Origin of the sequence: Pantoea conspicua (genome assembly GCF_002095315.1) — a bacterium.
Taxonomy (GTDB): domain Bacteria; phylum Pseudomonadota; class Gammaproteobacteria; order Enterobacterales; family Enterobacteriaceae; genus Pantoea; species Pantoea conspicua.
Genome location: NZ_MLFN01000031.1, coordinates 1 through 46,044, shown reverse-complemented (window position 1 = coordinate 46,044; position 46,044 = coordinate 1). Strand labels below are relative to the sequence as shown.

At 55.2% G+C, this 46,044-nt stretch carries 40 protein-coding genes and 4 pseudogenes; 16 read left to right on the top strand and 28 right to left on the bottom strand.

The annotated features are described in order from the left end of the window. Window positions 1–71 precede the first annotated feature (71 nt). Window positions 72–632 carry a D-glycero-beta-D-manno-heptose 1,7-bisphosphate 7-phosphatase gene (gmhB, locus tag HA41_RS12100; RefSeq protein ID WP_094120997.1) on the bottom strand — a complete coding sequence of 187 codons (561 nt, stop codon included), beginning with the start codon at window positions 630–632 and terminating at the stop codon, window positions 72–74. Between the two features lie 188 nt (window positions 633–820). On the opposite strand from gmhB, the gene metN reads away from it, so the two are divergent. The 6 genes from metN (at window position 821) to proS (ending at window position 6,382) form a co-directional block, all read left to right on the top strand. Next, window positions 821–1,852: a methionine ABC transporter ATP-binding protein MetN gene (gene metN, locus HA41_RS12095; RefSeq protein ID WP_094120996.1), complete on the top strand. Its 1,032-nt coding sequence runs from the start codon at window positions 821–823 to the stop codon at window positions 1,850–1,852. Beyond that, a complete protein-coding gene (locus HA41_RS12090; protein ID WP_009091958.1) occupies window positions 1,845–2,498 on the top strand; it encodes a methionine ABC transporter permease MetI in 654 nt (217 codons plus the stop codon). Before metN ends, HA41_RS12090 begins: the two co-directional genes overlap by 8 nt. Window positions 2,499–2,527: 29 nt before the next feature. Beyond that, window positions 2,528–3,343, top strand: coding sequence for a MetQ/NlpA family lipoprotein (locus tag HA41_RS12085; RefSeq protein WP_031375298.1), 816 nt, complete (start codon window positions 2,528–2,530; stop codon window positions 3,341–3,343). Between the two features lie 128 nt (window positions 3,344–3,471). Beyond that, a complete protein-coding gene (gene rcsF / locus HA41_RS12080) occupies window positions 3,472–3,870 on the top strand; it encodes an Rcs stress response system protein RcsF (RefSeq protein ID WP_094120995.1) in 399 nt (132 codons plus the stop codon). Continuing rightward, the gene (gene tsaA / locus HA41_RS12075; protein ID WP_094120994.1) at window positions 3,867–4,574 is read left to right on the top strand and encodes a tRNA (N6-threonylcarbamoyladenosine(37)-N6)-methyltransferase TrmO; all 708 of its coding nucleotides are present in this window, start codon (window positions 3,867–3,869) and stop codon (window positions 4,572–4,574) included. The genes rcsF and tsaA overlap by 4 nt, the downstream gene beginning before the upstream one ends. Window positions 4,575–4,663: 89 nt before the next feature. Continuing rightward, entirely contained in the window at window positions 4,664–6,382 is a 1,719-nt protein-coding gene (gene proS / locus HA41_RS12070) for a proline--tRNA ligase (RefSeq protein WP_094120993.1), read from the top strand. 32 nt (window positions 6,383–6,414) lie between these two features. Here the strand turns inward: proS and arfB are convergent, their stop codons facing one another. Then, the gene (gene arfB, locus HA41_RS12065) at window positions 6,415–6,825 is read right to left on the bottom strand and encodes an alternative ribosome rescue aminoacyl-tRNA hydrolase ArfB (protein WP_094120992.1); all 411 of its coding nucleotides are present in this window, start codon (window positions 6,823–6,825) and stop codon (window positions 6,415–6,417) included. A gap of 217 nt (window positions 6,826–7,042) precedes the next feature. On the opposite strand from arfB, the gene HA41_RS12060 reads away from it, so the two are divergent. Together HA41_RS12060 and rof are read left to right on the top strand one after the other, a co-directional pair. Next, on the top strand, window positions 7,043–7,243 hold the full coding sequence (locus HA41_RS12060) for a YaeP family protein (protein ID WP_031375293.1): 201 nt from the start codon (window positions 7,043–7,045) through the stop codon (window positions 7,241–7,243). Next, window positions 7,230–7,490 (top strand): Rho-binding antiterminator, encoded by a 261-nt coding sequence (gene rof, locus HA41_RS12055; RefSeq protein ID WP_094120991.1) that lies wholly within the window; start codon window positions 7,230–7,232, stop codon window positions 7,488–7,490. The genes HA41_RS12060 and rof overlap by 14 nt, the downstream gene beginning before the upstream one ends. 39 nt (window positions 7,491–7,529) lie before the next feature. On the opposite strand, the gene HA41_RS12050 is transcribed toward rof, so the two are convergent. The 21 genes and pseudogenes from HA41_RS12050 to rpsB all read right to left on the bottom strand — a co-directional run bounded on the left by HA41_RS12050 (window position 7,530) and on the right by rpsB (window position 31,561). Continuing rightward, window positions 7,530–7,838 (bottom strand): c-type cytochrome, encoded by a 309-nt coding sequence (locus tag HA41_RS12050; RefSeq protein ID WP_094120990.1) that lies wholly within the window; start codon window positions 7,836–7,838, stop codon window positions 7,530–7,532. A 2-nt stretch (window positions 7,839–7,840) separates the two neighbouring features. Then, window positions 7,841–9,153, bottom strand: a pseudogene (gene tilS / locus HA41_RS12045) (tRNA lysidine(34) synthetase TilS). Between the two features lie 52 nt (window positions 9,154–9,205). Next, window positions 9,206–9,595, bottom strand: coding sequence for a VOC family protein (locus tag HA41_RS12040; RefSeq protein WP_094120989.1), 390 nt, complete (start codon window positions 9,593–9,595; stop codon window positions 9,206–9,208). Between the two features lie 70 nt (window positions 9,596–9,665). Next, window positions 9,666–11,816, bottom strand: a complete 2,151-nt coding sequence (locus tag HA41_RS12035; protein WP_094120988.1) for a lysine decarboxylase LdcC — start codon at window positions 11,814–11,816, stop codon at window positions 9,666–9,668. Between the two features lie 170 nt (window positions 11,817–11,986). Continuing rightward, window positions 11,987–12,943, bottom strand: a complete 957-nt coding sequence (gene accA / locus HA41_RS12030; RefSeq protein ID WP_031375289.1) for an acetyl-CoA carboxylase carboxyl transferase subunit alpha — start codon at window positions 12,941–12,943, stop codon at window positions 11,987–11,989. Between the two features lie 12 nt (window positions 12,944–12,955). After that, window positions 12,956–16,438: a DNA polymerase III subunit alpha gene (gene dnaE, locus HA41_RS12025; RefSeq protein ID WP_094120987.1), complete on the bottom strand. Its 3,483-nt coding sequence runs from the start codon at window positions 16,436–16,438 to the stop codon at window positions 12,956–12,958. 31 nt (window positions 16,439–16,469) lie between these two features. After that, window positions 16,470–17,095 (bottom strand): annotated as a pseudogene (rnhB, locus tag HA41_RS12020) (ribonuclease HII). Continuing rightward, window positions 17,088–18,235: pseudogene (lpxB, locus tag HA41_RS12015) on the bottom strand (lipid-A-disaccharide synthase). Before lpxB ends, rnhB begins: the two co-directional pseudogenes overlap by 8 nt. A 3-nt stretch (window positions 18,236–18,238) precedes the next feature. Then, entirely contained in the window at window positions 18,239–19,027 is a 789-nt protein-coding gene (gene lpxA / locus HA41_RS12010; RefSeq protein WP_031375287.1) for an acyl-ACP--UDP-N-acetylglucosamine O-acyltransferase, read from the bottom strand. A 3-nt stretch (window positions 19,028–19,030) separates the two neighbouring features. Next, on the bottom strand, window positions 19,031–19,486 hold the full coding sequence (gene fabZ, locus HA41_RS12005; protein WP_031375286.1) for a 3-hydroxyacyl-ACP dehydratase FabZ: 456 nt from the start codon (window positions 19,484–19,486) through the stop codon (window positions 19,031–19,033). 152 nt (window positions 19,487–19,638) lie between these two features. Next, the gene (gene lpxD, locus HA41_RS12000) at window positions 19,639–20,664 is read right to left on the bottom strand and encodes a UDP-3-O-(3-hydroxymyristoyl)glucosamine N-acyltransferase (RefSeq protein ID WP_094120986.1); all 1,026 of its coding nucleotides are present in this window, start codon (window positions 20,662–20,664) and stop codon (window positions 19,639–19,641) included. 3 nt (window positions 20,665–20,667) lie between these two features. Further along, on the bottom strand, window positions 20,668–21,165 hold the full coding sequence (skp, locus tag HA41_RS11995) for a molecular chaperone Skp (protein ID WP_003852644.1): 498 nt from the start codon (window positions 21,163–21,165) through the stop codon (window positions 20,668–20,670). 110 nt (window positions 21,166–21,275) lie between these two features. Beyond that, window positions 21,276–23,687 carry an outer membrane protein assembly factor BamA gene (gene bamA, locus HA41_RS11990; RefSeq protein ID WP_094120985.1) on the bottom strand — a complete coding sequence of 804 codons (2,412 nt, stop codon included), beginning with the start codon at window positions 23,685–23,687 and terminating at the stop codon, window positions 21,276–21,278. Window positions 23,688–23,738: 51 nt separating this feature from the next. Further along, window positions 23,739–25,088: a sigma E protease regulator RseP gene (rseP, locus tag HA41_RS11985; protein ID WP_094120984.1), complete on the bottom strand. Its 1,350-nt coding sequence runs from the start codon at window positions 25,086–25,088 to the stop codon at window positions 23,739–23,741. Between the two features lie 12 nt (window positions 25,089–25,100). Further along, window positions 25,101–25,958: a phosphatidate cytidylyltransferase gene (cdsA, locus tag HA41_RS11980; RefSeq protein WP_094120983.1), complete on the bottom strand. Its 858-nt coding sequence runs from the start codon at window positions 25,956–25,958 to the stop codon at window positions 25,101–25,103. Between the two features lie 18 nt (window positions 25,959–25,976). Continuing rightward, window positions 25,977–26,729, bottom strand: a complete 753-nt coding sequence (ispU, locus tag HA41_RS11975; RefSeq protein ID WP_094120982.1) for a (2E,6E)-farnesyl-diphosphate-specific ditrans,polycis-undecaprenyl-diphosphate synthase — start codon at window positions 26,727–26,729, stop codon at window positions 25,977–25,979. A gap of 177 nt (window positions 26,730–26,906) precedes the next feature. Further along, entirely contained in the window at window positions 26,907–28,103 is a 1,197-nt protein-coding gene (gene ispC / locus HA41_RS11970; RefSeq protein WP_094120981.1) for a 1-deoxy-D-xylulose-5-phosphate reductoisomerase, read from the bottom strand. A gap of 115 nt (window positions 28,104–28,218) precedes the next feature. Then, entirely contained in the window at window positions 28,219–28,776 is a 558-nt protein-coding gene (frr, locus tag HA41_RS11965) for a ribosome recycling factor (RefSeq protein ID WP_094120980.1), read from the bottom strand. 143 nt (window positions 28,777–28,919) lie between these two features. Further along, window positions 28,920–29,645, bottom strand: a complete 726-nt coding sequence (gene pyrH, locus HA41_RS11960; RefSeq protein ID WP_031375278.1) for a UMP kinase — start codon at window positions 29,643–29,645, stop codon at window positions 28,920–28,922. 157 nt (window positions 29,646–29,802) lie between these two features. Beyond that, entirely contained in the window at window positions 29,803–30,654 is an 852-nt protein-coding gene (tsf, locus tag HA41_RS11955) for a translation elongation factor Ts (protein WP_094120979.1), read from the bottom strand. A 181-nt stretch (window positions 30,655–30,835) separates the two neighbouring features. After that, window positions 30,836–31,561 (bottom strand): 30S ribosomal protein S2, encoded by a 726-nt coding sequence (gene rpsB / locus HA41_RS11950; protein WP_143807325.1) that lies wholly within the window; start codon window positions 31,559–31,561, stop codon window positions 30,836–30,838. A 316-nt stretch (window positions 31,562–31,877) separates the two neighbouring features. Here rpsB and map point away from each other — a divergent pair, with 316 nt between their 5' ends. The 4 genes from map to HA41_RS11930 all read left to right on the top strand — a co-directional run bounded on the left by map (window position 31,878) and on the right by HA41_RS11930 (window position 36,918). Then, on the top strand, window positions 31,878–32,672 hold the full coding sequence (gene map / locus HA41_RS11945; RefSeq protein WP_094120978.1) for a type I methionyl aminopeptidase: 795 nt from the start codon (window positions 31,878–31,880) through the stop codon (window positions 32,670–32,672). A gap of 67 nt (window positions 32,673–32,739) precedes the next feature. Then, the gene (gene glnD, locus HA41_RS11940; protein ID WP_094120977.1) at window positions 32,740–35,394 is read left to right on the top strand and encodes a bifunctional uridylyltransferase/uridylyl-removing protein GlnD; all 2,655 of its coding nucleotides are present in this window, start codon (window positions 32,740–32,742) and stop codon (window positions 35,392–35,394) included. Window positions 35,395–35,476: 82 nt separating this feature from the next. Beyond that, window positions 35,477–36,301 carry a 2,3,4,5-tetrahydropyridine-2,6-dicarboxylate N-succinyltransferase gene (dapD, locus tag HA41_RS11935; protein WP_094120976.1) on the top strand — a complete coding sequence of 275 codons (825 nt, stop codon included), beginning with the start codon at window positions 35,477–35,479 and terminating at the stop codon, window positions 36,299–36,301. Window positions 36,302–36,525: 224 nt separating this feature from the next. Continuing rightward, window positions 36,526–36,918, top strand: coding sequence for a DUF3461 family protein (locus HA41_RS11930; protein ID WP_008925632.1), 393 nt, complete (start codon window positions 36,526–36,528; stop codon window positions 36,916–36,918). A gap of 70 nt (window positions 36,919–36,988) precedes the next feature. On the opposite strand, the gene HA41_RS11925 is transcribed toward HA41_RS11930, so the two are convergent. The 3 genes and pseudogenes from HA41_RS11925 to dgt form a co-directional block, all read right to left on the bottom strand. Continuing rightward, window positions 36,989–38,146, bottom strand: a complete 1,158-nt coding sequence (locus HA41_RS11925) for a CdaR family transcriptional regulator (RefSeq protein WP_094120975.1) — start codon at window positions 38,144–38,146, stop codon at window positions 36,989–36,991. A gap of 185 nt (window positions 38,147–38,331) precedes the next feature. Further along, window positions 38,332–39,770, bottom strand: a pseudogene (gene degP / locus HA41_RS11920) (serine endoprotease DegP). 134 nt (window positions 39,771–39,904) lie between these two features. Further along, the gene (dgt, locus tag HA41_RS11915; protein WP_094120974.1) at window positions 39,905–41,395 is read right to left on the bottom strand and encodes a dGTPase; all 1,491 of its coding nucleotides are present in this window, start codon (window positions 41,393–41,395) and stop codon (window positions 39,905–39,907) included. Between the two features lie 92 nt (window positions 41,396–41,487). Here dgt and mtnN point away from each other — a divergent pair, with 92 nt between their 5' ends. The 3 genes from mtnN (at window position 41,488) to HA41_RS11900 (ending at window position 43,349) form a co-directional block, all read left to right on the top strand. Continuing rightward, a complete protein-coding gene (gene mtnN, locus HA41_RS11910; protein WP_094120973.1) occupies window positions 41,488–42,186 on the top strand; it encodes a 5'-methylthioadenosine/S-adenosylhomocysteine nucleosidase in 699 nt (232 codons plus the stop codon). After that, window positions 42,179–42,973 carry a vitamin B12 ABC transporter substrate-binding protein BtuF gene (gene btuF, locus HA41_RS11905; protein WP_094120972.1) on the top strand — a complete coding sequence of 265 codons (795 nt, stop codon included), beginning with the start codon at window positions 42,179–42,181 and terminating at the stop codon, window positions 42,971–42,973. Before mtnN ends, btuF begins: the two co-directional genes overlap by 8 nt. Window positions 42,974–43,097: 124 nt before the next feature. Next, window positions 43,098–43,349, top strand: coding sequence for a hypothetical protein (locus HA41_RS11900; RefSeq protein WP_094120971.1), 252 nt, complete (start codon window positions 43,098–43,100; stop codon window positions 43,347–43,349). A gap of 30 nt (window positions 43,350–43,379) precedes the next feature. Here the strand turns inward: HA41_RS11900 and erpA are convergent, their stop codons facing one another. Next, entirely contained in the window at window positions 43,380–43,727 is a 348-nt protein-coding gene (gene erpA / locus HA41_RS11895; RefSeq protein ID WP_031375266.1) for an iron-sulfur cluster insertion protein ErpA, read from the bottom strand. Between the two features lie 204 nt (window positions 43,728–43,931). Between erpA and hemL the strand changes: the two genes are divergently transcribed. Next, a complete protein-coding gene (hemL, locus tag HA41_RS11890) occupies window positions 43,932–45,212 on the top strand; it encodes a glutamate-1-semialdehyde 2,1-aminomutase (protein WP_094120998.1) in 1,281 nt (426 codons plus the stop codon). Between the two features lie 44 nt (window positions 45,213–45,256). Here hemL and HA41_RS11885 read toward each other — a convergent pair. Then, window positions 45,257–46,044 (bottom strand): iron chelate uptake ABC transporter family permease subunit (locus HA41_RS11885; RefSeq protein ID WP_143807324.1); only part of this gene is annotated, 788 nt, incomplete at its 5' end.

Genomic DNA, 46,044 nt, shown 5'->3' with positions numbered 1-46,044 from the left:
CGCTTCAGATAGCGCAAGTGCAAATTTCAACTTTTTTGCTGTTCGTCTGAAATTTGCACAAAAGCGCCGTTTTAACCCTGTTTGATGCGCGCTGGCAGCGCTGCGAGGCTATCAATCACCCAGTCTGCTGCAGCTTCGCCTTCCGCGGTGACCGGCTTACCGCTGCGCACCAGTACTTTCTTACCCACGCCTGCAGCCTGACCCGCCAGCATATCTTCCAGTTTATCGCCCACCATATAAGAAGCCGCCATATCAATATGCAGTTCCTGTTGAGCCGTTAACAACATCCCCGGCTGCGGTTTGCGGCAATCACACGTCTGGCGGAACTCTTCAACAGTGGCCTCAGGATGATGCGGACAAAAATAGATGCCATCGAGATCCACATCGCGGTCGGCTAATGACCAGTCCATCCATTCGGTCAGCCGCATAAAGGTATCTTCTGTAAACATACCGCGCGCAATACCCGACTGATTGGTCACCACGACCAACGCAAAACCCATCTGCTTCAGTTGTTGTAGCGCCTCAATTGTGCCGTCAATGAACTGGAAATTATCAATTTCATGGACATAGCCATGGTCGACGTTGAGGGTGCCATCGCGATCAAGAAAAATGGCTGGGACTTTATTCGCCACGTAGAAACTCCTGCTATAAAAATTGCCGATCAGTATCGCATGATTGCTATAAAAGGGAGAATGCCAGATTGAATCGCTTCCATTGATTTAGACGTCTGGATGCCTTACCATCCATCCAGCTTTGACAGCATATCGGGCTTAACCGCCTGCCACACCACGGACAACGCAACACGATAATAAATAACGTAATGATTAAATTAGAAAATATCACCAAGGTGTTCCAGCAAGGCAACCGCACCATTCAGGCGTTATCTGACGTCAGTCTGCACGTGCCTGCCGGACAAATTTATGGCGTCATCGGAGCTTCCGGTGCCGGCAAGAGTACATTGATCCGTTGCGTTAATTTACTTGAACGCCCTACTTCGGGTCGGGTACTGGTGGATGGCGCTGACCTGACCGCGCTTAACGAACGCCAGTTAACCCAGGCGCGTCGTCAGATCGGCATGATCTTTCAGCACTTTAATCTGATGAATTCCCGCACCGTCGCCGGAAACGTTTCACTGCCGCTGGAGCTGGGCAACCTGTCACGCGAGCAGATTAAGGCGCGGGTCGCTGAACTGCTGGCGCTGGTCGGCCTGTCCGATAAGCATGATGCCTGGCCCGCAAACCTGTCAGGTGGACAGAAGCAGCGCGTCGCTATTGCCCGCGCCCTGGCCAGTAACCCTAAAGTGCTGCTGTGCGACGAAGCCACCAGCGCACTCGATCCGGCCACGACCCGCTCGATTCTGGAACTGCTGAAAGATATTAACCGCCGTCTCGGCCTGACTATCCTGCTGATCACCCATGAAATGGATGTGGTGAAACGCATTTGTGACCAGGTCGCGGTTATCAGTCAGGGCGAATTGATTGAGAAAGACAGCGTCAGTGAAGTCTTCTCGCATCCGAAAACGCCGCTGGCGCAGCAGTTCATTCAGTCAACGCTGCATCTGGATATCCCGGATGACTATCAACAGCGTCTTTCAGCCGCCGCCAGCCACGACAGTGTGCCGCTGCTGCGTCTGGAGTTCACCGGCAAATCGGTCGATGCGCCGCTGCTGTCGGAAGCGGCCCGCCGTTACAACGTCAATAACAATATTATCAGTGCCCAGATGGATTATGCCGGTGGAGTGAAGTTCGGCATTATGCTGGCCGAAATGCACGGCACAGAAGGCGATACCCGTCAGGCCATCGCCTGGCTGCAGGAGAATCACGTGAAAGTAGAGGTATTAGGTTATGTCTGAGGCGATGATGTGGTTGCTGGGGCGCGGCGTATGGGAAACGCTGATGATGACCTTTGTCTCGGGTTTCTTTGGCTTTGTGCTGGGGCTGCCGGTCGGTGTACTGCTGTATGTCACCCGTCCAGGCCAGATTCTGCAGAATCAGGGACTCTACCGCGTGCTCTCGGCGCTGGTGAATATCTTCCGTTCGATTCCTTTTATCATTCTGCTGGTCTGGATGATCCCGTTCACCCGCGTCATCGTCGGCACCTCAATCGGCTTACAGGCCGCAATCGTGCCGCTAACCGTCGGCGCCGCACCTTTTATTGCGCGTATGGTGGAAAACGCCCTGCTGGAACTGCCAACCGGACTGATTGAAGCGTCACGCGCGATGGGTGCAACGCCAATGCAGATCGTCCGTAAGGTTCTGCTGCCTGAAGCGATGCCTGGCCTGGTCAACGCAGCGACGATTACCCTGATTACGCTGGTTGGTTACTCAGCGATGGGCGGTGCGGTCGGCGCTGGCGGCCTGGGTCAGATCGGTTATCAGTACGGTTATATCGGCTACAACGCCACCGTGATGAATACGGTATTGGTGTTGTTAGTGGTTTTGGTGTATCTCATTCAATTCTGTGGCGACCGCATCGTACGTGCGGTGTCCCATAAGTAAGCCAGCAATAACACTATTAAGGAAAGGATATGTCTTTCAGATTTAAAAAAATTGCCGCTGTGGGTGCACTGATTGGCGCGATTGCGCTGGCAGGATGCGATCAAAAAGAGAAAGATCCCAATCATATTAAAGTGGGCGTGATTGTCGGTGCTGAGCAGCAGGTGGCTGAAGCAGCACAGAAAGTCGCGAAAGAGAAGTATGGCCTCGACGTTGAGCTGGTGACGTTTAACGATTACGTGCTGCCTAACGAAGCGCTGAGCAAAGGCGACATCGACGCTAATGCCTTCCAGCATAAACCCTATCTGGATCAGCAGATTAAAGATCGTGGCTACAAGCTGGTTTCCGTCGGTAACTCTTTCGTCTACCCAATCGCGGGCTATTCGAAAAAGATTAAATCACTGGATGAGCTGCAGGACGGCGCTCAGGTCGCGATTCCTAACGATCCGACCAACCTGGGCCGTACCCTGCTGCTGCTGCAGAAAGTGGGTCTGATCAAACTGAAAGATGGCGTGGGCCTGCTGCCGACCTCGCTGGACATCACTGAGAACCCTAAGCATCTGAAAATTGTTGAGCTGGAAGCGCCACAACTGCCGCGCTCACTCGACGATCAACAGATTGCGCTGGCGGTCATCAACACTACTTACGCCAGCCAGATTGGTCTGACGCCAGCCAAAGACGGTATCTTTGTTGAAGATAAAGATTCCCCTTACGTGAACCTGATTGTGGCGCGTGAAGACAATAAGGATGCGGAAAACGTGAAGAAGTTCGTTCAGGCTTATCAGTCTGACGAAGTCAACGAAGCCGCAAACAAAGTCTTCAACGGCGGGGCCGTTAAAGGCTGGTAATTCGGTTACTCATTTCTTCCAGGGCGGCGTGATGCCGCCCTTTCTGTTATTGGGTGCCCTGCCCGACTTGTTATTTATTCTGGTCCTTGTTTCAATAACGCCACTTTTTGAAACCTGAGGATGTTGCCATGCGTTTTTTACCGCTCTGCTTGTTAGCATTGATGCTGACCGGGTGTGTCCATGAATATCACCCGATAAGCAGCGCACCTTCTCGTCCGCAGCAATCCAGCGAACCGACCCGCAAACCTGCGCCGCGTCCTGCGCCGGTTAAGCTCTACACCGATGCGACTGACCTGGTCAGTAAACCGTTCCGCGATTTGGGTGAAGTCTCGGCTGAAGATTGCCAGATCAGTAACCAGAACTCTCCGGCTAACATCGCCACCGCGCGTAAACGCCTGCAGATCCGCGCCTCGCAGATGAAAGCCAACGCGGTGCTGCTGCATAAATGTGAAATTGTGACCGGAACGCCAGGTTGCTACCGCCAGGCGGTATGCCAGGGCTCGGCGCTGAAAGTCAGTAATCAATGAGTGAATTCGCCTTTGCGCAAATTGGGGTAATCCGCTCACCGTGGAAAGAGAAGTTTGCCGTACCGCGCCAGCCCGGTCTGGTGCAGGACGGCGGCGGTGAGCTGCACCTGCTGGCACCCTATAACCAGCCGGAAGCAGTACGCGGGCTGGAAGCCTTCAGTCATCTCTGGCTGCTGTTCGTGTTTCATCAGACCATGGCCGGTGGCTGGCGACCGACAGTCCGTCCGCCCCGGCTCGGCGGTAATGCGCGCATCGGGGTATTCGCGACCCGCTCAACCTTCCGCCCTAATCCGATTGGCATGTCACTGGTTGAGCTCAAGGGCATTCATGTCGACAAACAGCAGGTGATCCTGCAGCTCGGCAGCCTGGATCTGGTCGACGGAACGCCAGTGGTCGATATCAAGCCCTATCTGCCGTTTGCGGAAGCGTTACCGCATGCCCAGGCCGGTTTTGCCCAGGCCGCACCGGCGGCTGATATGCCGGTCCGCTTCTCGACTCAGGCACAACAGCAACTGCAGCAGCAGCAGGCGCACTACCCGCACCTGGCGCGCTTTATTAGCGAGGTGCTGGCGCAGGATCCCCGTCCCGCTTACCGTAAAGGCGAAGCAGAACAGCGTGAATATGCCGCCTGGCTGATCGATTTTAATGTGCGCTGGCGCATCGACGAGGCCGGAACGGAAGTGATCGCCATCGACCCGCGTTAAAACCCGCTTTTGAGCCGGTGATCTCACTGGTACACTAGCCGCCAGCAAAATTCTGTCTGTGACTTTCCGATCAACTGGAATCGTAATCAATGCGTACTACTCAATATCTGCTCTCTACTCAGAAAGAGACGCCTTCCGACGCTGAAGTGATCAGCCATCAGCTGATGCTGCGCGCCGGTATGATCCGCAAACTGGCTTCTGGCTTGTACACCTGGTTGCCGACCGGGGTGCGCGTGCTGAAAAAAGTCGAAAATATCGTGCGTGAAGAGATGAACAACGCTGGCGCGATTGAGATTTCAATGCCGGTGGTGCAGCCTGCCGACCTGTGGCAAGAGAGCGGTCGCTGGGAAGAGTATGGCCCGGAACTGTTACGTATTGCCGATCGCCACGATCGCCCGTTCGTGCTGGGTCCGACGCATGAAGAGGTGGTCACTGACCTGATCCGCAATGAGCTCAGCTCTTACAAACAGTTGCCACTCAACCTGTATCAGATTCAGACCAAATTCCGTGATGAAGTGCGCCCGCGCTTTGGCGTGATGCGTTCACGTGAATTCATCATGAAAGATGCTTACTCGTTCCACGTTTCGCAGGAATCACTGCAGGAGACGTACGAAGCGATGTATCGCGCTTACAGCCAGAGCTTCACCCGTATGGGACTCGATTTCCGTGCAGTGCAGGCGGATACCGGCTCAATCGGTGGCAGCGCGTCACATGAGTTTCAGGTGCTGGCGCAGAGCGGTGAAGATGATGTGATCTTCTCTACTGACTCTGACTATGCGGCTAACATTGAGCTGGCCGAAGCGGTTGCCCCGGCTGGGGAACGCGCCGCGCCGACCCAGGAAATGCGCATCGTTGATACGCCAGATGCTAAAACCATCGCCGAACTGGTAGAGCAGTTCCAGCTGCCGATTGAGCAGACGGTGAAGACGCTGATCGTGAAAGGTGCCGAAGAGAGCGGCCATGCGCTGGTTGCCCTGCTGGTGCGCGGTGACCATCAGTTGAATGAGATCAAAGCGGAAAAAGCGGAGATCGTCGCTGCACCTCTGGTATTCGCCACCGAAGAAGAGATCCGGGCTGCCGTCGGTGCGGGTCCGGGTTCTATCGGTCCGGTCGGGCTGAAGATGCCAATCATCGCCGACCGTACCGTGGCGAAGATGAGTGATTTCAGCGCTGGCGCAAACGTCGACGGTAAACACTATTTTGGCATCAACTGGGAGCGCGATCTGCCGCTGGCCAGCGTGGCGGATATCCGCAACGTGGTCGAAGGCGATCTCAGCCCGGATGGCAAAGGCACGCTGCAGATTAAACGCGGCATCGAAGTAGGTCACATCTTCCAGCTCGGCACCAAATATTCTGACGCGATGAAAGCCTCGGTTCAGGGTGAAGATGGCCGCAATCAGGTGATGAGCATGGGCTGCTACGGCATCGGCATCACCCGTGTCGTCGCGGCGGCGATTGAACAGAACCATGATGAACGCGGCATTATCTGGCCTGCGGCGCTGGCACCGTTCGAAGTGGCGATTCTGCCAATGAATATGCAGAAATCGTTCCGGGTGAAAGAGCTGGCGGAAGAGCTCTACGCGACGCTGCGCGCTAAAGGTGTAGATGTCATTCTGGATGACCGTAAAGAGCGTCCGGGCGTGATGTTTGCCGACATGGAGCTGATTGGTGTGCCGCACACCATCGTGATTGGCGATCGCAATCTCGACAATCAGGAGATTGAATATAAAGCGCGCCGTGCCGGTGAGAAGCAGATGATCAAGCAGGATGAGATCGTCGACTTCCTGCTGAAAGCACTGAATAAGTAAGTTAGCCAGACGCCCCGCTCGCGGGGCGTTTTTTATTGTACTTTGCCGCGCATCGACTTAGTGGTACTGCGCCGTGCTTTCCCCTCCAGCCGTCGCTCTTTAGAAGCGCGGGTTGGCCGCGTCGCGCGCCGGGCCTTTTCCACCGTACTCAGTTCCCGAATCAGATTCACCAGACGCTGAAGCGCGGCTTCACGGTTCATCTCCTGACTGCGATGCTCCTGCGACTTAATCACCACGATCCCTTCGCGGGTAATCAAATGATGACTGGCGCTCAGCAATCGCTGTTTATAAAAGTCCGGCAACGAGGACGCGGCGATATCGAACCGCAAATGTATTGCCGTGCTGGCTTTATTGACATGTTGTCCCCCGTTGCCCTGCGCCCGAATCGCGGTCAGCTCAATTTCACTTTCAGGGATTTCAACACTGCGTGACAGCATAATCATCTGCCACCTTCCCCTGCGCTTATGGCGCTTACTGTCGATAACCTGTTCATCAACTTAACCTTTTGTGCTTTGACTCTCTCCGCGTCAGACAGCGGAATCTGTCACTTTAGCAGTGATTTGCGCGCTGTTCCTGCTTTAAGCGGGCTGATTTCCTGTAAATGGCTGTGATATAGTCGCCAGTTAACCAGAGTATTGACGCTCTGCTGAGGAGGGCCACGTGCAAAATTATTGTGAGTTAGTTCGCCGAAAATATGCCGAAATCGGCAGCGGGGATTTAGGTTACATACCCGATGCGATTGGCTGCGCATTAAAGGCGCTTAATGATATTGCCGCAAATACTGCGCTAAACTCTTCTGTCAGGGAACAGGCGGCCTACGCCGCTGCTAACTTATTGGTGAGCGACTATGTTGATAAATGAAGCGTACCAACCCATCAATTGCGATGATTACGACAATCTGGAACTCGCCTGCCAAAATAACTGGATGCTGTCGCTGGAGATGAAAAATGGCGAGCAGCTCAAGGCGAAGGCCAGCGAGATATTTTCACGCAAGAATGTGGAATACCTGGCTATTGATCTTGCCGGTGAAACCCGCGAGTTACGCCTCGACCATATCGCCAGCTTCAGTCACCCTGAACTGGGAACGGTGGTTGTCAGCGCAGAATAATCCACGTTTTCCGGGCGGGACTTTCCCGCCCTCTTCCGTTCAGGGCTGTAACGATCCGTAGTACGCCGCCAAATCTGCCATATCTGCATCACTTAATCCCGCGACGAACGCTTTCATCACCTCAGCCTGCCCCCCGTTGCGCTCACCTTTTTTATAAGCCTGTAAGGCATGTTCAAGATACTCAGCGTGTTGCCCGGCCAGACTGGGATAGAGCGGCACGGTAGCTTTTCCTGCTGCACCGTGACAGGCCATACAACTGGCTGCCTTTTGCGCCCCGCTCTGCGCATCACCCGCCGCCCAGGCCGGTAGCGCGGCGACCACTAAACACGCCGCGATCCACGTTTTCATCATTACTCTCCTGCGTTTTGTTTCGAATGCCAGACAACCTGCCAGCCATCAGAATCGATGGCTGCGCCTCACGGGTAATGAAAAGATCCGGCGCGCAGATCAGCGTCTGGTTGTAAAAAATTAACGGCGTCCGTTCGCGTTGCCACGGCGGAATGTGCAACGCCTGCCACAGCTTCTTCATTTCCCGTCCGCCGCTGCGCCCCGCCAGATGAACCTGACCCTGCGCATGAAACCGCACGCTGACCCGTTCATCCGGTTGGGGAAGGCGTAACGGACGCTGGGCCTGACTAGCCTGCAGCACGCCCAGGTTGTCTGGCAACGCCAGCGGCTGGTTAATATCGGGCCACGCCAGCTGGATGTCGCGTAGCGAACTGAGCCGCGGCAGCCAGTAAAGCTGCTGGCGATAGCGTCGCAGTTCAGCCTGACCTGACTGCAGCCGCGGCTGGGCATCTTCGCGACTCGCCATCACTTCATGGCGGATGCGGTTCAGTGCATCACGTGACGGCATCGATCCGCCCTGCCCGGCGATCCAGCGACGCAGCAACGCATTGGCGCGCGCCTCACTCATCGTCAGTAAAGGGAGAAAGTGTAAACTGCCGTCGGGCTGAGTCAGCACGGCGAGCTGCTCGGCCAGCAGCTCATCCAGCAACTGCTCCTGCTCACTACAGAGTGCCGCGCTGCGCGCCGTCGCCTCGGCAAAATGGGGCCAGCGCTGACTCAGTTCAGGCAGCAGACGCTGGCGCAGAAAGTTACGGTCGTAGCGTAAATCCTGATTGCTCTCATCCTCAACCCACACCAGTTGATGCGTCCGGGCATAGTGCTCCAGTGACTGGCGAGAATGATCAAGCAGCGGACGTAACAGGCGATGCGCACCCAGCATGCGGGATACCGGCATGGCGGCTAACCCCGCCGGACCACTGCCGCGCTTCAGCGCCAGCAAAAAGGTTTCACACTGATCGTCGAGATGCTGGGCAGTCAGTAACGTTTCGCCAGGCTTCAGCGCTGCGCTCAGCGCCTGATAGCGTGCAGTGCGCGCGGCCGCTTCAATGCCGCTATCGCGACCATCGACCCTGACCCGCAGTACCTCGCACGGTAGCTGCCATTGCTGGCAGAGCGCCAGACAGTGCGCCGCCCAGCGATCGGCATTGGGACTCAGTCCGTGATGAACGTGCAGCGCCCGCAGGCGGGATTGAGGAGAGTGCTGCTGCCAGCGCCATGCCTGATGCAGCAGGACGGTGGAATCGAGTCCGCCACTGAACGCCACCACCAGCGCGGCATCCGGTTGCAGCAGAGAATCAAGAGCGGGCAAAGACATGGTGCAATCCAGACAATCGGGCCACCGGATGTGGCCCACTGAGCGCGCTATTTTACGCCTGATAAAGCTCCAGCGGCAAACCATCTGGATCGGCAAAAAAGGTGCACTGTTTACCGGTCAGCTCATCAATCCGGATCGGTTCGCACACCACGCCTTTCTCCGCCAGGGTGGCGACCGCTGCGGCGACATCTGGCACAGTAAACGCCAGATGACGCAACCCGCAGGCTTCAGGATGACTGACCCGCGCCGGCGGCTCAGGGAAAGAGAAGAGTTCGATGGTGTACTGGCCCTGTAACGCCAGGTCCCCTTTCCATGAGTCGCGTGCTTCGCGGTAATATTCGCCCATCAGGCTGAAGCCGAGCACGTCACAATAGAACGCTTTGCTGCGCTGATAATCTGACGCGATGATCGCAATGTGATGGATAGCCGTTAACTGCAGCATTTCAATTCCTTAAGTTCAGACGAGTGCCTACCTTACGCAGGCACCCGCAGGCTGACAATCTACAAAGTTCTTAACCCGCGTCGTTTTTCAGCACCCGAACGCGATATTCCCCTTCGTCGGTCAGCGTGGCGCCATGAATATCGGTTTCAAAGCCCGGATAGTGGCGGCCAATGCTGCACAGCATCAACAGGAAGTCGAGTACCGCGCGGCTCTGCTCCGTGATCATCTCACCCGGCATCACCAGCGGCACGCCCGGCGGATAGGGCAAAATCATGTTGGCTGACACCCGCCCGACCAGCTCGCTGATATCGACGGTTTCAATATTGCCTTTCACCTGCTGCTGGAAAGCCTGATGCGGCGTCATTTTCATCTCCGGCAACACATCAAACGCCTGCAGCATCAGACGCGGCAGATCGTGATGACGGATCAACTGATGGATGCCCTGAGCCAGCGTCTGGATCCGCATATTGCGGTAGAAGTCGGGATCTTCAGCGTAGAGATCTGGCAGCATATTTTTCACCCGCAAATTGAGATCGTAAGCGCGTTTGAACTCGGTCAGTCCGCGCAGCACGCTCATCGCTTTGGTTTTGTCGATGCCAATGCTGAACAGGAACAGCAGGTTGTAAGGGCCGGTTTTCTCTACCACGATGCCGCGTTCATCCAGAAACTTCGCCACCAGCGCGGCCGGGATCCCCTCTTCGGCCATTTCACCCAGTTCACTCATGCCCGGCGTCAGGATGGTGACCTTGATCGGATCGAGATACATGTGATCGCGATCGGCCTGGGTAAAGCCGTGCCACGCCTCGTCTCCTGGCTGGATCGGCCAGCATTGCGCCTCATCGATCTGTTCCGGCTGCCAGATGTCAAAAAACCAGCTGTCAGATTCTTCGCGCAGACGCTGGATCTCGCGGCGGAAATGCAGCGCCCGCTCCACCGAACGGTTGATCAGCCGCTTGCCCGGATTACCGCGCAGCATCGCCGCCGCGGTTTCAATCGACGAGACAATGGCGTAGTTCGGCGAGGTGGTGGTATGCATCATATAGGCTTCGTTAAAGGTCTGTTCGTCGTAGTCGCCTTTAATATGAATCATCGATGCCTGTGAGAAGGCCGCCAGCAGCTTGTGAGTCGACTGGGTTTCATACACTACTTTGCCCGGAATACGTTCACCGCTCATGCCGCTTTTGCCGGCATAAATCGGGTGAAAATTGGTATAGGGCACCCAGGCGGAATCAAAGTGTATCGACGGCACATCCAGCGTCTCTTTAATGTACTGGGTGTTATAGAGCAAGCCGTCGTAGGTCGAATTGGTGATTACTGCATGGACCGGCCAGCTGGCACGTTCCGTGGCCGCGACTTTCTGCGTGATGCTGGCACGGGTAAATTCCTGTTTTGGAATCCCGCCAAGGATGCCCAGCGCGTTGCGGGTCGGCTTCAGCCAGATCGGGATCAGATCGCTCATCATCAGCAGATGCGTCAGAGACTTGTGGCAGTTACGGTCAATAAGTACCGTACTACCGGCAGATGCCGCATACATCCCGACAATTTTATTTGAGGTCGAGGTGCCGTTGGTCACCATGTAGCTCTGCTCAGCACCAAAGGTGCGCGCCACATACTCTTCGGCCTCCAGATGCGGGCCGGTGTGATCGAGCAGTGAACCCAGTTCGGTGACTGAAATGGAGATATCGGACTTCAGGGTATTGGCACCGAAGAAATCATAGAACAGGCAGCCGACCGGACTTTTCTGGAAGGCAGTACCCGCCATGTGACCAGGCGTGCAGAAGGTGTATTTACCCTCTTTGACGTAGGTGAACAGCGCTTTGGTCAGCGGCGGTGTGATGTGGTCAATATAGTCATCGGTGTACTGGCGGATATGCAGCGCGATATCGTCGGCGGCATTGAGCGCGTATTCAAAGAAGTGCAGCGGCATCCGCATCTCATTGATGCTGATATCCATCTGCGAATGGGTGTTGATGAAGGCATAGAGCGGCAGGTATTCATTGAGCTGATTGATCTCGCCACAGAGTTCCGGGCTGTTATGCGCGTCCCAGTCGAAGATCACGCCGCTGATACGCGGATTGTGTTCAATCAGTTTCAGCAGATCGTCGCTGTTTTTTGGGTAAAGCAGCTGAAAGCCTTGCAGATTTAATGCCGCGTCGAGTTCACGCAACGGCTCATCTTTATAAAACACGCCGTGCGCGCCCATGATCGCCAGAATATTCAATGCTCACCTCCCTTTGTCGTGGCATCGGGTAAGCATATACGCTAACCGATTGAAGGTGTAGCCAGCCGGATTAACAGCATGAAGGCGCAACGGTGAACATTAAACAGACAGGACAGGCTTGCGGCATAAAAAAAGCGGACCGGAGTCCGCTTTTTAAGCTATCTGCCTAATCAGGCGTAGCCGTAGCTCATCAGGCGCTGATAACGACGATCCAGCAGCTCTTCCGTGCTCAGGCCGTCGAGATCGGCCAGGTCGGCCAGCAGCTGCTGTTTCAGCGACTGCGCCATATCAACCGGATGACGATGCGCCCCGCCCAACGGCTCAGGGATCACTGAGTCGATCAGCTTCAGTTCTTTCAGACGGTGAGCGGTAATGCCCATCGCTTCCGCAGCCAGAGGCGCTTTGTCGGCGCTCTTCCACAGAATAGAGGCACAGCCTTCCGGTGAAATTACTGAATAGGTGCTGTACTGCAGCATGTTAACTTTATCGCCCACGCCAATCGCCAGCGCACCGCCGGAACCGCCTTCACCAATTACGGTACAGATGACCGGCACTTTCAGGCCCGACATCTCACGCAGGTTGCGCGCAATGGCTTCTGACTGACCACGCTCTTCGGCACCCACGCCCGGATAGGCGCCTGGGGTATCGATGAAAGTGATGATTGGCATCTTAAACCGTTCAGCCATCTCCATCAGGCGCAGCGCTTTGCGGTAGCCTTCCGGTGCTGGCATGCCGAAGTTACGGCGAATTTTCTCTTTGGTTTCACGCCCTTTCTGGTGACCAATGATCATCACCGGACGGCCATCGAGACGCGCAATACCGCCGACAATCGCTTTGTCATCCGCATAAGCACGGTCGCCCGCCAGCTCATCGAAATCGTCGAATGCGTTACGCACATAGTCAAAGGTATAAGGACGCAAAGGATGGCGCGCCAGTTGAGCGATTTGCCATGCGCCTAAGTCGGCGAAGATTTTACGGGTCAGCTCAACGCTTTTTTCGCGCAGGCGCTGAACTTCTTCGTCCAGATTAACGTGTTTATCATCCTGACGGCCAATCGAGGTCAGCGAATCAATCTTCGCTTCCAGTTCTGCGATCGGCTGTTCAAAATCCAGGTAATTAAGACTCATAATGTTCCTGTTTTAGTCAAACTCCAGTTCCACCTGCTCCGATCCAATTAACGAGCGCAGATCGTTAAGTAAACGATCGCTGGGCGAAATTCGCCACGCTGCACCAAAGCGCAGCTTCGCTCGCGCGTCGGCTCTCTGATAGTAGAGATGCACCGGAATGGTCCCTGAGCGATGAGGTTCCAGGGACTGACGGAGTCGGTTTAATAGCTGGTCATCAATTTGCCTGTCCGTCAGCGAGATAGCAAGTCCGCGCGCGTATTTTTCGCGCGCTTCGTCGATGTCCATGACTTCACGGGCGGTCATTTTAAGGCCGCCGCTGAAGTCATCAAAGCTGACCTGTCCGCTGACGATCAGGATACGGTCTTTCTCCAGCAACTGCTGGTATTTGTCTAACGCATCGGTAAATAACATCACTTCAAGACGGCCGGAACGGTCGTCCAGAGTACAGATACCAATTCGGTTGCCGCGTTTGGTCACCATTACGCGCGCAGCGATCACCAGACCGGCCGCGACGGTAATTTTACCGCGATCGGTAGGATGCATATCTTTCAGCCGCACCCCGCCGACATAACGCTCAATTTCTTTCAGATACTGATTAATCGGGTGGCCGGTCAGATATAACCCCAGCGTTTCCCGTTCACCATCGAGCTGAACCTGTTCTGGCCACGGCGTGACGCTGGCGTAGGATTTCTCTACCTGCTCCGGTTCCTCAGCCAGCACGCCGAACATGTCAGCCTGACCAATCGCTTCCGCTTTGGCGTGCTGATCGGCGGCTTTCAGCGCGTCGCTGAGTGAACTCATCAGCGCGGCGCGGTGCGGTCCGAGGCGATCGAAGGCGCCAGACATGATCAATTTTTCCATCACCCGTCGGTTGATCTTTTTGGTGTCGGTACGGGCGCAGAGATCAAACAGTTCGCGGAAGTAACCGCCTTCGTTACGGGCATCAATGATCGCTTCGATCGGGCCTTCGCCGACGCCTTTGATCGCGCCGATACCGTAGACGATCTCGCCCGCTTCATTCACGTGGAACTGATAGAGACCGGAGTTGATGTCCGGCGGCAGCACTTTCAGCCCCATGCGCCAGCATTCATCCACCAGACCCACCACCTTCTCGGTGTTGTCCATATCAGCGGTCATTACTGCTGCCATAAACTCGGCCGGATAGTGTGCTTTCAGCCACAGCGTCTGATACGAGACCAGCGCATACGCGGCGGAGTGTGACTTGTTAAAGCCATAGCCTGCAAATTTTTCCACCAGATCGAAGATCTTCATCGACAGTTCGCCGTCGATGCCCATCTTCTCCGCACCGTCCTGGAATACTGAACGCTGCTTGGCCATCTCTTCCGGTTTCTTTTTACCCATCGCACGGCGCAGCATATCCGCGCCGCCAAGGGTATAACCCGAGAGCACCTGGGCGATCTGCATCACCTGTTCCTGATAGAGGATGATGCCGTAGGTTGGTTCCAGCACCGGCTTCAGGCTTTCGTGCTGCCACTGAATATCCGGATAAGAGATCGCTTCACGGCCATGTTTACGGTCGATGAAGTTATCCACCATGCCGGACTGCAGCGGACCAGGACGGAACAGCGCGACCAGTGCGATCATATCTTCGAAGCAGTCAGGCTTCAGACGCTTGATCAGATCCTTCATGCCGCGCGATTCCAGCTGGAACACCGCGGTGGTTTCCGAGCGCTGCAGCATGTCGAAGCTTTTTTTATCATCCAGCGGGATGGCGGCGATATCGATCGGCTCCAGTCCCTGCTTCTCCCGGCGCGGGTTAATCATCTTCAGCGCCCAGTCGATGATGGTCAGCGTACGCAGGCCGAGGAAGTCGAACTTCACCAGCCCGGCATATTCCACATCATTCTTATCAAACTGGGTGACCGGGAACTGCCCGTGCTCATCGCAATAGAGCGGCGCGAAATCGGTAATTTTGGTCGGCGCGATCACCACGCCACCGGCATGTTTACCGGCGTTACGCGTGACGCCTTCCAGCTTACGCGCCATATCGATCAGCGCCTTAACCTCTTCGTCCGCGTCATACATGGCCGGCAGCTGCGGCTCAGCGATAAAGGCTTTTTCCAGCGTCATGCCTGGATCGGGTGGGATCAGCTTTGAAATACGATCGACGAAACCGTAAGGATGCCCCAGCACGCGGCCAACATCGCGGATCACCGCTTTCGCCGCCATGGTACCAAAGGTGATGATCTGGGAAACCGCTTCGCGTCCGTACATGTCAGCAACATGCTCAATCACCTGATCGCGCTTTTCCATACAGAAATCGACGTCGAAATCGGGCATCGACACACGTTCCGGGTTAAGGAAACGTTCGAACAGCAGGTCAAATTCCAGCGGATCGATATCCGTAATCTTCAGGGCGTAAGCCACCAGCGAGCCGGCACCAGAGCCACGGCCCGGTCCGACCGGTACACCGTTATCCTTCGACCACTGGATAAACTCCATCACGATCAGGAAGTAGCCTGGGAACCCCATCTGGTTGATGACGTTGAGTTCAATCTCAAGGCGTTCATCATATTCCGGGCGTTTCTCTGCGCGTTCCGCCTCATCGGGGAACAGGAACGCCAGACGATCTTCCAGTCCTTCACGCGACTTCACCACCAGATAATCCTCGGTGGTCATGTCACCGGTCGGGAATTGTGGCAGGAAGTACTCACCCAGCCGGACCGTAACGTTACAACGCTTAGCAATCTCTACGCTGTTTTCCAGCGCTTCCGGGATGTCCGAAAACAGCTCACACATCTCCGCTTCGCTGCGCATATATTGCTGAGGACTGTAGTTGCGTGGACGTTTTGGATCGTCCAGCGTGTAGCCATCATGGATGGCAACGCGGATTTCATGAGCGTCGAAATCCTCTTCGTTGATGAAGCAGACTTCGTTGGTGGCGACCACCGGTATGCCTTCCGCGATTGCCAGTTCAACCGCCGCGTGCAGGTAGCTCTCTTCATCCTGGCGACCGGTGCGCACCAGTTCCAGATAGTAGCGATTGGCAAAATGCTGCTGATAAAACGCCAGACACTGCGAAACCAGTGCCGTATTGCCACGCAGCAGGCTGCGACCGACATCGCCGCGACGTCCGCCCGACAGCAGGATCAATCCCTCGTTTAACTCCACCAGCCAGTCACGATCGATGATCGGTCCGGCCACGCCGTAGCCTCGCTGATAGGCGCGTGAAATCAACAGCGTCAGGTTCTGATAACCGGTGTTGTTGGCGGCCAGCACCGTCAGCTGGGTTAACTCATCCCCCATCAGTTCGCTGGCGACGTTGAAGTCGGCACCAATGATTGGCTTGATCCCTGCGCCGTGCGCGCCACCGTAGAATTTCACTAATCCACACAGGTTAGTGAAATCGGTAATGGCCATCGCCGGCATACCCAGGGCAGCCGCCTTCTTGATCAGCGGCCCGGTTTTCGCCAGGCCATCAACCATGGAATAGTCGCTATGGACACGCAGATGTATAAAACGGGGTTCAGCCATATCAGTTTCCGGTTAAAACAGTGTCAGGCTATTAAAGCGTAAGGGGCTGGCGGGCTGCCAGTACGTCGGCATCGATCAACGCGTTGCGTACCGGAGCAAAACTGCGACGGTGGTGCGGCGTGGCGCCGTACTGCGTCAATTTTTCCATGTGCAGCGCCGTCGGATAACCTTTGTGCTGCGCAAAACCATACTGCGGGAACAGCAGATCGAGCTCCGCCATCTCACGGTCACGCGTCACTTTGCGATGATGGAGGCGGCGCTAATCTCCGCCACCAGGCTATCCCCTTTGACTACCGCCTGCGACGGCATCGGCAGCGACGGGCAGCGGTTACCGTCAATCAGCACGTAGTCAGGCAGAATGTGTAAACCGGCGACCGCACGCTGCATTGCCAGCATGGTGGCGTGCAAAATGTTCAGCTGATCAATTTCTTCCGGTTCCGCACGACCCAGACTCCAGGCTAGCGCTTTTTCTTTAATTTCGTCGTACAGCGCCAGTCGGCGTTTTTCTGACAATTTTTTCGAATCCGCCAGGCCAATAATCGGCTTCGCCGGATCGAGGATCACCGCGGCAGTGACGACCGCGCCCACCAGCGGCCCGCGCCCTACTTCGTCCACGCCGGCAATCAGCCCGGCAGCAGGATAGATAAAATCAGGCATTGGCCAGCTCCAGTACCGCATCCGCCGCTTGTTCATCGGCGTTCCAGCGGATCTGTTGATGTAATTCATGGAATGTCTGCAGCAGAGTGTCACGCTCAGGCCCGGCGTGCAGCAGCGGATCTAAGGCTGCCGCCAGCGCGTCCGGCTGACATTCATCCTGCAGTAACTCGGTCACCAGCTCGCGTCCGGCCAGCAGGTTCGGTAGCGAAACGTAGGGCGTTTTCACCAGTCGCTTCGCCAGCCAGAAAGTGGCAGGCTTCATCCGATAACCGACCACCATCGGGCATTTTGCCAGCATGCATTCAAGTGCGGCAGTGCCGGACGCCAGTAATGCGGCGTCGCTCGCAATCATCGCTTCTCGCCCGTGACCATCTAACAGATGCATCGGGAGTTCAGGTGCCACGTCGGCTTTGATTTTCTCAAACTGTTCGCGGCGTCGGGCGTTAACCAGCGGCACCACAATCTCCAGCGCCGGATAGTGCTGACGCAGCCGCTGGGCGGTTCTGAGAAAATCACCGCTGAGCATCTCCACTTCTGCACCGCGGCTGCCAGGCAGCAGCGCCAGACAGAGCGCATCATCGGCAATCGCCAGATCACGGCGCGCGGCCAGCTTATCGGGATGCAGTGGCATCGCATCGGCCATGGTATGGCCGATAAAGCGGCAGGGTACGTTATAACGATCGTAGAAGGCTTTTCAAACGGCAGAAACGCCAGCACCAGATCGGTGTTGCGACCTATCTTAAACACGCGCTTTTGCCGCCATGCCCAGACAGACGGACTAACGTAATGGATAGTGCGAATGCCCGCCCGTTTGAGGTTGCCTTCCAGCGTGATATTGAAATCGGGCGCATCGATACCGACGAACACATCCGGTCGCAGTTCGGTAAAGCGCTGAGTCAGATCGCGGCGGATGGTCAACAGGCGTCGCAGCCGGCCCAGCACTTCAACAATACCCATCACCGCCAGCTCTTCCATCTCGTACCAGGCTTCGCAGCCTTCCGCCTGCATCAGCGGACCGGCTACGCCGACAAAGCGAGCCTCAGGATGGCGTGCTTTTAACGCACGGATCAGACCGGCACCAAGAATATCGCCGGAGGTTTCTCCGGCGACCAGGGCAATCGTTAAGGGACGCGCTGACATGGATTAACGAATTAATCCACGGGTTGAGCGGGCAAAGAAATCGTAGAAAGGCTGCACTTCGCTGTGCTGCTTCGCGATCGCTTCAATTTCCGGCTTCACTTCATCCAGCGTTCTGCCGCTGCGATAAAGCAATTTGTAGGCGTTACGAATCGCGTGCAGTGACTCTTTGCTAAAGCCACGACGCTTCAGGCCTTCAATGTTGATCCCGAACGGCGTGGCGTGGTTGCCCTGGGCAATCACGTAAGGCGGGACATCCTGTGCTACGCCGGAACAGCCGCCAACCATCACATGCGCACCAATCGTGCACCACTGATGCACCGCCGTCATGCCGCCAATAATAGCGAAATCATCGACCGTGACGTGCCCCCCCAGGGTCGCGTTGTTGGCGAAGATGCAACGGTTACCGATCACGCAGTCATGCGCAATGTGCGCATTTACCATCAGCAGATTATCGCTGCCCACCTGGGTGACATGGCCGCCCTGGATAGTGCCACGATGAATCGTCACGCTCTCACGGATGCGGTTGCGATCGCCGATTTCAACCCGCGTCGGTTCACCGGCATATTTCAGATCCTGATTCACTTCACCAATTGAGGCGAACTGATAGATCTGGTTATCTTTGCCGATACGCGTATGGCCATTGATCACGACGTGTGATTTCAGGACCGTACCCTCACCGATTTCAACGTTGGCCCCAACAAAGCAAAACGGACCAATGTGGACGTTAGCGCCAATAATGGCGCCTTCTTCGATGACAGAACTGGCATGGATAGTGGCGGTTGGATCAATCACGAATTATGCCTCCCGGCTACGGGCACACATCATGGTCGCTTCACAAACGATTTTACCATCGACGGTCGCCACGCCTTTAAAGCGGGTCAGACCACGGCGGGTTTTCTCGAAAGTGACTTCCATGATCATTTGATCGCCCGGCACGACCGGACGCTTGAAGCGGGCATCGTCGATACCGGCAAAGTAATAGAGTTCACCCGGTTCCAGTTTACCCACGCTTTTAAACGCCAGAATACCGGTGGCCTGCGCCATCGCTTCCAGGATCAGAACGCCAGGAAAAATCGGTTTACCAGGGAAGTGCCCCTGGAAAAACGGTTCATTAACAGAAACGTTCTTAACTGCGCGCAGGTATTTGTGCTCTTCAAATTCCAGCACACGGTCTACCAGCAGAAACGGATAGCGGTGCGGCAGCAGCTCTAAAATCTCTTCAATTTTCAGAGTATGAGTTTCAGTAGTCAAAATACTCTTCCCGTCCTAAAAATCTGATGACATCAATAACACGGCCTGCACAGATCAATACGATCGTCCGCAGGCCGCAAATAGGTTCTGTGGCGCCTGGCTTCCCTGCTTAACACTTTTATTATGAAAGCCGGTCAGTTTTGGGATGGCGGTTAGTCGTCTTTACCGACCTTGCGCTCGATGGCTTTTAAGCGTTTGCTCATGTCATCGATGTTCATCACCAGCGCTGCAGTTTTGCGCCAGGTTTTGTTGGGTTGTAGCGGAATGCCCGACGAGTATACACCAGGCTCTGTGATCGGACGCATGACCATGCCCATACCGGTCACCGTCACTTTGTCACAGATTTCCATATGGCCGTTAATAACGCTGGCACCGCCAATCATACAGTAACGACCAATTTTTAAACTACCCGCCATGATCACACCGCCTGCAACCGCAGTATTGTCACCAATAACCACGTTGTGGGCGATCTGACACTGGTTGTCTATGATAACACCATTGCCGATCAGAGTGTTATCCAGCGCACCGCGATCAATGGTGGTACAGGCACCTATTTCCACACGATCGCCGATAATGACAGCACCTAACTGGGGGATTTTCACCCAGTTACCGCGATCGTTGGCGTAACCAAAGCCATCAGAACCAATGACGGTACCGGACTGAATCAGACAATCCTGACCGATCTGAATCTCATGATAAACCGAGACATTGGCCCACAAGCGTGTGCCGCTGCCGATACGGGTTTTTTTGCCAACAAAGCATCCCGCGCCGATCACCACATTATCGCCCAGTTCAACCTCCGCTTCGATCACCGCATTGGCGCCAATGGCGACATTTGCGCCGAGTCGGGCGCTGGGATCGATAACGGCGCTGGGCGCAATATTGCTTGCCGGTTGAGGCGTAGTATCGAGTATTTGCGCCATACGCGCATACGTCAGGTAAGGGTTTTTCACCACCAACGCTGCGGTGTGGCACCACTCCAGATCCGCTTCCGTCAGCACCACGGCTGAGGCCTTAATCAGGGCGAGTTGCTCGCGGTAACGGCTGTTTGCAAGAAAAGTGATTTGGCCAGTTGTGGCGGATTGCATAGAAGCAATGCCGGAGATGACGATATCGCCATCTCCGTGCAATTCTGCATCCAACTGCTGGGCTAAATCAGCCAGTCGAATAGATGACATCAATTATTTAACCTGTTTCAGCACGTCAGCAGTGATGTCTTTTGCGTTTGACGCATAAGCCACCGCATTCGCGTCGATCACGACGTCGTAACCATCGCTATCAGCGACTTTCTTCACGGCATCCTGAATACGGCTCAGCAGCTTGTTACGCTCTTCCATCTGACGACGACGGTTATCCTGCTCAAAAGCCTGTGCTTTGGAGGAGAAAGCTTCGCGCTGTGACATCACGTCTTTTTCCATGCGGCTGCGTTCGCTGGCCTTCATGGTTGAACCGTCACGCTGCAGACGCTGCATTTTGGTTTGCAGATCGCGTTCCTGACTCTGCAGCTCAGTAGCACGGCCTTTGAACTCATTTTCCAGCTGTTTAGCAACAGTCGCACGTTGCGGTAACTGTTGGAAAATGCTGGACACGTTTACCACTGCAATTTTGTCAGCAGCCTGAACACCAGCGGAAACCGCTAAAGCAAGACCCAGACCTGCGGCACACAACAACTTTTTCACTATAAACTCCTTACCATCAACGTTTGTGTCAGCGACACAGTGTTTGCCCCGGAACAGCCCCGTGAGCTGCCCGGTGGCAATACTTCAGCTATGCATCCATGCTCAGATCGTTACCAGGTTTTACCAATGTTAAACTGGAACTGCTCTGACTTGTCTCCCTCGATTTTCTTGATCGGCTGGGCGTAAGAGAAGACCAGTGGGCCGAGCGGTGACATCCACTGCAGCGCAATACCGCTTGATACGCGGATATTGTTGGGATCGCTGTAGTCAGGAATGCCGGCAGCACGCGTCTCGTCGGTATTTTCCCACTTGGTATCCCACGCCGTGCCGGCATCGACAAACACCGAGGTACGGACCGAGTTAGCATACTTCTCGCTCAGGAACGGCGTTGGCGTAATCAGCTCAAGGCTGGCAATCGCCATGGCGTTACCGCCCACCGCATCATCCGACTTACAGACACCGTTTGGATCAGCGATCCGGCAGTTGGACGAGTCATTATTGTAGTAGGCAGCTTTCGGACCAATAGTATTGGACTGGAAGCCACGAACCGTGCTGGAACCACCGGCATAGAAGTTCTCATAGAACGGCATCTCTTTGCCGTCGAGACCATCGCCATAACCGACACGACCACGGCCTAACAGCACCCAGGTACGATCCTGGTTAATCGGCACATATTGCTGTGTATCCAGCGTGGCCTTGTAGAAGCTGTTGTCCGAGCCTGGAATCGTCACCTTACCGTTCAGGTTGGTCCGGTTACCGGAGGTCGGGAAGAAACCGCGATCCAGGGTGTTATAGGTCCAGCCGTAGTTGAAGGTGAAGTCATCTGCTGAGAAATCCCCTTCGTCATTGAGCTGCTGTGGTTTGCCGACCGAATTAAGATAACGCCACATCGCAACCTGCGGCTGCATGTTTGACAGGTCATTATGGACATAGCCCAGACCGACACGCAGGGTGTTGTTTTCATTAATCGGGAAACCAAGCGTTCCGTCCACACCATAACTTTTGTTGGTATAGTCAGAAAGGTCAGCGTTGTCTGCTTTAAAGTCGTTATAGAACAGACGACCACCCAGACTCACACCGTCAACGGTGAAGTAAGGGTCCGTCAGCGAGAACTCAGCGTAGGTCTGGTAATCGTTTTTGGTACCGCTGATGCCAACGGTATTACCGGTGCCCAGCCAGTTATCCTGCGTAACGCCGACCTGGAAGCTGACGCCACTTTCGGTGCCGTAACCGACGCCGAAGTTAAAGGTACCAGTGTTACGCTCTTTAACTTTGTAGACCACGTCAACCTGATCAGGTGACCCGGGCACACGCTGAGTATCAACATCGACGGTTTCGAAGTAGCCGGTACGGTTCAGACGCTCTTTGCCCTGCTCAACCAGATCGCTGCCCAGCCATGCCCCTTCCATCTGACGCATTTCGCGACGCAACACTGAATCTTTCGAGGTGTCATTGCCTTCGAAACGGACGTTACGGACATAGTAGCGATTGCCGGCATCCACGTTGATATGCAGTTTTACGGTCTTATCGGCATCGTTGATTTCTGGCTGAGAAACCACGCGCGGATAGGCGTAGCCATAACGACCCAGCAGCTTCTTGATGTCATCTTCCATCTTCGTGACTTTCGCGCCGTTATACAGCTCGCCCGCCGGAATCTTAGTCAGATGTTCAATTTCTGCTGAATGGCCTGCCATGCTGCCATTGACGATCACGCCAGCGATTTTGTACTGATCGCCTTCAGTGATGTTGACCGTAATGTAGATGCCCTTCTTGTCCGGCGTCAGGCTGACCTGTGTGGAGTCGATGTTAAAGCGGGCATAACCGCGATCGAGATAGAAGCTGCGCAGGGTTTCAAGGTCACCCGCCAGTTTCTGTTTCTGGTATTTACGATCGCCGACCACGTTCCACCACGGCACTTCATCCCGCAACTGGAAACGGGAGATCAGTTCATCAGAACTGAAGGCTTTGTTACCCACGATGTTGATCTGCTGAATTTTGGCAGAGACACCTTCGGTGAACACCAGTTTCAGATCGACACGGTTACGCGGCAGCGGCGTAACGACCGCTTTCACGCTGGCAGTATATTTACCGACGCTGTAGTAGAAATCTTCCAGTCCCTTCTCAATGGAAGAGAGCGTGGTACGGTCCAGCGCTTCGCCGACACGTACACCAGAAGCTTCCAGATTTTGTTTGAGCTGATCCTCTTTCACCGCTTTGTTACCGGTGAAGGTAATGCTGGCAATGGTAGGACGTTCTTTGACCTGGACAATCAGCGTTGTACCGTCTCGCAGGACCTGAACATCCTCAAAGTTGCCAGTAGCGAACAGCGAGCGAATGGTATTTCTGACATCATCGTCATTCACCGTATCGCCAACCCGTACTGGCATGCTCAGCAGAGCCGCGCCGACGGCGACTCGCTGCAGCCCTTCGAAATGAATATCCTTCACCACGAAATCGTCTGCACCGTAAACGGTGGCGCTGCTAAACAGCAGCGACGCTATGAGCAACTTTTTCATCGCCATCGTTATTATGCGTTTTCCTAACACATCCCTCGAATGCTCGCGTTTACGCGATTACAGACGTGAGAAATCATTGAAAAGTGCAAGCCCCATTAACAGCACCAGTAAAATCGAACCGATGCGATAACTAAAGTCCTGAACTCGCTCGGACACCGGTCCACCTTTGATCTTTTCGATCGCCAGGAAGAGCAAGTGCCCACCATCTAAAACCGGCAGAGGAAACAGATTGATGATGCCCAGGTTGACGCTAATCAACGCCAGAAACATCAGGTAATAAATCAACCCATACTCTGCTGACAATCCTGCACCCTGCGCAATCGAAATTGGCCCGCTCAGGTTGTTCAGCTTTACATCACCGGTTATTAACTTGCCCAGCATAGAAACGGTGAGCTTCATCAGTTGCCAGGTTTTTACACTGGCTTCGCCGATTGCCGCAAACGCGCCATACTGTCTTACCGTTTTATACTCTTCTGGCAGTGGAACAATTCGGGGAATGACGCCCGCAAATCCTTCCGCTTTATTGCCAGGTTTCGCCTCTGGCGTCATCGTCAGCGTGATGTCGTCACCGCTGCGATCCACCTCAAGCGCCATGCTTTTGCCGGGATTATCCCGGACCTGAGCGACAAAAGCCTGCCACTGCGATAATGGCTGACCATCGACTTTAACGATCCTGTCGCCTGCTTGCAAACCGGCTTCACTGGCTGGCGAGTTCGCCTGAACTTCGGCGAGGGTAGTTTCTATCTGCGGACCGCGCGGACGAATACCCAATGCCACAACCGGGTCCTGCTTATCCGGTTCAAACTGCCAGTTACGCAAATCCAGTTGCTTTTGTTGCGTGGCCTCTTCGCCGAAACGCGCCACGGTTAAGGTGGCATTGCTGTCGCCGATTTTACCGACCAGCGCCATGCGTACAGCATCCCAATCAGGCGTTTCGATACCGTCAACAGCCTTAAGTTCCATGCCGGGCTTAATTTGCGCTTCTGCAGCCACCGAACCGTTTAAAATTTCACCAATTACCGGACGCACGCCAGGTACGCCGTGAATAAACACAACCCAGTAAGCGAAGATGGCGAAAAGGAAGTTGGCGATGGGACCGGCCGCAATGATTGAGGCTCGTTGCCAGATAGCTTTGTTATTGAACGCCTGATGGCGTAGCTCAGCCGGAACGCTTTCAACGCGTTCGTCGAGCATTTTGACGTAGCCGCCGAGCGGGATCAGCGCGATAACAAATTCGGTGCCGTGACGGTCGCGGCGTTGCCAGAGGGACTTACCGAAACCGATGGAGAAGCGCTCGACTTTGACACCGCAGCGGCGAGCGACCCAGAAGTGACCAAACTCATGTACGGTAATCAGCACGCCCAGCGCGACGATAAAGGCGACAAAACTCCAGATTATACTCAACATCGTTGCCTGTCCTTAAAGGGTGCGGAACACCAACAGCAATAAACAGGCAAACACCGGCACTGCCGCAGTCAGACTATCGATGCGATCCAGAATGCCGCCGTGACCGGGAATCAGATTACCACTGTCTTTAATGCCCGCTTCACGTTTGAACATGCTCTCGGTAAGGTCACCCAGCACCGAGGCCAGCGTGGCGATAATCGCGCAGATTACCAGCGTGCCGGCTGATACTGTCAGCGGTGCCAGCGTGGCAAACAGCAGTGCAATCAGCGCCGACGACACCAGACCGCCGAAAAAACCTTCCCAGGTTTTACCCGGAGAGACTTTCGGTGCCAGCTTGTGCTTACCAAACATTTTGCCAAACATGTAGGCACCCGAGTCGGCGCCCCACACCAGCAACATCACAAACAGCAGCCACCAGGCACCGGCGAAATGGTCGGTATCGTAATGATACTGACGCAGCGCCATCATGCCCCAGAAGAAAGGCACCAGCGTTAACACGCCAAACAGTAACCGGAGCGGACGCGAATGACGCCAGAACGACGCCGAAGCAGGATAGGAGAGCACCAACAGCAGCGCAACGACCCACCACACCAGCGACGCCCAAAGCGATGTCGCGACCTGCGGCAGATGCACATCATGTTGATAGGGTGGCAAGGTAAATAGCATCAGCGCCAGCAGCAGCCCACAGAGCACGGCCAGCCAGATGCGTTGTTGACGGGAGGCCATGCCGGCCAGTTGCCCCCATTCCCAGGCAGCCAGCATGCAGATAACGAGGGTTGTAATAGCAAAACCCACCGGCGGTAACCAGAACAGAGCAGCAATTACCAGCGGAATTAATATCAACGCGGTAATCAGACGAGACTTCAGCAAAGGTTACCCCCAGATTGCTCAGGCGCCGCCTGGTGCAGCGCCGCCAAAACGACGCTCCCGCAGAGAGAATGCATTCAGTGCACCTTCAAAAATGTGTTCATCGAAATCCGGCCAGAGCACATCGGTAAAATAGAATTCAGCATAGGCAATTTGCCACAGCAGGAAGTTGCTAATCCGATGCTCTCCCCCGGTCCTTATCACTAAATCCACTGGCGCCAGTTCATGCATACAAAGCTGCGACGTCAGGCTCTCTTCGGTAATCTGGTCAGGACGCAGTAAACCTTCCTGCACCTGTTCTGCCAGTTTTTTTACGCCTTCGATAATATCCCAACGGCCGCCGTAGTTAGCAGCGATGTTAAGCGTCAGGCCATCATTATTTTCGGTCAGCGCCTCAGAACGACGAATCCGCTCCTGAATGCGCGGGCTGAACCGGCTGGTATCGCCAATGATGCGTAAACGAACATTGTGCTTGTGCAGGCTCTTTACTTCACTGTCGAGTGCCCAGACAAACAGCTCCATTAATGCGGTGACTTCCTGCGCCGGACGGCTCCAGTTTTCGCTACTGAAAGCATAGAGCGTCAGCGCCTCAAGGTTGTTACTCACGGCAAAACTGACAGCGCGGCGAACCGATTTCACGCCCGCTTTGTGGCCGGAGATACGCAATTTTCCCTGATTTTTGGCCCAGCGACCATTGCCATCCATGATGATAGCGACGTGGCGCGGACCGGTTCCCTGCTGGTCATCAGTGTTGTTGTGATTGTTAGACGACATAAAGCGTACTCTATTCCTTTCATCAGAAATGCTGTGGTTTCTGAATACATTGCGCCCGATCCAAATCCTGACACCTTGTGTCAGGCTACACCGAATTCGGTGACAGACCGTGAAACGCGAGCCAGCGACTATACCATTTTCACCCGAAGCGAACAAATGGCCTCATAACGATCGGCGTCACGACGTGAAGCGCGACAACGTTTCTGTCGCCAGCGCGCGTGCGGTGCGATCGATTTCAAGGACAGCGTCCACCGAATCGGGTTCCGGACACGCCTGCGCCGCCAGCACAGCGCTGTTCAGCGCGGCGATGTCGGTAAAGCGAATCTGGTGATTCAGGAAAGCCGCAACGGCAACCTCGTTGGCAGCATTGAGCGTGGTGGTTGCCGCCTGCCCTGCTTCACAAGCGTCAATCGCCAGCTTCAGACAGGGATAGCGACCAAAATCAGGTTCTGCAAACGTCAGCGCCGACATGCGGGTGAAATCCAGCGGCGTGACGCCCGCGTGAATACGCGCAGGCCAGGCCATGCTGTGGGCAATCGGCGTACGCATATCGGGAGAACCCAACTGAGCCAGCACGCTGCCATCGCAGTATCGCACCATGGAGTGAATCACCGATTGTGGGTGCAGTATCACTTCCATCTGCGCTGCGCTGGCATTAAACAGCCAACGGGCTTCAATGTACTCAAGACCTTTATTCATCATGGTGGCCGAATCAACGGAGATTTTTCGCCCCATTGACCAGTTCGGATGTGCACAAGCCTGATCCGGCGACATGGCGCTGAGATCCGCTAAATCTGTGTCACGAAAAGGACCACCTGATCCCGTAAGGATAATCGACTCAATGCCGTTATCCTGCAGGTCAGCGTAACCTAACTGATGCTGGATGGTAGCCGGTAAACTCTGAAAAATGGCGTTATGCTCGCTGTCGACCGGCAGTAATTGGGCATTATGATGGCGCACCGCCTCCATAAATAAACGGCCGCAGGTGACAAGCGATTCTTTATTCGCCAGCAGCACGGTTTTGCCGGCGCGGATCGCTGCCAGCGTCGGCAGCAGACCGGATGCGCCGACAATCGCCGCCATCACCTGATCGACGTCATCCAGTGCCGCCAGCTCACAGGCTGCCTGAACGCCGGAGAGCACTTCAGTGTTTACCTTGAGTGCTCTCAGTCGCTCACGCAACGCGGCCGCTGAGGTTTCATCAGCCATTGCGGCGTAGCGCGGATGGAAAGTGGCACACTGTTCGGCCATCAGCGCCACGTTGTGACCGGCAACCAGCGCCGTGATCTGGTAACGCTCCGGATTGGCACGAACCACCGCCAGGGTACTGGTGCCGATTGACCCGGTTGAGCCCAGCAGAGTTAATCGCTTCATGATGCTATCCATGTGAAGTCAACAGACGTGCCCGCAGGCACAATGTAAAACGCCGCCAGATGTCGCATTCATACGAATACCTCTCTGTACGGCGTTTTGTCCGGCAGTGATGGGATCAGAAATCCATCAGCTCCGTCTCTTTTTCTGACAGTGCAGCATCAACTTTCTTGATGTGTGCATCGGTCATTTTCTGAATTTCATCCTGCGCACGACGCTCATCGTCTTCGCTGATCTCTTTATCTTTCAGCAGCGCTTTGATTTTATCGTTGGCATCGCGACGGACGTTACGTACCGACACGCGGCCCTGCTCGGCTTCGCCGCGCACGATTTTGATCAGGTCTTTACGGCGTTCTTCCGTCAGTGCAGGCAGCGGAACACGAATATCCGTACCGGCTGAACTTGGGTTCAGGCCCAGATCGGAGGTCATGATCGCCTTTTCGACTGCCGGACCGAGTGAGCGATCAAACACGTTGATTTTCAGCGTGCGTGAATCTTCCACGGTGACGGAGGCGAGCTGACGCAGCGGCGTTGGCGTACCGTAATATTCGACGATGATGCCGTCGAGCAGCGAAGGTGAAGCACGACCGGTGCGCACTTTGCTGATGGTGGTTTTGAATGCTTCGACGCATTTTTCCATGCGCGTATCAGCATCTTTTTTGATGTCGTTAATCACGTTGAAACCCTTGGATTCGGTTTGACCTGGCCAGTTCCGGCATAACCGGAAGCGGGATCGATAATCATCGATAATCCTGACTGGTGCGCGATGCATTATCATCGCGCTGACAGAATATACCTTATTTTATCTCGCCTCGGGTATTAATGCGTAATCAGGGTGCCTTCTTTTTCACCCATCACTACGCGACGCAGTGCGCCAGGTTTATTCATGTTGAAAACGCGGATCGGCAATTTGTGGTCACGCGCCAGAGTGAAGGCGGCAAGATCCATCACTTTCAGCTCCTGATCCAGCACTTCAGCGTAGGTCAGCTGTTCATACAGCGTCGCGTCCGGGGTTTTCACCGGGTCGGCAGAGTAGACGCCATCAACCTTGGTTGCTTTCAGTACCACGTCGGCTTCAATCTCAATACCGCGCAGGCAGGCAGCAGAGTCAGTGGTGAAGAACGGGTTACCGGTACCGGCGGAGAAAATCACCACGCGGTTGTTGCGCAGCAGGCTAATCGCCTCCGCCCAGCTGTAGTTGTCACAGACGCCATTCAGTGGAATTGCCGACATCAGACGTGCGTTCACATAGGCGCGGTGCAGTGCATCACGCATTGCCAGGCCGTTCATCACGGTTGCCAGCATTCCCATATGGTCGCCCACGACGCGGTTCATGCCCGCCTGTGCCAGGCCTGCGCCACGGAACAGGTTACCCCCGCCAATCACAACGCCAACCTGGATGCCCAGTTCAACCAGCTCTTTAACCTCTTGTGCCATACGGTCAAGCACACTCGCGTCGATACCAAAACCTTCAGCGCCTTGCAGGGCTTCGCCGCTCAGTTTCAGCAGGATACGTTGATAAACAGGTTTTGCGTTGGTCGCCATGGTCAGTTCTTCCTGGAAGATAGGGTGATAAGGAGAAGTAAAATCTGATCGATCATCCGCTTACCGCAATCAAATTGCTATTGGGATGAAACTGAAAACGTCTCTGTTGCGGTTCACAGACAAAAAAGAACCGCCTTCTGGCGGTTCTTTCAAAGCATTAAGACTGTTTGGACATGGCTGCAACTTCTGCAGCGAAGTCAGACTCAACTTTCTCGATGCCTTCACCCACTTCGAAGCGGATGAAATTGATGACGTCAGCGCCCTGCTCTTTCAGCGCCTGGCCAACGGTTTTGCTTGGGTCGATAACGAAAGCCTGGCCGGTCAGAGAAACTTCGCCGGTGAATTTCTTCATACGGCCTTCAACCATCTTCTCTGCAATCTCTTTTGGCTTGCCAGACTGCATCGCGATGTCCAGCTGAACCTGGTACTCTTTCTCTACCACGTCGGCAGAAACGTCTTCTGGCTTAACAAACTCAGGCTTGCTCGCCGCAACGTGCATCGCGATCTGCTTGATCAGATCTTCGTTTGCGCCAGTGGTTGAAACCAGTACGCCGATGCGTGCGCCGTGCAGGTAGCTGCCCAGCTCTGCGCCTTCCAGGATTGCCACACGGCGGATGTTGATGTTCTCACCGATTTTAGCCACCAGCGCAACGCGCTCTTCTTCGAACTGCGCTTTCAGTACTTCAACGTCAGTGACGCGATCCGCTGCAGCTGCATCCAGAACTTTGTCTGCAAATGCCTGGAAACCACCATCTTTCGCAACGAAGTCAGTCTGGCAGTTCACTTCCAGAATCACACCGTAGTCACCAACGATTTTGGTTTTGATTACGCCATCAGCAGCAACGTTGCCTGCTTTTTTCGCTGCTTTGATTGCGCCAGACTTACGCATGTTCTCAATCGCCAGCTCAATGTCGCCGTTCGCTTCAGTCAGCGCTTTTTTGCAGTCCATCATGCCCGCGCCAGTACGCTCGCGCAGTTCTTTTACCAATGCAGCGGTAATGTCAGCCATTCCAGAATCCTCGGTTCGTGCCCCGGTACGTTTGCACCCGCAGACACTTATTTGCGGAAAATTTACTCTGTCCCGCTGTCCCAAAGGGAGCGTGACAGACTTAGATAAAATAAAGGGGCCAGCAATGGCCCCTTACAGATCACATCTGAATACTAAGGGCTCTTATGCAGAGCAAACCTTATTAAGCGTTTTCTAAAGACGCTTCTTCAGCTTGCTCAGCCAGGTCCTGAGAACGGCCTTCGCGAACGGTGGTCGCAACGGCATTCAGGTACAGGTTTACAGCACGGATCGCATCGTCGTTACCTGGGATAACGAAATCAACGCCGTCTGGATCTGAGTTGGTATCAACGATAGCAAATACCGGGATACCCAGGTTGTTTGCTTCTTTGATTGCGATGTGTTCGTGGTCAGCATCAACAACAAACAGCGCGTCTGGCAGACCGCCCATATCTTTGATACCGCCCAGGCTGTTTTCCAGCTTGGCCAGCTCACGCGCACGCATCAGCGCTTCTTTTTTGGTCAGCTTGTCGAAAGTACCATCCTGAGACTGAGTCTCGAGATCTTTCAGGCGCTTGATTGACTGACGCACGGTTTTCCAGTTAGTCAGCATGCCACCCAACCAGCGGTGGTTTACGAAGAACTGGTCGCAGCTCAGTGCAGACTCTTTTACCGCTTCAGCAGCAGCGCGCTTGGTACCTACGATCAGGATCTTACCTTTACGGGAAGCGATCTTGTTCAGTTCAGCCAGAGCTTCGTTGAACATAGGGACAGTTTTTTCCAGGTTGATGATGTGAACCTTGTTACGAGCACCAAAGATGAATGGCTTCATTTTTGGGTTCCAGTAACGGGTCTGGTGACCGAAGTGAACACCAGCCTGGAGCATGTCGCGCATGGAAACAGTTGCCATGATAACCTCTAAAGTTTGATTGGGGTTGGGCCTCCATGTATCCCATACGACCGACCTCTTTCAAGGCACCCCGGCGTATGTGTCGATACATGTGTGTTTTATTACACATAATGAGAGTTATGCGTTTCCTGCTGACCGAAACGGCCATACAGAGAATCGTCGGCGCGCTTTATACCATAACCACGCCCTGGACGCCAATAAATGATCGCTGACCGCGGCCAGCGTGTTCTCTATTTGGCAGCCCTTTTGCTGACTGCTAACATGACAGCACAGAGTTCATTATTGTCGAAAATTTCGACAAATGCGGATTAATTTAATGGCAATTTCAATTAAAACCCCTGAAGAAATCGAAAAAATGCGCGTTGCTGGCCGTCTGGCTGCCGAGGTGCTGGAGATGATCGAGCCCCATGTTCAACCGGGTGTCACCACCGGTGAACTGGACCGCATCTGCCACGACTACATCACGCAGCACCAGCAGGCGGTTTCTGCCTGTCTGGGCTACCACGGCTTTCCGAAATCGGTCTGCATTTCGGTCAATGAAGTGGTCTGTCACGGTATCCCCAGTGATGACCGCCAGTTAAAAGATGGCGACATCATCAATATTGATGTCACCGTGATTAAAGATGCGTACCACGGCGACACCTCTAAGATGTTTATCGTCGGCAAGCCAACCATTCAGGGCGAGCGTCTGTGCCGCGTCACTCAGGAGAGTCTCTATCTTTCGTTGCGTCTGATTAAGCCAGGCATCCGTCTGCGTGAGCTGGGCCGCGCGATTCAGAAATATGTTGAGGCAAATGACTTCTCGGTAGTGCGTGAGTATTGCGGTCACGGCATCGGCAAGGGCTTCCATGAAGAACCACAGGTGCTGCATTACGATGCGGACGATGGCGGCGTGGTGCTGCAGGCGGGCATGACCTTTACCGTAGAACCGATGGTCAATGCGGGCGATTACCGCATCCGCACCATGAAAGATGGCTGGACGGTAAAAACCAAAGATCGCAGCTTGTCCGCGCAGTATGAGCATACTATTGTGGTGACGGAAAACGGTTGTGAGATCTTAACCCTGCGCAAAGATGACACCCTGCCTGCGGTGCTGGTTGCTGAAGGGTAATTCCCCTATTACAGAATCAAGCCGGCACTATGCCGGCTTTTTTTTGGCTGAAGAAGAGAAGAGCTGCATGAGCGTGAGCCTGTCGGAAGAGGTACAAAACGGTCTGGTCGATTCCCCGGCCGAATGGGATGACGATCAGCTCACCCGCGACATCCTGAAACAGCGGCTGGAGCAGTTTCATCTGTATCTGTCCGCCGCGTTCGACGCCGGTGAACCGGTCGAGCCGCTGATTGATGCCCGCACGCTGTTTATCGATCGCCTGCTGCGTCGCCTGTGGCGCTTCTTTGGCTTTGATCCGATGAGCGATATCGCCCTGGTGGCCGTCGGCGGTTATGGCCGTGCCGAACTGCATCCGCTGTCAGACATCGACGTGCTGATCCTCAGCCGTCAGCCGCTGGATGACCAGGCGGCACAGCGCACCAGCGCGTTGCTGACCCTGATGTGGGATCTGAAGCTGGAAGTCGGCCACAGCGTGCGCACCCTGGAAGAGTGTCTGCTGGAAGGCTTATCGGATCTGACCGTGGCTACCAACCTGATTGAATCACGGATGCTGACCGGTGACGTGGCGCTGTTCCTTGAGCTGCAGAAAAATGTCTTCAGCGACGGGTTCTGGCCCTCGTCATCCTTTTTCGCCGCCAAAATCGAAGAACAGCAGGAGCGCCACAAGCGCTATCACGGCACCAGCTATAACCTTGAACCAGACATTAAAAGCAGTCCTGGTGGCCTGCGCGATATCCACACCCTGCAATGGGTGGCGCGCCGCCATTTTGGTGCCACCACGCTGGATGAGATGGTCGGCTTCGGTTTCCTCACCGAAGTGGAGCGCAGCGAACTGAACGAGTGCCAGGCGTTTCTCTGGCGCATCCGCTTCGCCCTGCACCTCTCCCTGCCCCGCTACGACAACCGACTGCTGTTCGATCGCCAGCTCAGCGTGGCGCAACGCCTGAACTATCAGGGCGAAGGCAACGAGCCGGTTGAGCGGATGATGAAAGATTTTTACCGGGTGACGCGCCGGATCGGCGAACTGAACCAGATGCTGCTGCAGCTGTTCGATGAAGCGATACTGGCGCTGCCGACCAGCGAAAAGCCCTGCCCGATTGACGATGACTTTCAGCTGCGCGGCAACCTGATTGATCTGCGCGATGCCACCCTGTTCAGGCGCGAACCGCAGGCGATTCTGCGCATGTTCTACGTCATGGTGCGCAACGACGCCATTAAAGGCATCTACTCCACCACTCTGCGTCATTTGCGCCATGCGCGCCGCCATCTGAAACAGCCACTGTGCCAGATCCCGGAGGCGCGTCGCATCTTTATGTCTATTCTGCGTCACCCTGGTGCCGTCAGCCGGGCGCTGGTGCCAATGCATCGTCACAGTGTGTTATGGGCTTATACGCCGCTGTGGGGTCATATTGTCGGCCAGATGCAGTTCGACCTGTTCCACGCCTATACCGTTGATGAGCACACCATTCGCGTGCTGCAGAAGCTGGAAAGTTTCGCCAGCGAAACCACCCGACCGCAACATCCGCTGTGCGTTGAGCTCTGGCCGCGTCTGCCACAGCAGGAGCTGTTGCTGATGGCTGCGCTGCTGCATGACATCGCCAAAGGGCGCGGCGGCGATCACTCGATTCTCGGCGCCCAGGATGCGCTCGACTTCGCTGAAATGCACGGCCTGAACTCGCGTGAAACCCAGCTGGTCGCCTGGCTGGTGCGTCATCATCTGCTGATGTCGGTCACCGCGCAGCGCCGCGATATTCAGGACCCGACGGTGATTCAGCAGTTCGCCGAGGTCATGCAGAATGAAAACCGGCTACGCTATCTGGTCTGCCTGACTGTGGCGGATATCTGTGCCACCAACGAAAGCCTGTGGAACAGCTGGAAGCAGAGCCTGTTGCGCGAACTGTTTTTCGCCACCGAGAAACAGCTGCGGCGCGGCATGGAGAACAGCCCGGACCTGCGCGAACGGGTACGCCACCATCGTCTGCAGGCGCTGGCGCTGCTGCGGATGGACAATATCGATGAAGAGCGGTTGCACCAAATCTGGAACCGCTGCCGCGCCGACTACTTCCTGCGGCATACGCCGAATCAGATCGCCTGGCATGCCCGGCATCTGATGGGTCATGATCTGACAAAACCACTGGTGCTGGTCAGCCCGCAGGCCACGCGCGGCGGCACCGAAATCTTTATCTGGAGTCCGGATCGGCCACACCTGTTTGCCGCAGTAGCGGGCGAACTGGATCGCCGCAACCTCAGCGTGCACGATGCGCAAATCTTTACCAGCCGCGACGGCATGGCGATGGATACCTTTATTGTGCTGGAGCCCGATGGCAGCCCGCTGTCGCCGGACCGCCATCCGATGATTATTCAGGCGCTGGAACAGGCGATTACCCAGTCAGACTGGGTGCCGCCGCGAACCCGTCGTCCGTCAGCCAGGCTGAAGCACTTCAGCGTGGATACCGAAGTCAATTTTCTGCCAACCCACACCGACCGCCGTAGCTACCTGGAACTGGTGGCGCTCGATCAGCCCGGCCTGCTGGCGCGGGTCGGTGAAGTGTTTGCCGATCTTGGCGTCTCGCTGCACGGCGCGCGCATCAGCACCATCGGTGAGCGGGTCGAGGATTTGTTTATTCTCGCCAACAGTGAGCGCCAGGCGCTGAATGAGGAAATGCGCAAAGCGTTGCAACAACGGTTGACAGAAGCCCTTAATCCAAACGATAAAGTGTGACCAAAGTCGATTTGTGAACCTTAAACTTTTTACTGGTGTCGGGGAATTGCCCGGCGCTGCACATGACAGATCAGGAAAAAATATGCAACAGTTACAGAGCGTTATTGAATCCGCCTTCGAACGTCGTGCTGATATCACCCCAGCCAGCGTCGACAACGAAACCCGTGATGCCATCACCCAGGTGATCTCTCTGCTGGACAGCGGTGCACTGCGCGTTTCCGAAAAGATCGACGGCGAGTGGGTAACGCATCAGTGGCTGAAGAAAGCGGTGCTGCTCTCTTTCCGCATCAACGACAACCAGGTGATGGAAGGCGCTGAAACCCGTTTCTACGACAAAGTGCCGATGAAATTTGCGGGCTGGGATGAAGCGCGTTTTAAAGAAGCGGGTTTCCGCGTGGTGCCGCCCGCGGCGGTGCGTCAGGGTGCCTACATCGCCCGCAATACCGTGCTGATGCCTTCTTACGTCAACATTGGCGCGTTTGTGGATGAAGGCACCATGGTAGATACCTGGGCCACCGTCGGCTCCTGTGCGCAGATCGGTAAAAACGTTCATCTCTCTGGCGGCGTGGGTATCGGTGGCGTGCTGGAACCGCTGCAGGCAAACCCGACCATTATCGAAGACAACTGCTTCATTGGCGCACGCTCTGAAATCGTTGAAGGCGTGATTGTTGAAGAAGGTTCAGTCATCTCAATGGGCGTTTACATCGGTCAGAGCACCAAAATCTATGATCGCGAGACCGGTGAAGTGCATTACGGCCGCGTTCCTGCGGGCTCCGTGGTGGTCTCGGGTAACCTGCCGTCTAAAGATGGTAGCTATAGCCTCTACTGTGCCGTGATCGTGAAGAAGGTAGATGCAAAAACGCTCGGTAAAACAGGTATCAACGAGCTGCTGCGCACCATCGACTGATTTATGTGACGGGCTGGAACCGGCCCGTCATCTTTTCTTTACACTTCCCCGACAATATCCTGTTTTGCGCCGCGAATTAACTGGTGCGTTTAGTTTTTATTCAGGTCATAATCCGCGCCAGTTAAATCCCGTCGCGCAATGTTCATCCAGCTTATTTATGTCTACAGTTGTTTAACCTCATGAACACGACTGCGCGCTTCTCACTTTTTGATGGAAAAAACGCTATGTATGACAATCTGAAAAGCTTAGGTATCAGTAACCCGGACGATATTGATCGCTACAGCCTGCGTCAGGAAGCCAATAACGATATTCTTAAAATCTACTTCCGCAAAGACAAAGGAGAGTTTTTCGCCAAAAGCGTAAAATTCAAATATCCGCGTCAGCGCAAAACCGTGGTCGCCGATCACGCCACGCAGGGCTACAAAGAAGTGCAGGAAATCAGTCCGAATCTGCGCTACGTGATTGATGAGCTGGACCAGATTTGCCAGCGCGACCAGGTTGAAGTGGACCTGAAACGTAAAATCCTTGATGACCTGCGTCATCTGGAAAGCGTGGTGTCCCACAAGATTACCGAAATCGAATCTGATCTGGAAAAGCTGACCCGCAACAGTCGTTAATTTTCTGCCAGAGCAGAGATGAAAAAAGGCCAGCACTGCTGGCCTTTGTTTTTTTGCAGCGCCTCTTCTCTCAGCCCTGCTCATCCAGCTGCAGTGCCACGTAGAGCAGCAGCCGATCGTCAAAATGGCCGAGATTCAGCCCGGTTAACTCCGAAATCCGGTTCAGTCGATACTCCAGCGTATTGCGGTGGATAAACAGCGCACGCGCAGTGGCACTCGGCTGCACATTATGCGTAAACCAGGCAATCAGCGTCCGCCGCAGCAAACCGTTGTTATCCATGCTCTTGAGCTTCGCCAGTGGCCGCGCCAGTTCATTGGCCTGCCAGCCGCCGCGCAGGCTGTCGAGCAGCACCGGCAGCACCAGATCCTGATAAAAATAGCTGCGCACGTCCGGCATCCGCTGTTTACCGACCATCATGGTGGTGCGGGCAGTCCGGTAAGAACGCGCAATACTGCCTGGGCCGGTGAAGAAGTTCCCGAGCGCAATCCGCATCCGCAGGTGTCCACTCTCTTTCATCCGCTGTAACAGCTGTTCTACCCGTCGGCGGTGATCCTCCTGATCGTAACGTCCATGCCCATTCAGGGCCGGTTTCAGCACCACCATTTCGGTTAGCGAAACAATGGCGATCAGATTGTCACGCTCTGGCGTGGTCAGCAGCGTTTGAAGCTGCTGCAATTCTGACATCGCGCTATCTACGCCGAGCTGGCCGCTATCGACCTCAACCACGGCAACCACCCGCGGCTGGTTAAGATCGATGCCGAGCCGCTGCGCCCATTCGGTCAGCTGGGGCGACAGGGTATCGCTGCGGATCAGGTTCAGCACCAGCTCTTCACGCAGGCGGCTGTCCTGCGCCAGCATATGCAGTAACCGCGCCTGCTCCAGCATCATCTCTGCCGTCATACAGACCAGTTCACCATAATGGCGCAGCGCCAGCGGCTCACCGGTCAGACCGATCACGCCGACAATATCGCCATCAATCCGCAACGGCAGGTTAATACCGGGCCGTACCCCGTGCAGATGTTTCGCCACCGCTTCATCAATATCAACCACCCGTCCCTGAGAGAGCACCAGCAGCGCGCCTTCGTGCAATTCCCCAATCCGCTCACGATCGCCGCTGCCGATAATCCGGCCACGCGCGTCCATCACGTTGACATTGCTGTCAATAATTTTCATGGTGCGCGCCACGATATCCTGCGCCAGCCGGGCATCAAGATGATAGGTAGCCATCCATTACTCCAGAAAAAGAGGGGGAGAAATAGAATACGCATGGAAGGCGGCCAGAACATTGTGCAATTGCACAGAGCCAGCCGGGCATTTAGCGAATTTGCGGTCAGCATCACATTCTGCCCGGTTCCGGATAAGGAAATAAAAAAAGGCGGACCGAAGTCCGCCTGATAGCCTTGCCTTATCACTTACTGCATCAGCAGATAGATGCTGCTGTCGCCGCGCTTGACGTTCAGCGCCAGTACCGACGGTTTAGAATCAAGGATCTTACGCAGTTCGCCCAGGTTGGTCACCGGTTGCTGGTTCACCCCCTGAATCACATCGCCCTTCTTCAGGCCGATACGGGCGGCAGCGCTGCCCGCTTTGACGTTATCCACACGAACGCCTTTATCGCCGACTTCGCTGTTGCTGAGGTCCGCACCTTCAATACCGGTGTAGATAGTGGCGGATTGCACTTTCGCCTGGCTGCTCTGCTGCAACTGAACCGAAACATCCACTGGCTTACCGTCGCGCAGCAGGCCCAGCTTCAGGGTGGTACCGATAGGCAGCGACCCCACTTCAGCGCGCAGCGCCGCAAAGCTGGTCAGCGGTTTGCCGTTCATTGACACCACCACATCGCCCGCTTTGATACCGGCTTTCGCCGCCGCTGAACCTGGCAACACCTGGCTGACAAAAGCACCGCGCTGCGCATCGACTTTCATCGCTTTCGCCAGCTCAGAGTTCAGCTCGGTGCCCATCACGCCCAGTTCACCGCGCTTAACCTGACCAAATTCCACCATCTGCGCAGTCAGGTTTTTCACCATATTACTCGGGATAGCAAAGCCGATACCGATGTTGCCGCCATCCGGTGCCAGAATCGCGGTATTGATACCGATCAGCTCACCGTTAAGGTTAACCAGCGCGCCGCCGGAGTTACCCCGGTTAATCGCCGCATCGGTCTGGATAAAGTTCTCGTAATTTTCCACGTTCAGGCCGCTGCGGCCCAGCGCGGAGACGATGCCCGACGTCACGGTTTCACCCAGTCCATACGGGTTACCGATCGCCACGGTGTAGTCACCCACCCGCAGATTGTCAGAGTCGGCCATTTTCACCGCTGTAAGGTTTTTCGCATCCTGCAACTGAATCAGGCAATATCAGAGCTCGGATCTTTGCCGATCACTTTAGCGTCATAGCGACGGCCATCACTCAGCTGAACCTGAATTTTAGTGGCGTTATTCACCACATGGTTGTTGGTAACCACATAGCCTTTTTCAGCGTTGATCACCACACCCGATCCCAGCGCACGGAATTTCTCCTGCTGCGTATTCGGGCCAGGCGCGCCGCCTTCCGCACCGTCGCCGCTCTGGCACATCGGTGAACTCTGGAACGGTGAACCATCCTGGCAGAAAGGCGAATTATCGCCAAAGAATTGCTGGAACTGCTGCGGCATACGCGGCGTTTTCACCGTGGTGGTGCCTTCCACGCTAATACTGACCACTGAAGGCATCACCTTCTCCAGCATCGGTGCCAGACTTGGCAGTTGCTGACTATCAGAAGAGGCGGTTTGCGCAGCAGAAACGGTTACGGGCGCCAGTGCCATACTCAGGCTCAGGGCCAGCGCACTTAACATTAAGCTCTTTTTTTTCATTTTTTGGTTTCTCTTGAGGATAACTGTCCAGACCATTGCTGTGGTCGATGAGTGAGATAATTGTTTTAGCGCGAAGTTCCTTTTAAAGTTTCAACCAAAGGTAAAAATTTATTCGCGTCCTTTACAATTGGCGATTATTCGACGGCCATTAACCGCCGGTACTCATCCCAGGCGTAGAGATCGGTCATCCCGCTAATATAATCCTGAATCAGGCGAAAACGATAATAACGTTCCCACAACAGTCGCTCATATTTATGCTCTACCACCAGCGTACGCATTTTATGCAGATAGGCTTTACGATGTTTGCCGGAAAGTTTATGGAACAGCCGGGTCTCTATCGGATGCTTCCGCAAAAAGTCCTCATTTATCAGGGTAGTAAAGGCTTCATAATTGAGGCGCATCAGCGGTTGATAAATTTCCAGCAATCCCTTAATCACCCGATAGCCCTGTAATTCCAGCTGTTCCACTTCGGAATGATTAAATACCTGCTGGCGCGCAACCGTTTTGAATAACTGCAGCAGACGGCCCTCTTCGCCATCATCTTCCAGCAGCGCATGATTGAAGTGACCGTCGAATATCGCGGGCAGATTATCAACAAATCGCTTCACTGCATAGGCCACTAACACACTCTGAACATTTACGCGTAATGACATAAAAAATTGATCGCTGCGGCTACGACGTTTTTTACTGCAGGCTTCACGCCAGGCTTCGCCGATAGTGCGGCTGAATGCGTCATTATTTTTAACAGGACCCCAGGCTTTATTTAGAAATTCATACAAACTTTCAACATTAAATATATCTTTTTCTACAGCGTCGTCCAAATCGGCAATACAATAGGAGATGTCATCGGCCGCTTCCATTATATAGGTCAGCGGAAAGCGGTGATGTTCTGCCATATTGGTTGCGGCGCGCAGATCACTTATATAGTCCTGCTCAGAAAGATAAAAGCCCGGTTTCTTCATTAATGCGCTGAATTCGGCAGGCTTCTCGCCCTGCCACCAGGCTGGCGCGGTATATTTGAGAATACAGGCCACCTGCGAATAGCTGAGATTGAGTTGCAACAGGGTGTGGACCATCCGTATCGCCTGTGCATTGCCTTCGAAATGACATAAGTCCTGACGGATCATGGCGTTTAACTGGTCGAATGCGCGTCGTTGCGTCTCGCCTTCCACGCCCGCCACCAGCGGATCGACCAGCTCAGCGGGAAGATTATCCTCAAACCAGTCGTTGATCGCCGCCTCACCGAAATGACCAAACGGCGGATTACCGACGTCATGCAGCAGGCACGCCATCTCGATCAGGCTTTCAAATGCGCCTTCCAGCTCGTCCAGCCCATACTGCGCCAGCCCGCCCTGCATTTTCAGGGTCTGCAGGATCTCCTTGGTGATGTAACGACCGGTCTGCTGCACTTCCAGCGAGTGGGTCAGCCGTGAGCGCACCGCGGCGTTACGCTCAAGCGGAAAGACCTGAGTTTTCTGCTGCAAGCGGCGGATGGCAGCGGAATTAATGATCCGTCCGCGGTCGCTCTCAAAATGGCGGGTAATGTAATATTCCCCCTCCGGATCTTTTCGACTGGTATAAGGGCGTGAGAAGCTGATCTTCTTCCTGAAATTGATCGCTGACATTGATTACCCCTTATTTTTTCGTGAATTAATCCCCTGTTAGCCATGCTAGACTATGCCCTAAATTTCGACCTTTTACATTAGCGGGACTCACTATGAAAGCAGGCATTATTGGTGCGATGGAGCAGGAAGTTACCCTGCTGCGCGACAAAATCGAAAACCGTCAAACTTTATCGCTGGCTGGCTGTGAAATTTATACCGGCACCCTGAACGGCGTTGAGGTTGCACTGCTGAAATCGGGCATTGGTAAAACCTCCGCCGCGCTGGGTACCACCCTGCTGCTGCAGCTGTGTAAGCCAGACGTGGTGATCAATACCGGTTCTGCCGGTGGCTTAGCCTCTTCGCTGAGCGTGGGCGATATTGTGGTATCAGAAGAAGTGCGTTATCACGATGCTGATGTCACCGCCTTTGGTTATGAACCCGGCCAGATGGCCGGCTGCCCGGCAGCCTTTGTCGCTGACAGTGATCTGATTGCGGCCGCTGAAGCCTGCATTCAGCAACGCGATCTCAATGCGGTACGTGGCCTGGTGGTCAGCGGTGACGCCTTTATCAACGGTGCCGGCCCGCTGGAACGCATTCGTCAGCAGTTCCCGCAGGCGATCGCCGTAGAAATGGAAGCCGCGGCCATCGGTCATGTCTGTCACCAGTTCCAGGTGCCTTTTGTGGTGGTTCGCGCCATCTCTGACGTGGCTGACCAGGCTTCGCATCTGAGCTTTGATGAATTCCTCAGCGTTGCGGCTAAGCAGTCGTCGCTGATGGTGGAGAACCTGCTGGCGCGCCTGGCGCGTGGCTAAATCGCTACTGCTCTGCTGGCTGCTGCTAATCAGCGGCAGCCTGCTGGCTTCCCCTCCGCGTGTTATCACTCTCGCTCCCCATCTGACTGAACTCGCCTTCGCCGCCGGGATTACCCCCATTGCGGTCAGCGCCTGGTCTGACTATCCACCCCAGGCGAAACCGATTGAACAGGTTGCCAACTGGCAGGGAATTAACCTCGAACGTATTCTGCAACTGAAGCCGGATCTGATTTTAGCCTGGCGTGGCGGCAACCCGCAGCGACAAATCGACCAGCTGCAGCAGCTCGGGTTGAAAATAGAATGGATCGATCCGGTTACGCTGGATCAGCTGATTGCGACGCTGGAAAAGCTGGCGCAGTGGAGCCCGCATCCTGAACAGGCAGTGAAAGCCGCGCAGCAACTGCGACAGCAGGAGGGCGGGCTGCGTCAGCGCTACGCTCACCTGCCGGTGGTGCCGCTGTTTTTACAGTTTGGTCAGCAGCCGCTGTTTACCGCCGCCAAATCGACCTTACAGAACGAGATTATTGAACTCTGCAGTGGCCGGAATATCTTTGCTGACAGCCGTGTCAGCTGGCCGCAGGTCAGCCGCGAACAGGTGCTGATGCGGCATCCGCAGGCGATTGTGATCGGTGGTACTGCCCGCCAGGCTGAGAACGTCCGGACGTTCTGGCAGCCGCAGCTCAGTGTACCGGTGATCGCGATTAATGATGACTGGCTCAGCCGCCCTGGCCCGCGCCTGTTGCTGGCGGCACAACAGCTGTGTGTCGCCCTGCATCCTGCACAATAATTCGACCAATCGGTTAAAGAAACAGCCTTTTTTGCCGTTAATCAAGATATGAGACGCGCGCGCCACGTATGCTCGCCGTCCTTTTTAGCGCTTAGCGCTTTTTGTACAACACCAGGAACTTTACATGACCAGAGCACTGCTACTGGCGATGGGGCTGCTGATCCCGGCGTACACGCTGGCGGAATCGGTGACCGGCTCTATTGGCGTCAGACTTGTGATCTTTTCACGCTGTGAAATTCAGCGTTCTGAAGCGCGGTCTGTGCCGCAGATCGACTGCGGCAGACAGGCGAGCGCGCAACCGCGGGTGACGCGCAGCGTCATACAGTCAGAGGGGAGTGAGAGACGAAACCATCAGCTGGTAACGATAGAGTGGTAAGCGAGGCCGTCAGGAAGACGGCCTGCATTATCAGATACTGAACGAAGAACCACAGCCGCAGGTGGTTTTGGCATTCGGGTTAGTGACGATAAAACGTGAGCCTTCCAGCCCTTCGGTGTAGTCCACCGAGCCGCCCACCAGATATTGCAGGCTCATCGGATCGACTACCAGCGAAACGCCCTGTTTCTCGATAGTCATATCGCCGTCGTTCATCTGGTCATCAAAAGTAAAACCATACTGGAAGCCGCTGCAACCTCCGCCGGTGATATAAACGCGTAATTTCAGCGCCGGGTTCTCTTCGTCGGCAATCAGGTTCTTCACCTTGGTGGCTGCTGCGTCGGTAAACTGCAACGGCAGTGCTGCTACATCATCACTCATGTTTTACTCCGCTAAACGTCCAGGTCAGAAAACGACCTTAATCCTGCTATTATCTGCCAGCACCTCTGCGCAATCAAGCTCTGCCCTTCGCACTCTGTGCCGCATTCACTATGGTTAAGTAGTGCGGCTGGTGAAACCGGCTTTCGTCTGCTGCGCCTCTTCCGTAGAATGGCGCGATATTTTTATGAACCGCTGGAGCCGAAAATGAGTAAGTCCGAACAACTGTTTGCCGAGGCACAACGCCTGATTCCGGGTGGCGTCAACTCGCCGGTGCGCGCATTTACCGGTGTGGGCGGCGTTCCGCTGTTTATTGAACACGCCAATGGTGCCTATCTGTATGACGCCGATGGCAAAGCCTATATCGATTATGTCGGATCATGGGGTCCGATGGTGCTGGGACACAACAACGCCGGGATCCGCAACGCGGTGATTGAAGCCGCTGAGCGTGGCCTGAGCTTTGGCGCACCAACCGAAATGGAAGTCACCATGGCACAGCTGGTGTGCGAACTGGTGCCGAGCATGGAGATGGTGCGCATGGTTAACTCCGGCACCGAAGCCACCATGAGCGCCATTCGCCTGGCGCGTGGCTTTACCGGCCGCGATAAAATCATCAAATTCGAAGGCTGCTATCACGGCCACGCCGATCATCTGCTGGTCAAAGCGGGATCGGGTGCATTAACCCTGGGTCAGCCTAATTCACCTGGCGTACCGGCCGATTTCGCGAAGCACACCCTGACCTGCACCTATAACGATCTGGATTCGGTCCGCGCCGCTTTTGAACAGTATCCCGCAGCGATCGCGGCGATCATCGTCGAGCCGGTCGCCGGCAACATGAACTGCATTCCGCCGCAGCCAGACTTCCTGCCCGGCCTGCGGGCGCTGTGTGATGAGTTCGGCGCGCTGTTAATCATTGATGAAGTGATGACTGGTTTCCGCGTGGCGCTGGGCGGCGCGCAGGAGTATTACAACGTCCGTCCTGATCTGACCTGCCTTGGAAAGATTATCGGTGGCGGTATGCCGGTTGGCGCGTTTGGCGGCCGTCGTGAGGTGATGGCGGCGCTGGCCCCGACCGGTCCGGTCTATCAGGCGGGCACACTGTCGGGCAACCCGATCGCGATGGCAGCTGGTTACGCCTGTCTGACCCAGATTGCGCAGCCGGGCACCCATCAGACGCTGGATGCACTGACCCGCAAGCTGGCGACCGGCCTGCGTGACGCGGCGCAGCAGCAAAACATTCCGCTGGTGGTTAACCACGTCGGCGGCATGTTTGGCCTGTTCTTCACCGATGCTGACAGCGTGACCTGTTACGCCGACGTGACCCGCTGTGATGTTGAGCGTTTCAAAACCTTCTTCCATCTGATGCTGGATGAAGGCGTCTACTTTGCGCCGTCAGCTTTTGAGGCGGGCTTTATGTCGCTGGCACACAGTGAGGAAGATATTCAGCGTACCATCGACGCCGCGCGTCGCTGCTTCGCGAAACTGTAACAGCCAGTAATAGCAATCGCAGACCGGCAAACGCCGGTCTTTTTTTAGCCTGAACGCCGCAGCAGCCAGATAAAGTAGGGTGCGCCTAAAAAAGTTGCCATCAGCCCGGCAGGGATTTGATCCGGAAACGCCAGCATCCGCCCACACCAGTCCGCCAGCACCATCAATCCCGCCCCAAGCAAGCCTGACAGCAGCAGCTGCGGTAACGCTCGACGGAAGCCCAGCATCCGGGCCATATGCGGGGCCATCAATCCGACAAAGCTCAGCGGTCCGATAGTCAATGTGGCGCTGGCAGTCAGCGCAGCCGCCAGCATCAACAGGCTGAACCGGGCCGGGGTTAATGCCATGCCAGCCGAACGTGCCGTGGCGCTACCGAGCGGCAGCAGCGTCAGCCAGCGGCTGGCCAGCGGGGCCAGCGCCACCAGCAGCAGCGCGCAGAGCGCGCCCTGTATCGCCTGACTGCTGCTGATGTTATAGGTGGAGCCGGAAATCCAGCTCAGCAGGCCGCCCATGCGCGGATCGCCACTGGCCAGCAGCAACATCAGCAGCGTGACAAAGGCGCTGTTAAGCGCCATCCCCGCCAGCAGCATCCGCTCCGGTGAAAAACCGCCTCGGCTGGCGACCAGCATAATCACCATCAGGGTCAGTGCCGCGCCGATCGCGCCAGCGGGCAGCAGCCACATCAGCGCATCGCCCGGCACGAAGAACATCATCAGCACCACACCACAGGCAGCGCCGGAACTGATACCGAGCACTTCCGGGCTGGCCATCGGATTACCGGTCAGACGCTGGATCAGACTGCCCGCCACGCCGAGCATCAGTCCGGTCACCA

Excerpts from the sequence above, each read along its gene's own strand:
- HA41_RS12085 (WP_031375298.1), top strand. The coding sequence starts at position 2,528 with ATGTCTTTCAGATTTAAAAAAATTGCCGCTGTGGGTGCACTGATTGGC.
- rpsB (WP_143807325.1), bottom strand. The coding sequence starts at position 31,561 with ATGGCAACTGTTTCCATGCGCGACATGCTCCAGGCTGGTGTTCACTTC.
- tsf (WP_094120979.1), bottom strand. The coding sequence starts at position 30,654 with ATGGCTGACATTACCGCTGCATTGGTAAAAGAACTGCGCGAGCGTACT.
- lpxD (WP_094120986.1), bottom strand. The coding sequence starts at position 20,664 with ATGTCATCTATTCGACTGGCTGATTTAGCCCAGCAGTTGGATGCAGAA.
- mtnN (WP_094120973.1), top strand. The coding sequence starts at position 41,488 with ATGAAAGCAGGCATTATTGGTGCGATGGAGCAGGAAGTTACCCTGCTG.
- HA41_RS11925 (WP_094120975.1), bottom strand. The coding sequence starts at position 38,146 with ATGGCTACCTATCATCTTGATGCCCGGCTGGCGCAGGATATCGTGGCG.
- tsaA (WP_094120994.1), top strand. The coding sequence starts at position 3,867 with ATGAGTGAATTCGCCTTTGCGCAAATTGGGGTAATCCGCTCACCGTGG.
- proS (WP_094120993.1), top strand. The coding sequence starts at position 4,664 with ATGCGTACTACTCAATATCTGCTCTCTACTCAGAAAGAGACGCCTTCC.
- map (WP_094120978.1), top strand. The coding sequence starts at position 31,878 with ATGGCAATTTCAATTAAAACCCCTGAAGAAATCGAAAAAATGCGCGTT.
- metN (WP_094120996.1), top strand. The coding sequence starts at position 821 with ATGATTAAATTAGAAAATATCACCAAGGTGTTCCAGCAAGGCAACCGC.
- rof (WP_094120991.1), top strand. The coding sequence starts at position 7,230 with ATGTTGATAAATGAAGCGTACCAACCCATCAATTGCGATGATTACGAC.
- dapD (WP_094120976.1), top strand. The coding sequence starts at position 35,477 with ATGCAACAGTTACAGAGCGTTATTGAATCCGCCTTCGAACGTCGTGCT.
- glnD (WP_094120977.1), top strand. The coding sequence starts at position 32,740 with ATGAGCGTGAGCCTGTCGGAAGAGGTACAAAACGGTCTGGTCGATTCC.
- rseP (WP_094120984.1), bottom strand. The coding sequence starts at position 25,088 with ATGTTGAGTATAATCTGGAGTTTTGTCGCCTTTATCGTCGCGCTGGGC.
- arfB (WP_094120992.1), bottom strand. The coding sequence starts at position 6,825 with ATGATTATGCTGTCACGCAGTGTTGAAATCCCTGAAAGTGAAATTGAG.
- HA41_RS12090 (WP_009091958.1), top strand. The coding sequence starts at position 1,845 with ATGTCTGAGGCGATGATGTGGTTGCTGGGGCGCGGCGTATGGGAAACG.
- pyrH (WP_031375278.1), bottom strand. The coding sequence starts at position 29,645 with ATGGCGACCAACGCAAAACCTGTTTATCAACGTATCCTGCTGAAACTG.
- accA (WP_031375289.1), bottom strand. The coding sequence starts at position 12,943 with ATGAGTCTTAATTACCTGGATTTTGAACAGCCGATCGCAGAACTGGAA.
- bamA (WP_094120985.1), bottom strand. The coding sequence starts at position 23,687 with ATGGCGATGAAAAAGTTGCTCATAGCGTCGCTGCTGTTTAGCAGCGCC.
- dgt (WP_094120974.1), bottom strand. The coding sequence starts at position 41,395 with ATGTCAGCGATCAATTTCAGGAAGAAGATCAGCTTCTCACGCCCTTAT.
- HA41_RS11900 (WP_094120971.1), top strand. The coding sequence starts at position 43,098 with ATGACCAGAGCACTGCTACTGGCGATGGGGCTGCTGATCCCGGCGTAC.
- hemL (WP_094120998.1), top strand. The coding sequence starts at position 43,932 with ATGAGTAAGTCCGAACAACTGTTTGCCGAGGCACAACGCCTGATTCCG.
- dnaE (WP_094120987.1), bottom strand. The coding sequence starts at position 16,438 with ATGGCTGAACCCCGTTTTATACATCTGCGTGTCCATAGCGACTATTCC.
- erpA (WP_031375266.1), bottom strand. The coding sequence starts at position 43,727 with ATGAGTGATGATGTAGCAGCACTGCCGTTGCAGTTTACCGACGCAGCA.
- HA41_RS12050 (WP_094120990.1), bottom strand. The coding sequence starts at position 7,838 with ATGAAAACGTGGATCGCGGCGTGTTTAGTGGTCGCCGCGCTACCGGCC.
- ispC (WP_094120981.1), bottom strand. The coding sequence starts at position 28,103 with ATGAAGCGATTAACTCTGCTGGGCTCAACCGGGTCAATCGGCACCAGT.
- ispU (WP_094120982.1), bottom strand. The coding sequence starts at position 26,729 with ATGTCGTCTAACAATCACAACAACACTGATGACCAGCAGGGAACCGGT.
- rcsF (WP_094120995.1), top strand. The coding sequence starts at position 3,472 with ATGCGTTTTTTACCGCTCTGCTTGTTAGCATTGATGCTGACCGGGTGT.
- HA41_RS11930 (WP_008925632.1), top strand. The coding sequence starts at position 36,526 with ATGTATGACAATCTGAAAAGCTTAGGTATCAGTAACCCGGACGATATT.
- HA41_RS12040 (WP_094120989.1), bottom strand. The coding sequence starts at position 9,595 with ATGCTGCAGTTAACGGCTATCCATCACATTGCGATCATCGCGTCAGAT.